The sequence below is a fragment of the Amycolatopsis regifaucium genome, assembly GCF_001613935.1.
GTDB lineage: Bacteria > Actinomycetota > Actinomycetes > Mycobacteriales > Pseudonocardiaceae > Amycolatopsis > Amycolatopsis regifaucium.
This window is the reverse complement of the sequence record NZ_LQCI01000004.1, coordinates 1-55,898: the sequence shown is the minus strand read 5'-3', so window position 1 is coordinate 55,898 and position 55,898 is coordinate 1. Positions and strand designations below refer to the sequence as shown.

Annotated in this window: 56 protein-coding genes, 2 tRNA genes and 1 other RNA gene (1 of these 59 running past the window's edge); 24 read left to right on the top strand and 35 right to left on the bottom strand. The window is 68.0% G+C overall.

All coding sequences use genetic code 11. The features are described from left to right. The 4 genes in view from AVL48_RS07620 to AVL48_RS07605 are tightly spaced (at most 20 nt apart) and all read right to left on the bottom strand, a layout consistent with a single transcriptional unit that may run on beyond the window. Window positions 1–353: the start of an SDR family oxidoreductase gene (locus AVL48_RS07620; protein WP_061981210.1), read on the bottom strand. Its footprint begins 517 nt before the window's first position; only the first 353 of its 870 coding nucleotides appear in the window; the start codon lies at window positions 351–353; its stop codon lies off the left edge, out of view. 11 nt (window positions 354–364) lie between these two features. Beyond that, the gene (locus tag AVL48_RS07615; protein WP_061981209.1) at window positions 365–1,210 is read right to left on the bottom strand and encodes a MaoC/PaaZ C-terminal domain-containing protein; all 846 of its coding nucleotides are present in this window, start codon (window positions 1,208–1,210) and stop codon (window positions 365–367) included. After that, window positions 1,207–1,638: a type II toxin-antitoxin system Rv0910 family toxin gene (locus tag AVL48_RS07610; protein WP_061981208.1), complete on the bottom strand. Its 432-nt coding sequence runs from the start codon at window positions 1,636–1,638 to the stop codon at window positions 1,207–1,209. Before AVL48_RS07610 ends, AVL48_RS07615 begins: the two co-directional genes overlap by 4 nt. Before the next feature lie 20 nt (window positions 1,639–1,658). After that, window positions 1,659–2,852: a lipid-transfer protein gene (locus AVL48_RS07605; RefSeq protein WP_208616216.1), complete on the bottom strand. Its 1,194-nt coding sequence runs from the start codon at window positions 2,850–2,852 to the stop codon at window positions 1,659–1,661. 181 nt (window positions 2,853–3,033) lie between these two features. On the opposite strand from AVL48_RS07605, the gene AVL48_RS07600 reads away from it, so the two are divergent. Beyond that, window positions 3,034–3,981: a hypothetical protein gene (locus AVL48_RS07600; RefSeq protein WP_244162350.1), complete on the top strand. Its 948-nt coding sequence runs from the start codon at window positions 3,034–3,036 to the stop codon at window positions 3,979–3,981. A 9-nt stretch (window positions 3,982–3,990) separates the two neighbouring features. Then, the gene (locus tag AVL48_RS07595) at window positions 3,991–4,698 is read left to right on the top strand and encodes an RraA family protein (protein WP_061981206.1); all 708 of its coding nucleotides are present in this window, start codon (window positions 3,991–3,993) and stop codon (window positions 4,696–4,698) included. Between the two features lie 72 nt (window positions 4,699–4,770). Here the strand turns inward: AVL48_RS07595 and AVL48_RS07590 are convergent, their stop codons facing one another. Then, on the bottom strand, window positions 4,771–5,586 hold the full coding sequence (locus AVL48_RS07590; RefSeq protein WP_061981205.1) for a ThuA domain-containing protein: 816 nt from the start codon (window positions 5,584–5,586) through the stop codon (window positions 4,771–4,773). Window positions 5,587–5,720: 134 nt separating this feature from the next. Between AVL48_RS07590 and AVL48_RS07585 the strand changes: the two genes are divergently transcribed. Next, window positions 5,721–6,605 (top strand): LysR family transcriptional regulator, encoded by an 885-nt coding sequence (locus AVL48_RS07585; protein ID WP_061981204.1) that lies wholly within the window; start codon window positions 5,721–5,723, stop codon window positions 6,603–6,605. A gap of 74 nt (window positions 6,606–6,679) precedes the next feature. On the opposite strand, the gene AVL48_RS07580 is transcribed toward AVL48_RS07585, so the two are convergent. Together AVL48_RS07580 and AVL48_RS07575 are read right to left on the bottom strand one after the other, a co-directional pair. After that, the gene (locus tag AVL48_RS07580; protein WP_082857572.1) at window positions 6,680–7,477 is read right to left on the bottom strand and encodes a DsbA family protein; all 798 of its coding nucleotides are present in this window, start codon (window positions 7,475–7,477) and stop codon (window positions 6,680–6,682) included. Window positions 7,478–7,479: 2 nt separating this feature from the next. Continuing rightward, window positions 7,480–7,968, bottom strand: a complete 489-nt coding sequence (locus AVL48_RS07575; protein ID WP_082857578.1) for a MauE/DoxX family redox-associated membrane protein — start codon at window positions 7,966–7,968, stop codon at window positions 7,480–7,482. Between the two features lie 91 nt (window positions 7,969–8,059). On the opposite strand from AVL48_RS07575, the gene AVL48_RS07570 reads away from it, so the two are divergent. Beyond that, complete coding sequence (locus tag AVL48_RS07570; RefSeq protein ID WP_061981202.1) at window positions 8,060–8,890, top strand: glutamate ABC transporter substrate-binding protein; 831 nt, start codon at window positions 8,060–8,062, stop codon at window positions 8,888–8,890. After that, window positions 8,887–11,274, top strand: a complete 2,388-nt coding sequence (hrpB, locus tag AVL48_RS07565; protein WP_061981201.1) for an ATP-dependent helicase HrpB — start codon at window positions 8,887–8,889, stop codon at window positions 11,272–11,274. Before AVL48_RS07570 ends, hrpB begins: the two co-directional genes overlap by 4 nt. Before the next feature lie 4 nt (window positions 11,275–11,278). On the opposite strand, the gene AVL48_RS07560 is transcribed toward hrpB, so the two are convergent. Further along, entirely contained in the window at window positions 11,279–12,067 is a 789-nt protein-coding gene (locus AVL48_RS07560; protein ID WP_061981200.1) for an ion transporter, read from the bottom strand. 134 nt (window positions 12,068–12,201) lie between these two features. Here AVL48_RS07560 and AVL48_RS07555 point away from each other — a divergent pair, with 134 nt between their 5' ends. From AVL48_RS07555 to AVL48_RS07545, 3 genes are read left to right on the top strand one after another with little or no spacing between them, the layout of a single operon-like run. Beyond that, window positions 12,202–13,119 carry an ABC transporter ATP-binding protein gene (locus AVL48_RS07555; RefSeq protein ID WP_061981199.1) on the top strand — a complete coding sequence of 306 codons (918 nt, stop codon included), beginning with the start codon at window positions 12,202–12,204 and terminating at the stop codon, window positions 13,117–13,119. Next, the gene (locus AVL48_RS07550) at window positions 13,116–14,150 is read left to right on the top strand and encodes an alpha/beta hydrolase family protein (protein WP_061981198.1); all 1,035 of its coding nucleotides are present in this window, start codon (window positions 13,116–13,118) and stop codon (window positions 14,148–14,150) included. Before AVL48_RS07555 ends, AVL48_RS07550 begins: the two co-directional genes overlap by 4 nt. After that, a complete protein-coding gene (locus tag AVL48_RS07545) occupies window positions 14,147–14,893 on the top strand; it encodes an ABC transporter permease (protein WP_061981197.1) in 747 nt (248 codons plus the stop codon). The genes AVL48_RS07550 and AVL48_RS07545 overlap by 4 nt, the downstream gene beginning before the upstream one ends. Window positions 14,894–15,198: 305 nt before the next feature. On the opposite strand, the gene AVL48_RS07540 is transcribed toward AVL48_RS07545, so the two are convergent. Next, window positions 15,199–15,744: a TetR/AcrR family transcriptional regulator gene (locus AVL48_RS07540; protein ID WP_061981196.1), complete on the bottom strand. Its 546-nt coding sequence runs from the start codon at window positions 15,742–15,744 to the stop codon at window positions 15,199–15,201. A gap of 43 nt (window positions 15,745–15,787) precedes the next feature. On the opposite strand from AVL48_RS07540, the gene AVL48_RS07535 reads away from it, so the two are divergent. After that, the gene (locus tag AVL48_RS07535) at window positions 15,788–16,909 is read left to right on the top strand and encodes an FAD-dependent monooxygenase (RefSeq protein ID WP_061981195.1); all 1,122 of its coding nucleotides are present in this window, start codon (window positions 15,788–15,790) and stop codon (window positions 16,907–16,909) included. On the opposite strand, the gene AVL48_RS07530 is transcribed toward AVL48_RS07535, so the two are convergent. Both AVL48_RS07530 and AVL48_RS07525 read right to left on the bottom strand, forming a co-directional pair. Beyond that, window positions 16,854–17,528, bottom strand: coding sequence for a response regulator transcription factor (locus AVL48_RS07530; RefSeq protein ID WP_061981194.1), 675 nt, complete (start codon window positions 17,526–17,528; stop codon window positions 16,854–16,856). The two genes, AVL48_RS07535 and AVL48_RS07530, sit on opposite strands and share 56 nt — an antisense overlap. Then, entirely contained in the window at window positions 17,503–19,107 is a 1,605-nt protein-coding gene (locus AVL48_RS07525; RefSeq protein ID WP_061981193.1) for a histidine kinase, read from the bottom strand. Before AVL48_RS07525 ends, AVL48_RS07530 begins: the two co-directional genes overlap by 26 nt. Before the next feature lie 115 nt (window positions 19,108–19,222). Between AVL48_RS07525 and AVL48_RS07520 the strand changes: the two genes are divergently transcribed. After that, window positions 19,223–19,432 carry a hypothetical protein gene (locus AVL48_RS07520; RefSeq protein ID WP_061981192.1) on the top strand — a complete coding sequence of 70 codons (210 nt, stop codon included), beginning with the start codon at window positions 19,223–19,225 and terminating at the stop codon, window positions 19,430–19,432. Next, complete coding sequence (locus tag AVL48_RS07515) at window positions 19,429–20,187, top strand: hypothetical protein (protein WP_061981191.1); 759 nt, start codon at window positions 19,429–19,431, stop codon at window positions 20,185–20,187. Before AVL48_RS07520 ends, AVL48_RS07515 begins: the two co-directional genes overlap by 4 nt. A 30-nt stretch (window positions 20,188–20,217) precedes the next feature. Here the strand turns inward: AVL48_RS07515 and hutI are convergent, their stop codons facing one another. From hutI to hutH, 5 genes are read right to left on the bottom strand one after another with little or no spacing between them, the layout of a single operon-like run. Next, window positions 20,218–21,381, bottom strand: coding sequence for an imidazolonepropionase (gene hutI / locus AVL48_RS07510; protein WP_061981190.1), 1,164 nt, complete (start codon window positions 21,379–21,381; stop codon window positions 20,218–20,220). Continuing rightward, window positions 21,369–22,673: a formimidoylglutamate deiminase gene (locus AVL48_RS07505; RefSeq protein ID WP_061981189.1), complete on the bottom strand. Its 1,305-nt coding sequence runs from the start codon at window positions 22,671–22,673 to the stop codon at window positions 21,369–21,371. The genes hutI and AVL48_RS07505 overlap by 13 nt, the downstream gene beginning before the upstream one ends. After that, complete coding sequence (locus AVL48_RS07500) at window positions 22,670–23,866, bottom strand: allantoate amidohydrolase (protein WP_061981188.1); 1,197 nt, start codon at window positions 23,864–23,866, stop codon at window positions 22,670–22,672. The genes AVL48_RS07505 and AVL48_RS07500 overlap by 4 nt, the downstream gene beginning before the upstream one ends. Further along, window positions 23,863–25,515 (bottom strand): urocanate hydratase, encoded by a 1,653-nt coding sequence (gene hutU, locus AVL48_RS07495; protein WP_061981187.1) that lies wholly within the window; start codon window positions 25,513–25,515, stop codon window positions 23,863–23,865. Before hutU ends, AVL48_RS07500 begins: the two co-directional genes overlap by 4 nt. A gap of 4 nt (window positions 25,516–25,519) precedes the next feature. Further along, entirely contained in the window at window positions 25,520–27,046 is a 1,527-nt protein-coding gene (hutH, locus tag AVL48_RS07490; protein WP_061981186.1) for a histidine ammonia-lyase, read from the bottom strand. Between the two features lie 177 nt (window positions 27,047–27,223). Here hutH and AVL48_RS07485 point away from each other — a divergent pair, with 177 nt between their 5' ends. Beyond that, window positions 27,224–28,009: an IclR family transcriptional regulator gene (locus tag AVL48_RS07485; protein ID WP_061981185.1), complete on the top strand. Its 786-nt coding sequence runs from the start codon at window positions 27,224–27,226 to the stop codon at window positions 28,007–28,009. Here the strand turns inward: AVL48_RS07485 and AVL48_RS07480 are convergent. The 4 genes from AVL48_RS07480 to wzt form a co-directional block, all read right to left on the bottom strand. After that, window positions 27,997–28,212, bottom strand: a complete 216-nt coding sequence (locus tag AVL48_RS07480; RefSeq protein WP_061981184.1) for a hypothetical protein — start codon at window positions 28,210–28,212, stop codon at window positions 27,997–27,999. The genes AVL48_RS07485 and AVL48_RS07480 overlap by 13 nt on opposite strands. A gap of 135 nt (window positions 28,213–28,347) precedes the next feature. Further along, a complete protein-coding gene (locus AVL48_RS07475) occupies window positions 28,348–29,085 on the bottom strand; it encodes an alpha/beta fold hydrolase (RefSeq protein ID WP_063816513.1) in 738 nt (245 codons plus the stop codon). A 245-nt stretch (window positions 29,086–29,330) separates the two neighbouring features. Next, window positions 29,331–29,672: a DUF222 domain-containing protein gene (locus tag AVL48_RS40800; protein ID WP_061981183.1), complete on the bottom strand. Its 342-nt coding sequence runs from the start codon at window positions 29,670–29,672 to the stop codon at window positions 29,331–29,333. Between the two features lie 293 nt (window positions 29,673–29,965). Further along, window positions 29,966–30,706, bottom strand: coding sequence for a galactan export ABC transporter ATP-binding subunit Wzt/RfbE (wzt, locus tag AVL48_RS07465; RefSeq protein WP_061981569.1), 741 nt, complete (start codon window positions 30,704–30,706; stop codon window positions 29,966–29,968). A gap of 95 nt (window positions 30,707–30,801) precedes the next feature. Here wzt and AVL48_RS07460 point away from each other — a divergent pair, with 95 nt between their 5' ends. Further along, a complete protein-coding gene (locus tag AVL48_RS07460; protein ID WP_061981568.1) occupies window positions 30,802–31,449 on the top strand; it encodes a TetR/AcrR family transcriptional regulator in 648 nt (215 codons plus the stop codon). Window positions 31,450–31,465: 16 nt separating this feature from the next. Here AVL48_RS07460 and ssrA read toward each other — a convergent pair. Beyond that, window positions 31,466–31,838, bottom strand: a transfer-messenger RNA (tmRNA) gene (gene ssrA / locus AVL48_RS07455). A 152-nt stretch (window positions 31,839–31,990) separates the two neighbouring features. Here ssrA and AVL48_RS07450 point away from each other — a divergent pair. The 5 genes from AVL48_RS07450 (at window position 31,991) to AVL48_RS07430 (ending at window position 36,319) form a co-directional block, all read left to right on the top strand. Further along, window positions 31,991–32,686: a sensor domain-containing protein gene (locus tag AVL48_RS07450; RefSeq protein WP_061981182.1), complete on the top strand. Its 696-nt coding sequence runs from the start codon at window positions 31,991–31,993 to the stop codon at window positions 32,684–32,686. Next, entirely contained in the window at window positions 32,683–33,822 is a 1,140-nt protein-coding gene (locus tag AVL48_RS07445) for a sensor histidine kinase (protein WP_061981181.1), read from the top strand. The genes AVL48_RS07450 and AVL48_RS07445 overlap by 4 nt, the downstream gene beginning before the upstream one ends. A 52-nt stretch (window positions 33,823–33,874) precedes the next feature. Then, window positions 33,875–34,516, top strand: a complete 642-nt coding sequence (locus AVL48_RS07440) for a response regulator transcription factor (protein WP_061981180.1) — start codon at window positions 33,875–33,877, stop codon at window positions 34,514–34,516. A 132-nt stretch (window positions 34,517–34,648) separates the two neighbouring features. Then, a complete protein-coding gene (locus tag AVL48_RS07435; RefSeq protein ID WP_061981179.1) occupies window positions 34,649–34,900 on the top strand; it encodes a hypothetical protein in 252 nt (83 codons plus the stop codon). A 93-nt stretch (window positions 34,901–34,993) separates the two neighbouring features. Continuing rightward, window positions 34,994–36,319: an acyltransferase family protein gene (locus AVL48_RS07430; RefSeq protein ID WP_061981178.1), complete on the top strand. Its 1,326-nt coding sequence runs from the start codon at window positions 34,994–34,996 to the stop codon at window positions 36,317–36,319. Here AVL48_RS07430 and AVL48_RS07425 read toward each other — a convergent pair. From AVL48_RS07425 to AVL48_RS07390, 8 genes are all read right to left on the bottom strand, one after another. Next, entirely contained in the window at window positions 36,309–37,205 is an 897-nt protein-coding gene (locus tag AVL48_RS07425) for an amidohydrolase family protein (RefSeq protein WP_061981177.1), read from the bottom strand. The two genes, AVL48_RS07430 and AVL48_RS07425, sit on opposite strands and share 11 nt — an antisense overlap. Beyond that, entirely contained in the window at window positions 37,202–37,684 is a 483-nt protein-coding gene (gene smpB / locus AVL48_RS07420) for an SsrA-binding protein SmpB (protein WP_061981176.1), read from the bottom strand. Before smpB ends, AVL48_RS07425 begins: the two co-directional genes overlap by 4 nt. Before the next feature lie 52 nt (window positions 37,685–37,736). Further along, window positions 37,737–38,630, bottom strand: coding sequence for a permease-like cell division protein FtsX (ftsX, locus tag AVL48_RS07415; protein ID WP_061981175.1), 894 nt, complete (start codon window positions 38,628–38,630; stop codon window positions 37,737–37,739). Between the two features lie 51 nt (window positions 38,631–38,681). Continuing rightward, on the bottom strand, window positions 38,682–39,371 hold the full coding sequence (ftsE, locus tag AVL48_RS07410; protein WP_005168409.1) for a cell division ATP-binding protein FtsE: 690 nt from the start codon (window positions 39,369–39,371) through the stop codon (window positions 38,682–38,684). Window positions 39,372–39,506: 135 nt separating this feature from the next. After that, window positions 39,507–40,610: a peptide chain release factor 2 gene (gene prfB, locus AVL48_RS07405; protein WP_143104776.1), complete on the bottom strand. Its 1,104-nt coding sequence runs from the start codon at window positions 40,608–40,610 to the stop codon at window positions 39,507–39,509. A 66-nt stretch (window positions 40,611–40,676) separates the two neighbouring features. Then, window positions 40,677–41,177: a PadR family transcriptional regulator gene (locus AVL48_RS07400; protein WP_061981174.1), complete on the bottom strand. Its 501-nt coding sequence runs from the start codon at window positions 41,175–41,177 to the stop codon at window positions 40,677–40,679. Between the two features lie 279 nt (window positions 41,178–41,456). Continuing rightward, a tRNA-Met gene (locus AVL48_RS07395) sits at window positions 41,457–41,530 on the bottom strand. Window positions 41,531–41,613: 83 nt separating this feature from the next. Continuing rightward, on the bottom strand, window positions 41,614–42,207 hold the full coding sequence (locus AVL48_RS07390; RefSeq protein ID WP_061981173.1) for a TetR/AcrR family transcriptional regulator C-terminal domain-containing protein: 594 nt from the start codon (window positions 42,205–42,207) through the stop codon (window positions 41,614–41,616). Window positions 42,208–42,300: 93 nt separating this feature from the next. On the opposite strand from AVL48_RS07390, the gene AVL48_RS07385 reads away from it, so the two are divergent. Beyond that, window positions 42,301–43,752, top strand: a complete 1,452-nt coding sequence (locus AVL48_RS07385) for an FAD-dependent monooxygenase (RefSeq protein ID WP_061981172.1) — start codon at window positions 42,301–42,303, stop codon at window positions 43,750–43,752. Window positions 43,753–43,975: 223 nt separating this feature from the next. Here AVL48_RS07385 and AVL48_RS07380 read toward each other — a convergent pair. Next, window positions 43,976–44,049 (bottom strand) — tRNA-Met (locus tag AVL48_RS07380). 67 nt (window positions 44,050–44,116) lie between these two features. Further along, window positions 44,117–47,131, bottom strand: a complete 3,015-nt coding sequence (locus AVL48_RS07375) for a UPF0182 family protein (RefSeq protein ID WP_061981171.1) — start codon at window positions 47,129–47,131, stop codon at window positions 44,117–44,119. A 156-nt stretch (window positions 47,132–47,287) separates the two neighbouring features. On the opposite strand from AVL48_RS07375, the gene AVL48_RS07370 reads away from it, so the two are divergent. Further along, the gene (locus AVL48_RS07370) at window positions 47,288–47,836 is read left to right on the top strand and encodes a PPA1309 family protein (RefSeq protein WP_061981170.1); all 549 of its coding nucleotides are present in this window, start codon (window positions 47,288–47,290) and stop codon (window positions 47,834–47,836) included. 124 nt (window positions 47,837–47,960) lie between these two features. Here AVL48_RS07370 and AVL48_RS07365 read toward each other — a convergent pair whose 3' ends face one another. Continuing rightward, window positions 47,961–48,965: a YlbL family protein gene (locus tag AVL48_RS07365; RefSeq protein ID WP_208616219.1), complete on the bottom strand. Its 1,005-nt coding sequence runs from the start codon at window positions 48,963–48,965 to the stop codon at window positions 47,961–47,963. A gap of 203 nt (window positions 48,966–49,168) precedes the next feature. Between AVL48_RS07365 and AVL48_RS07360 the strand changes: the two genes are divergently transcribed. Next, the gene (locus AVL48_RS07360) at window positions 49,169–50,512 is read left to right on the top strand and encodes a zinc-dependent metalloprotease (RefSeq protein ID WP_061981168.1); all 1,344 of its coding nucleotides are present in this window, start codon (window positions 49,169–49,171) and stop codon (window positions 50,510–50,512) included. A 6-nt stretch (window positions 50,513–50,518) separates the two neighbouring features. On the opposite strand, the gene AVL48_RS07355 is transcribed toward AVL48_RS07360, so the two are convergent. Beyond that, a complete protein-coding gene (locus tag AVL48_RS07355; RefSeq protein WP_061981566.1) occupies window positions 50,519–51,085 on the bottom strand; it encodes a M48 family metallopeptidase in 567 nt (188 codons plus the stop codon). A gap of 163 nt (window positions 51,086–51,248) precedes the next feature. Here AVL48_RS07355 and AVL48_RS07350 point away from each other — a divergent pair, with 163 nt between their 5' ends. The 3 genes from AVL48_RS07350 (at window position 51,249) to AVL48_RS07340 (ending at window position 54,758) form a co-directional block, all read left to right on the top strand. Then, the gene (locus tag AVL48_RS07350) at window positions 51,249–52,283 is read left to right on the top strand and encodes a hypothetical protein (RefSeq protein WP_061981167.1); all 1,035 of its coding nucleotides are present in this window, start codon (window positions 51,249–51,251) and stop codon (window positions 52,281–52,283) included. A gap of 77 nt (window positions 52,284–52,360) precedes the next feature. After that, on the top strand, window positions 52,361–53,701 hold the full coding sequence (locus AVL48_RS07345) for an ABC1 kinase family protein (RefSeq protein ID WP_061981565.1): 1,341 nt from the start codon (window positions 52,361–52,363) through the stop codon (window positions 53,699–53,701). A 142-nt stretch (window positions 53,702–53,843) separates the two neighbouring features. Then, entirely contained in the window at window positions 53,844–54,758 is a 915-nt protein-coding gene (locus AVL48_RS07340) for a hypothetical protein (protein WP_061981166.1), read from the top strand. A gap of 5 nt (window positions 54,759–54,763) precedes the next feature. Here AVL48_RS07340 and AVL48_RS07335 read toward each other — a convergent pair whose 3' ends face one another. Together AVL48_RS07335 and AVL48_RS07330 are read right to left on the bottom strand one after the other, a co-directional pair. Continuing rightward, a complete protein-coding gene (locus AVL48_RS07335) occupies window positions 54,764–54,943 on the bottom strand; it encodes a hypothetical protein (RefSeq protein WP_061981564.1) in 180 nt (59 codons plus the stop codon). Further along, window positions 54,940–55,809, bottom strand: coding sequence for a class I SAM-dependent methyltransferase (locus AVL48_RS07330; protein WP_061981165.1), 870 nt, complete (start codon window positions 55,807–55,809; stop codon window positions 54,940–54,942). The genes AVL48_RS07335 and AVL48_RS07330 overlap by 4 nt, the downstream gene beginning before the upstream one ends. Window positions 55,810–55,898 lie beyond the last annotated feature (89 nt).

The following is a 55,898-nucleotide window of genomic DNA, read 5'->3' as shown; positions in this document are numbered from 1 at the left end:
GAATCCCACTGGGATTCCTCCATCCCGGCGATGAACGCGTCGCGCAGGATGCCCGCGTTGTTCACGACGACGTCCAGCCTGCCGAACTCGCCCACCGCTTGGGCGATGAGTTCCTCGGCACCCGTCCAGTCGGCGACGTTCGCCATGTTCGCCACGGCCTTGCCGCCCGCCGAACGGATCTCGTCGACGACCTCCTGCGCCGGACCGGTGTCGGCCCCGCTGCCGTCGTTCGCCCCGCCGAGGTCGTTGACCACGACGCTCGCGCCTTCGGCCGCGAACAGCAACGCGTGCTCGCGGCCGATCCCCCGGCCGGCGCCGGTGATGACGGCGACCCGCCCGTCGAGTGCTCCCATGACTTTTGCTCCTACTCCGCGAATTCCGCGAGACCGTCTTTGAGCACGACGGTTTCGCCGACGGTGGTTTCGAACGCGTAGCTTCCGGCGCCCGCGCGCCAGATGGACGTCGTCAGGTCCTGCCCTGGCAGCACCGGCTTGGCGAACCGGACGGCGAACCGCTTCAGTCTGTCCACATCGGACCCGGCGACCTCGGTCAGCAGCGCCCACGAGGTGAACGCCATGGTGCACAGGCCGTGCGCGATGATCCCCGGGAGTCCCGAATCCTTCGCGACCTCTTCGTCGAGGTGGATCGGCATCGGGTCGCCCGCGGCGGGCGCGTACCGGTAGGTCTGGTCGTCGTCGACGTGCTGGCTGACCTTCGCCACCGGCGCCTGCGAGCGCAGGGCCTCGTCGAACCTGTGCTCCGGCCCGAGTTCGCCGCGTGTCTCGCCGGTGTCGAAACCGCGCACGAACAACGTCACGTACTGCTCGTTGACGAGGTCGCCGTCCTCGGTGCGGCATTCGAGGTGAATGGTGCCGCGCGTGCCGTTCGGCAGCCCCTCGTACCCGGTCATCCGCGCCCGCGACACGAGCTTGTCGCCGGGACGAATCGGGCGGTGGAACCGGAATTCCTGCTCCCCGTGCACGATCCGGCCGAACAGCCCGACCGGCACGACCTCCAGCGCGGGTTCCATCAGCGACTCGAACACCGGCACGATCGCGAACACCGGGCTCGCGACCTCGCCCGCGAGGTGCGCCGGGATCGGGTCGTTGGTCGCCTTGGCGTACTCGATCAGCCGCTCGCGGGTCACCTCGAACCGGGACTCGTCGGTCCACTTGCCGAGCCCGCCGGGATCGAACCGGTCCTCGGTCACGCGACCAGCGCCTTGAACTTCTCCAGCGACGCGTCGAGGTTCTTCTTGCCGTCCTTCTCGACGGCCTTGCCGAGCGCGCCGACGATCATCTGTCCGGCGAATTCGGCGTCGATGCTGGCGAGCGAACCGGCACCGGACGGCTCCACGGACAGCTCGAACTTGACCTTCACCCCGGCCATCCCGGTCCCGGAGATCGCCAGCTTCGACGGCGCCTCGAACTCGTCGACCGTCCAGGTGATCGTGTTCGGCATCCCGAGCATCGTGACGACCTCGGAAGCCTGCGCGCCCTTGGAGAACTCGGCCGGGACCTCGCCCTTCCACTTGGTGTGGATGGTCAGCCACTTCTCGAAGTTGTTGGGGTTGGAGAACTCCGCCCACACCTTGTCGGGAGCGGCGGGGAGTTCGACGGAGGCACTGATCTTGCCCATGGTTGTTCCTTTCGGTGGGATCAGCGCTCGGCGCGCTGGTAGGCGGTGACGACGGCGGCGCCGCCGAGTCCGATGTTGTGTTGCAGTGCGGCTTCGACGCCGTCCACCTGGCGCTTGTCCGCGGTGCCGCGCAGCTGCCAGGTCAGCTCGGCGCACTGCGCGAGGCCGGTGGCGCCGAGCGGATGTCCCTTGGAGATGAGGCCGCCGGACGGGTTGACGACCCACTTGCCGCCATAGGTGGTGTCCCCGGAATCGACGAGCTTTCCGGCCTCCCCCTCGGCGCAGAGTCCCAGCGCTTCGTAGAGCAGGAGTTCGTTGGCGGAGAAGCAATCGTGCAGTTCGATGACCTGGAAGTCTTCGGCGCCGAGCCCGGCCTGGTCGTACACCTGGCGCGCGGCCTGGACGTTCATGTCGTAGCCGATGATGTTCTTCGCGGTGCCGTCGAACGTGCTCGCGAAGTCGGTGGTCATCGCCTGCCCGACGATCTCGACCGCCTGCCCCGCCAGGCCATGCGAGTCCACAAAGGACTCACTGGCCAGGATCGCGGCGCCCGAACCGTCCGAGGTCGGCGAGCACTGGAGTTTGGTGAGCGGGTCGTAGATCATCCGCGAGTCGAGGATGTCCTGCAGCGAATAGCTTTCCTGGAACTGCGCGTACGGGTTGTTCACCGAATGCCGGTGGTTCTTCTCGCCGATCTTGGCGAAGTGCTCGGCGGTCGTCCCGTAGGTCTTCATGTGCTCGCGGCCCGCCGCGCCGAACATCCACGGCGCCGGCGGGAACAGCACCTCGGAGATCTCCGCGAGTGCCTGGAGGTGCCTGCCCATCGGCTGTTCGCGGTCGTCGTAGGTCGAACCGAGCGAACCCGGCTGCATCTTCTCGAAACCGAGCGCGAGCACGCAGTCCGCGCGACCGCCCCGGATCGCTTCCGCGGCCAGGTAGAGGGCGGTCGATCCGGTCGAGCAGTTGTTGTTGACGTTGACCACCGGGATGCCGGTCATGCCCAGTTCGTAGACCGCGCGCTGCCCCGAGGTCGACTCGCCGTAGACGTAACCGACGTAGGCCTGCCGCACCTCGTCGAAGGAGATCCCGGCGTCTTCGAGCGCCTTGGTCCCGGACTCCTTGGCCATCTGCGGGTAGTCCCAGCCCTCACGGCGGCCGGGTTTCTCGAATTTCGTCATGCCGACGCCGACGACGTACACCTTGTTGCCCACCACGACGCTCCTTGCCGTTGCCGGGTCGCTACCGCCACTGAAGATACAGACAGGACTGTATTTATCAACCCCTTACATACAGGACTGCACGGATGTTACTTACGACACGGTAGGTGTCAGATGACGCAGACAGACGGCCCCGACCCCCGATAAACAGGGAAAACACCACTAACAGGGGGTATCGATGAAACGGACAAGTCTGGTCTTGGCCGCCACCGTCGCCGCAGGACTGCTGTCGGCAGGCACGGCAGCCGCGAGCGATTGGACGATGAGTCACCTGCCGACGCCCGGCGGCGACGCTCTGCGGGTCGTGGCCACCGACGGGGCCGGAAGCTACGCCGGGCACTTCGACGGCGGTCTGCTCACCTGGTCCGGAGGGGCCGTCCACGACCACGGCATCCCGGCGGGCTACAACACCGTCGACACCGTGGACGAGAACGCGTCGGGGACCGTTCTCCTCAACAGCTACGCGATCTCCACCCGGGCGAATCGCTCGTTCGTCTTCGAGAACGGCGTGTTCCAGGTCCTGGAGAACGTGCCGGGCTACGCCCAGACGCGGGTCACCGGCATCAACGACCGCGGCGACATCGTCGGCAGGGTGTTCAACGATCCGCGATACGGCTCCTGGGCGGCGTTCTGGCCGGGCGGCGACCGCGCGCACCCGGTGCGGTTGGACTCCCCGCCGCTGCTCAGCCCGGTGGACGTCGACCACGACGGCACGATCCTGATGCAGGAACAGTACGGCGGTACCTGGCTCTGGAAGGACGGGGCGGCGCAGCAGCTCGTGCTCCCCGACGGCATCCGTGAGTCACGCGCCCTCGCGATCCGCGGCGGCAAGGTACTGGCCGACCTCGAAGGCGGGCCCCGGGTGTGGACCGCTTTCGACACCTCGGTACCGGTGCCGGATGGCATGACGGCGAACGCGCTCACCAGCTCGGGGCAGGTGGCCGGCTGTATGCGGACGCCGGACGCCTCGACGATTCCCGCCGTGTGGTCGCTCGGCGGCCAGGTCGAGACGCTGCCCGCGCCGTCCAGCGGCTGCGCCACCATCGCGGGCGAAAACGGGGAAGTCGTGGGCACCCTTGCGGAGAACGGGCCTTACGACACGCCCGTGGTGTGGCGCCGTGGCTAAAGTCGGGGTATGGATCCCGAGGAGCTTCGGCAGCGGTTCTCCCTGCTGACCACCGCGCATCTGACCGACGGCTGCGTCCGCGCCCGCGTCCCGGTCCGGTGCGCGCCGGCCGGAACGCACGCGATCGTGCCCGGCAGCCGCGTCGCCGGGCGGGTCACCCCCGCCCGGCACGTCGGCAGCGTCGACGTCTTCCTGGAGGCGTACGAAACCGCGAATCCCGGCGACGTCCTGGTCGTCGACAACGGCGGCAGGCTCGACGAAAGCTGCGTCGGTGACCTCGCGGTCCTCGAGGCGGAGGCGGCCGGGCTGAGCGGCGTCGTCATCTGGGGCCTGCACCGCGATACCGCCGACATCGAGAAGATCGGCCTGCCGGTGTTCAGCCTCGGCTCGATCCCGACCGGCCCCCTCTCGGTCTCCGCCCGCCCGGACGGCGCGCTCGACTCGGCCGTCGTCGGGGAGTGGACGGTGACCCGCGACGACTTCGTGTTCGGCGACGAGGACGGCGTGCTGTTCGTCGCGGCCGACCGCGCCGACGAGGTCCTGGACCGGGCGGAAGCCATCCGGGACACCGAACGGCGGCAGGCCGAGCGGATCCGCACCGGAGAGACCCTTCGCGAACAGGTGCGCTTCGCCGACTTCCTCGCCGAGCGCGCGAAGTCACCTTCGCTGACGTTCCGGGAGCACCTGCGGGCGGTCGGCGGCGCCATCGAGGAGTAGCAAGGGACCTTTGCTATCGCCGGAGGGCCTGACCAGGGAAAACACCCCCCTGTCCGGCCCTCCGGCATGTCTCTAGGCGGTCTTCGCTCCCCCGAGCCACAGCAGACCGTCGATGACGAAGCGGTTCTGCACCTCACTGGCGAACGTCGACGACAGCGGCTGGTTCGTCTCGTAGTTCATCTTGTTGTGGCCGAAGTTGGCGTACAGCATCTTGTACTTGTCGTTGGTCCAGAGGATCGGGTAGTACCCGCTGTACCAGGACTGGTCCGGATCGGTCCCCAGCGGGAAGCTCACCGGGTCCACCGACGCGAGGATCCGGATGTCCGGGTTCTTCCGCAGGTCGCTGCTCCAGGAGTACCACTCGCTCACCGAAGAGGTGAACGTCGCGGGCAGCCGCGTGGTCGAGGGATGCGACCGGTTCTCCACCCGCAACGTCGAAGTCGTCGGCCCCCACGTGTTCGATTTGAACGCGCCCGTGCCGAGGAACCTGTTGTGGTACCAGTCCCAAGTGGACGGAGCGGTGGTGAACGCGGCCACGTGGAAGCCGAAGAACGCACCGCCCGCACGCAGGTAGCGCTCGAAGCCCGCGCGCTGCGCCGAGGTCTGCGGCAGGTCGTCCAGGAATACCACGACCTGGTACTGCGACGGCTGCAGGGAGTTCAGCCGGTTCCAGTCGTTGGTCGCGGTGTAGCCGAAGTTGTGCTCCGCGGGGGTTTTCGGAAACCACCGGTCGGCTTCCTTGACGAAGCTGATGTGCGCCGCGTCGTAGGTGCCGTTGTAGAAGGCCAGCACTTTGAACGCGGGCGCGGCCCCGGCGGGCACCGGCGCCATGGCCAATGCGAGACACGAGGCGAACAGTAGAGCGAGCCGGAGTACGAATTTCTTCATCTTGCTCACCACCCAAGCCAGAACCGTAAGTTCAAGGCTTGAATTAACGCATGATAGCGAGCCGGTGGTCTAGACCTGAGCGGAAAGACGGTTACCGGTGACCGGCACGGCCCCGGATCGATAACCTGTGGATTATGGAATTGCGGGACATCGAGATCTTCCTGACGCTGGCCGAGGAGCTGCATTTCGGCCGTACCGCGGAGCGGCTGCATGTCTCGCAGGCCCGGGTGAGCCAGACGATCAAGCAGGTGGAACGTCGGATCGGCGCACCTCTGTTCGCCCGCACCAGCAGGCGGGTCCAGCTCACGCCGATCGGCAGGCGGCTGCGGGACGACCTCGGGCCCGCCTACCGCGCGCTGCACGAAGGCATCGAACGCGCGGTCACCGCCGGACGCGGGATCGGCGGGGTCCTACGTCTGGGCTTCGAAGCCCCCGGCGTCGCCGACCTCACCGAGAGCCTGTTGGACCGCTTCCGGCAGCGCTACCCGGAAACGGAATTGCTGATCCGGGAAGCCGATTTCGCCGACCCGTTCGCGATGCTGCGCTCGGGCGAGATCGACGTCCTGGTGACCCTGCTCCCGGCCGACGAAGCCGATCTCACCACCGGGCCCGCCGTGTACCGCGAACCGATGGTGCTCGCGGTGTCGTCGAAACACCCGTTCGCGCGGCGGAATTCGGTGTCCCTGGACGATCTCGCCAGGGACACCGTCCTCCGCGCGGCGCATCCGCCGGAGCCGTACTGGGTCGAGGGGCCGAGGCAGTGGCTGACCCCGGCCGGACATCCGGTGACGCGAGGCAAGCCGTTCGCGACCTTTCAGGAACTGCTCGCCGCGATCGCCACCGGTGCCGGGATCTGTCCGCTCGCGGCGCACGCGCGGGAGTACTTCAGCCACCCGAGAATCCGCTTCGTTCCCTTCACGGGATCACCCGACGTCGAGTGGGGTCTCGTCTGGCCACGCTCCGCCGAGACAGCGCGCGTCCAGGCCTTCGCGAACGTCGCCTCCTCCACGCGCCCCTGACTCCCGCATTTCGTCCTCTAAATGCGGTCCTTGCCCACGCAACTTCCGCATTTAGAGGACGAAACGCGACGGGATCAGGCGACGACCTTCTGCACCCAGCCGTCTTCGAGCTTCACGACCTGACCGTTCGAAGCGACGGTCGGTGTGCCGAAGCCCGGTCCGTTGCCGAAGTCCTGCTGCAACGACGGATCCGTGGAGGTCTTCTTGTACGCGTCCTGGATCTGCTGCTCGTAGACACCGGTGTTGACCGCCGTGGCGAAAGCCGGGTCGGTGATGCCTACGTCCTGGCCGAGCTTGATCAGCTGCCCCTTGTCGAACCCGCGGCCACCTTCCTGCGGCTGGTCCTTGAACAGCGCGTCGTGGAAGGCGAGGAACTTGCCCGCGTCGGCCGCGGCGAGCGAGGCGTTGGCGGAGTCCATCGAGTACCCCGGCGGATCGGAGCGCTGGTTGAGCATCGGCAGCATGTGATAGCGCACCTGCAGGACGCCGTTGTTGACCTGCTCCTGGATCTGGTCCTTGAACTTCTCCTCGAACTGCTTGCAGATCGGGCACAGGAAGTCGGCGTAGATGTCGATCGTCTTCGTCGCCTCGGGCTTGCCGACGACCACGACGGCCCCGTCACGCTTCTGGACGACACCGGGAGCCACCGCCGTCGAGGCCTGCGGCTGGATCACCCTGCCCGCGGTGCTGTCCTTGCTGGACGTCGTCCAGATGACCCCACCGATCACCAGCGCGGCGAGCACGACCACGGCGACCGTGATCGCGACGACCTTCTTCTTGTCGCCGCCGGCGACGCCCCTGGCCTGTGCCACCGAACGCGCCGCCGTCTGCTGCTGCTTGCGTTTCCGAGCGTTGCGCTCAGCTCCACCCACGATTATCCGTTCCCTTCAGCGATACCCACATAGTCGTCGTCCGCGGGGGCACGAGAGTTCCCGAGCCACCCGTCCACGGAGAACCAGGTCCGCGGCCGGACGATCAACCAGACGCCCAGCAACGCGAACCCGAGGTCCCTGGCGATCTCCTGCGGATACTGCGTCTGATCCGCGGCGATCTGACCGCCACCGCCGAAGCAGCCGCAATCGATGCTCAGCCCGCGCGCCCAGGACTGGGCGATCGCGGCGATGAGCACCGCGAGCAGCAGCACCGACAGCACCGACACCCAGCGGGTCACGAACCCGGCGAGCAGGAACAGGCCGAGCGCCAGTTCGACGAGCGGCATCCCGATCGCGACCGGGCGGACGAGCCCGTCCGGCAGGACGTCGAACGCCTGCACGGCGATGTAGGTCTGCCCCGGATCGCTGATCTTCAGCGCTCCGGAAATCAACCAGACGGCGGCCAGTCCGAGCCGGGCGAGGGTGCCCACGGCGTCGAGCACGACTTGGGGCGGTCTACGCACGGGCCTAGGCTAACGGTCGACCCTGAGAACAAGGTGAGGCGGCGGACGGAGGCACCCGATGAGGGGACATGCCCTGCTGGCGGCTTGCTTGATGCTGGTCACCTCGGTGGCGGCGTGCGGGCCGGAAGCCGGTCCCGCGGATTCGCTCGTCGCCCGCGCCGTCGGAGCCAACAAACTCACCATCGGTATCCGCTTTGACCAGCCGGGGCTTTCCAAACGGACGGTCGACGGCCGCTATGTCGGTTTCGACGTCGACGTCGCGAAGTACGTCGCGAGCGAATTGGGTGTCGACACGGATCGCATCACCTGGCACGACAGCAGACCGTCGACCCGTGAGACGGACATAACCTCCGGGATCACGGATCTGATGGTGGCGACCTACTCGATCACCGAGAAACGCAAACAGGTGGTCGCCTTCGCCGGTCCCTATTTCGAAACCGGCCAGGATCTGCTGGTCCGCCTCCGGTCGACCGACATCACCGGCCCGGAAAACCTCAACGGCCGCAAACTGTGCGCCGTGGGCGGCACCACCTCGGCCGAGCAGGTGCGCGACAAGTTCGCCCAGGCCGTCCAGCTCGTCGAGTACCCGCGCTATCAGGACTGCGTCACGGCATTGCTCGCGGGACAGGTCGACGCGGTGACGACCGACGACGTCATCCTGGCCGGGTACGTCGCGCAGAACCCGGAGCTGCTGAGGGTCGTCGGCAAGCCGTTCTCCGCCGAGAAATACGGCGTCGGCCTGCGCAAGGGCGACAACGAAGGGCGCGCGGCGGTGGCCAGGGCCATCCAGAAGATGATCTCGTCCGGGGAATGGCTCGCCTCGCTGAACCGCAACATCGGCCCGTCCGGCTACCGGATCCCGCCCCCACCGCAGGTCACCGAGCAGTGACCCTTCCCGACCTGCCGGTTCGCGCCGTCCTGCCCGAACTCCTGGCCGCCCTCGACACGCACGGCACCGCGGTGCTCGTCGCACCCCCTGGTACCGGCAAGACCACCTTGGTGCCGCTCGCGCTGGACAACGGCGAGGGCCGGGTGATCGTCGCCGAACCGAGGCGGCTGGCCGCGCGGGCCGCGGCGGCACGGATGGCGTCCCTGCTGGGCGAACGGGTCGGCGAGACGGTCGGCTATTCGGTGCGCGGGGACCGGAAGGTGTCGTCTTCGACGCGGATCGAAGTGGTCACGTCCGGGTTGCTGGTCCGGCGGGTGCAGAGCGATCCCGAACTCGCCGGGGTTTCGACCGTCCTGCTCGACGAATGCCACGAGCGCCACCTCGACGCGGACCTGCTGCTCGCGCTGCTGCTGGACGTGCGCGCCGGGCTGCGGGACGACCTGCGCCTGCTCGCGACGTCCGCCACCGTGGCGGCCGGGCGGCTGGCCGCCCTGCTCGGGGACGCGCCGGTGATCACCGCGCGGGCCCGGACCTATCCGGTCGACGTCTCGTATCAGCCGCCCGCGCGCGGTGAGCGGATCGAGGCGACCGTGGTCCGGACGATCCACAAAGCACTGTCCGAAGGGGATGGTGACGTCCTCGCGTTCCTCCCCGGTGCCGGCGAAATCGCCAGGGTGAGCGGACGGCTCAACGGCCTGGACGCCGACGTGCTGCCGCTGCACGGCCGGCTTTCGGCGGCGAGCCAGGACGACGCGCTGCGCCCGCGTGCCCGCCGCCGGGTGGTGCTTTCGACGTCGGTCGCCGAGTCCAGCTTGACCGTGCCGGGCGTGCGCGCGGTGGTGGACTGCGGGTTGTCCAGGGTGCCTCGTGTCGATCACCGGCGTGGGTTGCCCGGCTTGGCGACCGTCCGTGTCTCGGCGGCCGTCGCCGAGCAGCGCGCCGGCCGGGCCGGACGGGAAGCGCCGGGACGCGCCTATCGATGCTGGGCGGCGCACGAGCAGGGGTCCTTGCCCGCCTACCCCGAACCCGAAATCCGCACGGCCGAACTGGCCCGGTTCGCGCTGGAGCTCGCGTGCTGGTCCACTCCGGACGGTTCCGGGCTCGCCTGGTGGGATCCGCCCGGTGAAGGCGCGCTCGCCGCCGGTCGCGCGCTGCTGACGACGCTCGGCGCGACCGCGGAAGACGGCACGGTGACCGAACGCGGCCGGAAGATGGCCGAACTCGGCCTGCATCCGCGACTGGCGCGGGCGCTGCTGGACGGCGCGGCGCGGACCAACGCGCGTTCGGCCGCCGAGGTCGTCGCGCTGCTGGACAGTGGCGGCACGCTGACCGATCTCGAAGCCGAACTGCGGCGCGTACGGGGTGACGACCGCTGGAAGTCCGACGTACGACGGCTTTCCAGGCTGGTGCCCGACGGCGGCGGGGCGTCCGATCCGGCGCTGATCGTCGCGCTGGCGCATCCGGAACGGCTCGCCCGACGGCGTGCCGCGGGTACGCCGGTCTATTTGATGGCCGGTGGCACGGCGGCGGAACTGCCGCGCGGCAGTGGACTGGCCGACGTCGAATGGCTGGCCGTGGCCGAAGCGACCCGCGATCCCGGCCGCGCACAGGGCGTCATCCGGCTGGCCGCGCCCGCCGACGAGGACCTCGCGGTCCGCGCGGCACCGAATCTGGTCTCCTCGGCCGACGAAGTGCGCTGGTCCCAAGGGGACGTCGTCGCGCGTTCGGTGCGGCGGCTGGGCGCGATCGTGCTGTCGGAGAAACCGCTGCGCTCGCCCGCGCCGGACGCGATTCGCTCCGCGCTGCTGGAGGGATTGCGCACCGAGGGGCTCGGCCTGTTGCGCTGGTCCGAGGACGGGCGGCGGCTCCGTGAGCGGTTGTCCTTCCTGCATCGGGTGGCGGGTTCGCCTTGGCCGGCGGTCGACGACGCGGCCCTGTTGTCCACTTTGGGCTCATGGCTTGATCTCGGCTCCGCCCGCCGCCGATCGGATCTGGCGGCACTGGACGCGGGTGCCGCGCTGCGCGGTCTGTTGCCGTGGCCCGAGGCGTCGCGGTTGGACGAACTGGCACCGGACCGGCTGGAGGTCCCGTCGGGTTCGCGGATCCGGGTCGACTATTCGGGTGCGCAGCCGGTGCTGGCCGTGAAACTGCAGGAGACGTTCGGCTGGCTCGCGACACCGGAACTGGCGGGCGTCCCCGTCGTCCTGCACCTGCTCTCACCAGCCGGACGACCCGCCGCGGTCACCGCCGATCTGGAATCGTTCTGGCGCAACGGTTATGCGGCCGTGCGGGCCGATCTCCGCGGACGCTACCCGAAGCATCCCTGGCCGGACGACCCGCTGAGCGCCGCTCCCACCCGGCGGACCACGCGGCGCGGCTCCTGACCGGTCAGTCCATCATCTGGTGCTGAGGCCGGGTCGGCAGCCGCTCCGCCAGTTCCTCGTCCTCCAGTCGCTCGTTCAGGCCCAGTTGCACCGCGCTGCGGATCTGCTCTCGGTTCTCCCGCACGACATGCGCGAAGAACTCGTCGGTCCGCGGATCGGTCAGTACTTCGAGGATCACGCGCATCGCGGTGTCGATCACCGAACGGACCACCTCGTCGTGGAACGGCAGCTTCGACAGCCGACCCGCCTGCGGATCGTTTTTCAGCTTCTCGGCGATGATCCCCCGCAGCAGCGTCTGGTTTTCGGCGAGGGAACGCGCGAGGTTCTGCGGGTAGTTGCCGGTTTCCAGCACCTTGACGACTTCGTCGAGCACCGCGATCGTGATCGGCTTCTTGATCGCCAGCACGATCGGCCGCGACAGCCGCTCGACCAGGCGCTGCGTGAACCGCTCCCCGAACGCGCGGTCCGCCGTCCGCGCGAGCCGGATCAGCACCACGACGATCCGCAGCAACCGGAATCCGCGCAGCGCCGGATGCGCGATGGGGATCATGCCGAGGATCTCGTACCAGTTGCGCAACGGGAACCGCTTTTCCCAGCCGTCGCGCCGCCACCGCCACAGGAATTCGAGCGCGAAGAGCCCGCACACCGTCGTGTCGATGATGAACACGCGATGGGCCGTCTCGTCCGAATGCGGGAAGAACGTCACATAGACGAGCAGCCCGACGGAGAACACGGCGAGTGCGAGCATCACCAGGTCGAGCGGATTCACGCGCCGTTGTCCACGGGTGGTCATGGCGCCGATTGTGCCTTTCCGCGATGCTCGTGCCGAACGGCACCTGCCGAAAGTAAGGGGCGACCGATGACTTCGGGGCAATGCCCGCGCGGGCCTCCACGCCGGAAACTGGCGTCACACGAAGGAGGACGCGGATGATCACGCTTCGAGGACTCACGAAGCGCTATGGCGAGAAGACGGTCGTCGACGGGCTGACCTTCGCCGTCGAGCCGGGCAAGGTGACCGGTTTCCTCGGTCCCAACGGCGCCGGGAAGTCGACGACCATGCGGATGACACTCGGCCTCGACGCGCCGAGCGCCGGAGAGGTCCGCATCGACGGCGAGAAGTACGCGGACCTGCGACATCCGCTGCGTGAGGTCGGAGCGTTGCTGGAAGCCAAGGCGCTGCACCCCGGCCGGACCGCGGGCAAGCACCTCCTGGCGATGGCGCGCAGCAACGGGATCCCGGCGAGCCGGGTGGACGAAGTGCTCGCGACGGTCGGCCTCACCGACGTCGCGGGCAAACGAGCCGGGACGTTCTCGCTCGGGATGGGGCAGCGGCTCGGCATCGCCGGTGCCCTGCTGGGCGACCCCGGCGTGCTGATGTTCGACGAGCCGGTCAACGGCCTCGACCCCGACGGCGTCCGCTGGGTACGGCAACTGATGCGCTCGCTCGCCGCGGAGGGCCGCACGGTGTTCGTATCGAGTCACCTGATGAGTGAAATGCAACTGACCGCGGACAGGCTCGTGGTCATCGGCAAGGGAAAGCTGCTCGCCGACGCCCCGGTCGACGAATTCATCGCGGGCAATTCGCGGACGTCGGTCGCGGTGCGGGTCCCCGTTTCCGGCGAACTGCGTGCGCTCGAACAGCGTCTGCGCGCCCTCGGCGCGAGCACGGAATCCGACCGGGACGAACTGATCGTGCACGACCTGCCCGTCGCGCGCGTCGGCGACGCGGTGCACGAACTCGGGATCCGCGTACACGGGCTGACCGAACGGACCGCGTCGCTGGAGCAGGCCTATATGGAATTGACCGCGTCGTCGGTCGAATACGGAACGGGAGTCGCGGCATGAAGTCACTCATGGTCCTGGTGGCGGTGATCGCCGGCCTGCTGGGGGTGCCGGCGGCCGCGTCGGCGGCACCGGAACTGTCGCTGCCCGCGCCGGGCGGCCCGCTCCCGATCGGGTCGCGCACGCTGCACCTCACCGATCAGCGGCGAGCCGACCCTTGGGTGCCGGAAAGGCGGCGCGAGCTGATGGTCAACGTCTGGTACCCGGCGGTCCCGATCGGGCGCGCCCCGCGGTACATGACGCGCGCGGAGTCGGCGGCGGCGATCGCCGGACGGAAGCTCGACCTGCCGCCGGACACGCTGAGCGAGGTGCGGGTTCATTCGAGGGAGAACGCGCCCTCGCTGCCCGGACGTCGTCCCTTGGTACTGCTTTCGCCGGGCGCGGGCAACAACCGGATCACCCTGACCGCGGTCGCCGAACGTCTTGCCGCACAAGGATTCGTGGTCGCCGGAATCGACCACGCCTACGAAGCCTGGGAAACGGAGTTCCCCGATGGGCTGCGTCAGTGTGTCCCTTGTGGACTTCCCGGTGAACCCTGGCCGTCGGCGATCGCGAACCGCGCCGTCGACGCGTCGTTCGTCATCGACACCCTGCTGAAGGACCGGCGCTGGTCGATCGACGCCAAGAAAATCGGGATGGCCGGGCATTCCGCCGGTGGTTCGGCCACCGCCACGGCCATGGCCGCCGACCGGCGGATCAGGGCGGGCGTGAACGTCGACGGCCCGTTCTTCGGCATCGTTTCCCTCGACCGGCCGCTGCTGCTGCTGGCCAGCCCGATCGGCGAGAAGAACTACAGCCCGACCTGGGACGAGACCTGGCCGCGGCTCACCGGGCCGAAGGAGCGGTACCTGCTCGAAAACAGCGGCCACTCCTCGGTGACCGACGGCGCGATCCTGGTGGATCAACTGGGTCTGCGGTCCTCGCTGCCCGCCGATTTCGTCCGCAACCAGTACGGCTCGATCGATTCGCGGGTAGCGCTGGACTTCTACCGCGACCGGCTGACCGCCTTCTTCAAGCAGTGGAGCGCACGATGAACACGATCTCGTCGGAATGGACCAAGTTCTGGTCGGTCCGCTCCACCTGGTGGTGCCTGATCAGCGGGCTCGTGCTGATGCTCGCCTATTCCGGTGCGCTGGGCCTGGCCGCGAACTCCGGCGTCGAACGCTCGATGGCCCCGCACGCCGTCGTGACCGGGGCGGCGTTCTACCTCACGCAGTTCGCCGTGGTCGCGCTGGCGACGCTGTTCATCACGAGCGAGTACGCCAGCGGCAGCATCCGCTCGACCCTGCAATGGGTCCCGACGCGCAACCGGGTCCTCGCGGCGAAATCGGCCGTCCTGCTGCCGGTGCTGTTCGGCTACGGCGTCCTGAACACCCTCGCCGGCGTGGCGATCTCGGCGCCGCTGATCCCCGGGCGGAATTCCTCGGTGGGCGAGGTCCTCGCGACCTCGGCAGGCATGGGCGGCTACTTCGCGCTGCTGGGCCTGCTCTGCCTCGGCCTCGGGACGGCGCTGCGGAGCACGGCGGGGACGATCGTGACGGTCTTCGTGCTGCTGGTGATGATCCCGATGTTCGCCGGTTCACTGGGCGGGGAAGACCTCGTGAACTACTTCCCCGGCTTCGCGGGCGTCAACGCGATGGTCACTTCAGGCGAGCCGAACCCGATCTTCGGCGGCGTCGCGCCCTACGCGCCTTGGGTCGGCATCGCGCTCTGTACGGCTTGGGCGGCGGCCGGTCTCGCCACCGGTTCCACCGTGCTGCGGCGGCGCGACGCCTGAGGGAGAGCAAGGGACCTTCGCTCTCGCTTGTCGCAACGTTGAGAGAAGCGAGAGCAAAGGTCCCTTGCTCACTTCCGCGCCGTAACCGCAGGTCGGAGCCCCCCCGCGATAGCAAAGGTCCCCTGCTACCTCGCTCCCCTGCGGAGCCCCTATCGATGAAGGAATTGGGACGTTGAGTGTCCCAATTCCTTCACCGACGCCCCGAGAATCGCCACTCACGACCCGACGGCGACACCAAAGGTCCCTTGCTCCCCTCCGCACCATAACCGCAGGTCAGAGCCCTCGGCGATACCAAAGGTCCCCCGCTACCCCGCCACCCCGAGCCCAGCCAGAACCTCCCCCGCGTCCCGCGTCAGCTCCGCCAGCCCCGGCGGCCGCAGCGACCCGGTCCCGGCCAGCGCGTCGAAGATCGTCCCGTCCAGCCACGCGACGAGCACCCGCGCGTGCCGCTCAGGCTCCGTCGACCCGCGGTCGGCAAGCACCTCGGCGCACCTTCGCCGGATCACCAGCCCTCCGCGGTCATAGGCCTCGCGCAACTCCGGCCGCCGCGTCGCCTCCAGTGCGAACTCGTACCGCGCCAGCATCCGCGTCCGCCCCCGCGTGATCGCCGCGTACGCGAACTCCGCCACATACTCGGCCAGCTTCCCGGGCCGCGGCTCGATGGTGACCTCGTCGAGTTCGACCATCCGCGAGATCGCCAGTTCCAGCAGCGCCGCCCGCGTCCGCGCGTAATACGAGGTCGATCCCGACGGCAGCCCGGCGAACCGGTCGACCGCGCGATGCGTCAGCCCGCGCATCCCCTCGGCCGCGATCACCTCGATGGCCGCGTCCCCGATTATCGACTTTCGCACTCTACAAGTGTAGTAGTACTCTACACATGTAGAGGAGGTCGACGTGCGCAAAGCGATCGTGGTCGGCGGGGGAATCGGTGGACTCAGCGCCGCCATCGGGCTGCACGGCATCGGCTGGGAGGTCACCGTCCTGGAACAAGCGCCGGAACTCACCGCCGTGGGCGCGGGCATCTCCCTGTGGCCGAACGCCCTGCGCTCACTCGAAACACTGGGCGTCCGCCTCGACAAGCTCCAAGAGCAATCCTCCGGCGGTCTCCACGACCGGAAAGGCCGCCGCATCACCCGATGGGACGCCGACGCGTTCCGCCGTCACCACGGCCGTCCGCTCGCCGCCATCCACCGCGCCGACCTCATCGGGGGACTCCTCGACGCCCTGCCCGCCGGAAGCGTCCGCACCGGCGCCGCGGTCACCGACGTCGGTGACCTCGACGCGGACGTCATCATCGCCGCCGACGGAATCCACAGCGGACTCCGGAAGCAGCTGTGGCCGCGGCATCCCGCACCGGTCTACAGCGGCAGCACGGCCTTCCGTGCCGTCACCGCGCTCCCGCACCCGACGGATCTCAGCACGAGCTGGGACGACGGCGCCGAGATCGGCGTCATCCCGCTCCACGACGGCCGCGTCTACTGGTGGGCGAGCTACGTCGCCGAAGCAGGTCTTCGGCACGAAGACCCGAAGGCTTATCTCCGTGAACGTTTCGGCGGCTGGCACGAACCGATCCCGGAGCTCATCGACGCCACCACCCCCGAGACGCTGCTCCACCACGACCTCTACCTGCTCGGCACTCCCCTGCCGTCCTACGTGAAGGGGCGGGTCGCGTTCCTCGGCGACGCCGCGCACGCGATGCCGCCGTTCCTCGGCCAAGGCGGTTGCCAGGCGATCGAAGACGCCGTCGTCCTCGCCGCCGCGCTCAGCACCACCGAGGACGTCGACGCGGCGCTGAAGAATTACGACGAGCAACGCCGTCCGCGCAGCCAGTCGGTCGTCAAAGCGTCGATTCAGGCGGGAAAACTGGGCCCACAGTTGAGGAACCCGCTCGCCGTGGCCGTACGCAACAGCGTCTTCCGATTGCTTCCCGGCGCGCTCACCGCCCGCATCGGGGCCGGGGTCAGCGGCTGGACGCCTCCGGTTCCCCGCCGACCAGCCCCGCCTCGTACGCGGTGATCGCGGCCTGCACGCGGTTCCGTGCGCCGAGCCGGTTGAGAATAGTGCTCACGTAGGCCTTCACTGTGCCCTCGACCACGAACAGCTTGCCCGCGATGTCCGCATTGGACAGTCCAGAACCCAGTAGTGCCAGCACTTCCTGTTCACGCGGCGTCAGCTTGCCGATCAACGCCTTCGCCTCTTCCGCGCGGGACACCTGGTTGCCGGAGAAGCGGGCGATCACCCGCTGCGCGACCTTCGGCGAAAGGAACGCCGCTCCACCCGCGACCGCGTGGATCCCGGACAACAGTTCGCGCGGATCACCGGATTTCAGCAGGAAACCACTCGCGCCGAGGCCGAGCGCGCGTTCGATGTAGGTGTCCTCGCCGAACGTGGTCAGCATGATCACGCCGACCTCGGGCAGCAGCCGCCGGATCTCCTCCGCCGCTTTGAGCCCGTCCATGACCGGCATGCGGATGTCGAGAAGCACGACGTCCGGCCTGGTCGCGCGCACCTGCTCGACGGCGGAACGGCCATCCCCGGCCTCCGCGACCACTTCGATTTCGGTGTCGGCGGCCAGGATCGCCGATACGCCGGCTCGGATCATCGCCTCGTCATCGGCCAGCACCACCCGGATCATCCGGGTTCCCCCTTTGCTCGTCCTCACTGATCACGTCCTTCGCCACGAGCTTCCCGTCGGCGAAGCACAGCCGGTAGACCTCGTAGTTCAAGTTGAACACGGTGCGCTCGGTGCCGTAGTACTCGCATATCGCTCCCGCGGGCACCGGCGGCTCCACCATCCGAGGCCGCGCGATCCGCTGACCGCCGGGCAGGACGGGCGCGATCTCCGCCCGCGTCTGGCCGACCCGGATCCGCTCGTAGGCTCCTCGAGGGAGTTCGGAGCCGTACCACTGGACGAGGAACACCACCCCGCTGATGCCGACCACCAGGCCGAAGAGCCCGATCGGCACGACGATCGCCTGGATCAGGCTGCGCCGGACGTCGCGGCGGGCGCGTTCCAGTTCCCTGGCCGATGTCGACTGTCCGACCTCCGCGTCCATCGCCGCCTGGCTCTCCGGCGATTCCTCCGAAGGCGCCGCGTCATGCGGCAGGGTGGCGCTGACCTCGAACCCGCCGCCGCTCGGCGCCGCACGCAGTGTCCCGCCGACCAGCCGGACCCGTTCGCGCAGGCCGATCAGGCCGCGACGTCCGGAAGACCGTCCGGGCAGTGGCCCCGCGGGCGGTGGCGCGTTGGTGACCACGACGTCCGTCTGCCCCGCCGAGCGCACCACCCGGACGGTGACGGCGGCTCCCGGCGCGTGTTTGACGACGTTCGTCATGGACTCCTGGACCACGCGATACGCCGCGCGGTCGACCATCCCCGGCTCGCCGTCGACCGGAGCGTCCACAGAGGACTCGATCAGCATGCCGGACGCCCTCGCGCGATCGAGCAGTTCGTCGATGCTCTCGTCCACCGGCTCGGTGGGGGCGTCCTCTTCGCGCAGCACGCCGATGATCTCGCGCAGCCGTTCGGTCGCCGTCGCGGCACTCTGCCGCAATTCACCGGCGGCCTGCCGCTGTCGCTCGTCGAGGCCGCCCGCGACCTCCAGCGCCGCGGCGCGCACCGCGATGAGACTCAGCTCGTGGCCCAGCGAATCGTGCATGTCGCTGGCGATCCGGGCACGTTCGCGCAGCCGCGCACGGTCGGCGATGAGCCGCTGACGGCTCTCCATCTCCTCGGCGCGGCGCCAGCCGTCCCGAGCCATGTCCTCGCGTTGCCGGATGTACCGGCCCAGCAACCAAGGCGTCACCGAGGCGAAAACCAAAATGCCGAGCAGCGCTCCCCACGCCGAGAAACCGTCCTCGCTCCACAGCAGCGCCACTGGGACCGCGATGACGGAGATGACGGTGAATACCCGCAACATCGGCTTCGCGACCGGCTGCCGGTAGCCCGCGAGGTAACTCACGGCGACGAGGAGGAACCCCTCCCAGATCGGCACCCGGCCACCGAAGCTGCCCAGCACGATGAAGCTCGCGAGCATGGCGATGATGAGCGAGACCAGCGGGTACCGGCGCGACACCGCGATCGCGGCCGTGGTCGCGGTGAGCCCGAAGAGCAGTTCCCAGTGCTTCGTGCTGGATCCGGCGTCGATGGTCACCCAGCCACAGAGCCCGAGCCACAGCGCGACGTCCATGACCAGCCGCCGCCCGCGCCGCACAGGCTCCTCCGCGTCCTTCACAGACTCGGACGCTACAAGCCGTGACCAGCGGTCCGCCATGGACGAAAGTAAAGGTCCCTTGCTCCCCCGGATCCATGAGGCATGATGATCCACCATGGCCGAGCGCACACTCTCCGGTCAGCTAGGCGGTCCTGTCCCGGCAGGCATCGAAGCGCTGGCCGACCACGAGAAACAGGACCTCTCCGACGCGTTGCGCGACGCGCGCCACCGCCAGGCCAAGGCCTTGGCCGAAGCGGGCGAAGAGGGCCTGAAGTACGTACCCGCCCTTCTGCGCGGCACTGTCCGCCGGGTGGTGGGCCTGTGACCACCGAAAACTTCGCTTCGCAGGCGGAGATCCTCAAACTCGCCCGCGTCCTCGGCACCACGCCCGAGCGACTCGCCTACCTCGACCGCGTGGACGCCGCCGAACTGCAGGCGTTCCGCGAACAGGTGACGGACACGCTGTTCGACGCCAACCGCGCCGCCCTCGAGCGGATGGCGATGGCGAGCAAGCTCGTCCCCTCCCCGATTCTGGCGAAGATCGCCGAGAAGGTCTTCGGTCCGCTTCTGTGCGCCCGGATCGCCGGGCTGGTGGACGTCTCCCGGGGAGTCGACGTCGCGAAGCGGCTGAAGCCGCGGTTCCTGGCCGACGTCGCGGCCGAACTGGACCCGCGCCGGGCGAGCGCGATCATCGCCCGGATCCCGCTCGACACCGTCGTCGCGGTCGCCGGGGAGCTGGTGCGCCGAGAAGACTGGATCACCGTCGGCCGGTTCGTCGGCCATCTGCCCGATCCGACGGTGCGGAAGGCTCTCGACGTCATCGGCGACGAAGCGCTGATCCGGATCGCGTTCGTCCTCGACGACAAGAACCGGATCGACCACGTCCTCGGCCTGCTCTCCGAGGGCCGGTTCAGCGGCCTCCTGCGGGTCGCGGCCGCCGACGAGGACCTGTGGCCGCCCGTGCTGGACCTGCTCACCCACCTGAGCGAGAAGCGGATCGAGCAGTGGTCGCACCTGCTCGGCGAAGTCCCGCCCGCCCTGCGCGAGCGCATCGAAGAAACCCTGGGCCAACCCTCCTGATCCCGCCGGGGGAGCAAGGGACCTTTGCTATCACTTTGCGGCGAAACAGCTGGTCAACGCCCTTCCGCAGCGCCACACTCCGGCCGTCAGCGGCACCCCCGGCCGGTACGCGAGGTGCGTGACCGAAGGCGCTTCGAGCACCTGAAGGTCCGCCCGCGCGCCAGGCCGGATCACCCCGACGTCGTCCCTCCGTAAAGCTCGAGCGCCGCCCGCCGTCGCCGACCAGACGGCCTCCTCGATCGTCATCCGCATCTGCAGCACCGCGGTCGTCACGCAGAACGCCATCGACGTCGTGTACGAGCTGCCCGGGTTCGCGTTGCTCGCCAACGCGACCGTCGCCCCGGCGTCCAGCAGCCGTCGCGCCGGAGCCAACGGCTGCCGGGTCGACAGGTCACACGCGGGTAGAAGGGTCGCGACAGTGTCCGAAGCGGCGAGAGCCGCTACGTCCGCTTCGCTCAGGTATGTGCAGTGGTCGACGCTCGCGGCCCCCAGTTCGACGGCGAGCCGCACGCCCGGCCCCTCCCCCAGCTGATTGCCGTGCACCCGCAGCCCGAGACCACGTTCCCGCGCCGCCTTCAGCACCCGTCCGGACTGCGCCTCGTCGAAAGCGCCGGTCTCGCAGAACACGTCCGCCCACCGCACGAGCGGCGCCACGGCGTCGAGCATGTCACCGCAGACCAAGTCCACATAGGACTCCGCGTCCGCACCCGGTGGCACCAGATGCGCGCCGAGAAAGGTGACCTCGTCGGCCACGTCGGTGGCGATCCGCGCCGAACGCACCTCGTCTTCGACGTTCAGCCCGTACCCGGTCTTCGTCTCCAAACAGGTCGTGCCCTGCTTCGCCGCTTCGTCGACATGACGCCGCAGGTTCGCCGCCAGCTGCTCGTCGGAAGCCGCCCGCGTCGCCTCGACGGTGACCGCGATCCCACCTGCGCTGTACGCCTTGCCGGCCATCCGTGCCTCGAACTCGGTCGTCCGGTCCCCGGCGAAGACGAGGTGCGTGTGGCTGTCCACCCAGCCGGGCAGCACCGCGCGGCCCTCGACGTCGATCCGCTCGTCGGAGTCTGGAGCGTCCGCCGCGGCACCCACCCAAGCGATCTTCTCGCCATCGACGACGACGGCCGCGTCGCGGAGTTTGCCCAGCTCGGCGTCGTTCGTGGTGAGCTCGCCGATACCCGTGATCAGGACTGCCACAATGCCTCGATCTCCTTGGCCAAGACCGTTTCCGGCCGGTCGATCAGCTGGTGTGCGCCATCGCGGACGATCTCACGTCCGGCGACCACGACGTTCCGCACGTCCGCCCCGGACGCGGCGAAGACCACCCCGGACGGCTCGATTCCCGCGGTCCGCACCGAATCGAGGTCGACCGTGACGAAGTCCGCGCCCGCCCCCGCGGCCAGCCGGCCGACCTCGTGCCAGCCGATCGCGCCGTGCTCGGTCGCCGCCGCGAGCAGCTCCTCCGCGGTGAACCGGCCGCGCTGCTCACTGGCCAGCCGTTCGTTCAATTCCAGCGCCCTGGTCTCCTCGAACGCGTCGACGACCGCGTTGCTGTCGCTGCCGACGCACAACCGCACACCCGCGTCCAGCAGCGTCCGCGCCGGGCCGATGCCGTCACCGAGATCCCGTTCGGTCGTCGGGCAGAAGCACACGCGACTCTCGGCCTCACCGAGCCGTTCGACGTCGCCCGGCGTCAGGTGCGTCGCGTGCACCGCGGTGAGCCGGTCGCTGAGCACGCCGTTGTCCCAGAGCAACCCCGTCGGAGTCCAGTGGTAAGCCGCCATGCACTGTTCGTTCTCGGCCCGCTGCTCGGAGAGGTGGATGTGCAGCGGCCGATCCGACGGTGTCCCGTTGTCCACTTCGGACAGTTGATCTTCGGGAACCGCGCGCACCGAATGGATCGCACCGCCGACCCGGAAAGTGTCCTGCGCCCGCAATTCGCCGACTCGTTGCGCCCACGCCGTGGCGGACCCGTCGGAGAACCGCCGTTGCACCGCGTCGGGTTCGACGCCGATGCCACCGGCGAGATAGCAGGTGTCGAGCAGGGTGAGCCGGATCCCCGCGTCTGCGGCGGCCTGCCGCAGCGCCTCCCCCATCGCGTTCGGCTCGGCATAAGACTTTCCGCCCGGTGCGTGGTGCAGATAGTGGAACTCGCCGACACTCGTGTACCCGGCCAGCACCATCTCGGCGTAGACACCGCGCGCCAGCCGGTAGTACGAGTCCGGATCGAGCCTGGACGCGAGCGAGTACATCCGCTCGCGCCAGGTCCAGAACGTGCCGCGATCGTGATGCGTCCGGCCCCGCAGCGCGCGATGGAAGGCGTGCGAGTGCCCGTTCGCGAATCCGGGCAGCGTCAGTCCCTTGAGGATGACCCCGGCACGGGGCGCGTTCGCCGCCACGGACGTGATCGCCCCACCATCGACCTCGATCCGGACGGCTTCGGCGATCCCGTCCGGCAACCAGGCCCGCTCACACCAATATGTCGTCATGTCGACAGTTTCTCCAGGACGTCCGCGAGCGCGCGAGCACCGTGGTCGACATCCTCCGCCTCCGAGAACTCCTCCGGAGAATGACTTATGCCGGTGGGATTGCGCACGTAGAGCATCCCGGACGGGACGAACCCGGCGAGGATCGCCGCGTCGTGCCCGGCACCGGTCGGCAGCTCCGGCGGCCCGCCGAGCCAAGTACCCAGGTCACGGCGCAACGCGTCGTCGAAGACCACGTCGTCCGAGTACGACTCCCTGGTGACGTCGACCCGGCAGCCCTCCTGGCCTGCCGCTTCCTCGGCCAGCTTCGCGATCTCCGCGACCAGTTCCGGCGTGTCCGTGCCCGGTACCCGTGCGTCCAGCCACAAGTCCACCGTGGACGCGATGACATTGGTGCCGCCGGGGATCGGCACGAGCCTGCCGACCGTGGCCCTGGCGCCGACCGTCGCCTTCGCCGATTTCTGCACGGCGAGAACGGTCTCGGCCGCCGGGATCATCGGATCGCGACGATCGCCGATCAGCGTGGCACCGGCGTGATTTCCCTGTCCCTGGAAGGAGAACCGCCACCGGCCGTGCGCGATCACCGTATTGCCGACGGCGACCGGCGAGCCGAGGTCGATCAGCCCACGCCCCTGCTCGACGTGCAGTTCGAGGAACCGTCCGATCAGACCGAGTCGCTCGGCATCGCGACCGACCCGTTGGGGGTCGAGACCGGATTTCGCCGCCGCTTCGGCGAACGTGACACCGTCGGGGTCACGCAGGCCCCGCGCCTTGTCCGCGTCGATGGTCCCGGTCAGCAACCGCGAGCCGAGACACGGCACGCCGAACCGGCCGCCCTCCTCTTCGGCGAAGACCACGACGGCGAACGGCTTGGCCGGGCGAAATCCCTTGGCTTGCAAGGTCTCCACCGCGTCGAGCGCGCTCGCGACCCCGAGCGGGCCGTCGAAGGCACCGCCACCGGGCACCGAATCGAGATGGCTGCCCGTGACGACAGCGTCCGGACCGGGCGTGCCCCACCAGGCCCAGATGTTGCCGTTGCGGTCGGTCTCGACGCCCAGTCCCAGCCGTCCCGCGCGCTCGGCGAACCACGCGCGCAACTCCGTTTCGGCCGCGTCGAAGGCGTGGCGCGAGTAGCCGCCGCGCTTCGGGTCGCGGCCGACGTCCGAGATCTCCGCCAGCAGCGAGGACGCGGTCACTCGGCGTCCCGCATCGGCACCCGGACGCCACGCTCGTCGGCGACGTCGGCCGCGCGGTCGTAACCGGCGTCGACGTGCCGGATGACGCCCATGCCCGGGTCGTTGGTGAGCACGCGTTCGAGTTTCCGCGCGGCCAGCGGGGTTCCGTCGGCCACGCTGACCTGACCGGCGTGGATGGAGCGGCCCATGCCGACGCCGCCGCCGTGGTGGATCGACACCCAGCTGGCGCCCGACGAGGTGTTGACCAGCGCGTTGAGCAGCGGCCAGTCGGCGATCGCGTCGGAACCGTCAGCCATGCCCTCGGTCTCGCGGTACGGCGAGGCGACGCTGCCCGAGTCGAGGTGGTCGCGGCCGATGACGACCGGCGCCTTCAACTCGCCGCTGGCGACCATCTCATTGAACCGCAGGCCCGCCAGGTGCCGCTCGCCGTAGCCGAGCCAGCAGATCCGCGCCGGAAGCCCTTGGAAGGCGACGCGTTCGCCTGCCAGTTTGATCCAGCGGGCGAGGGATTCGTTCTCCGGGAACAGGTCCAGCATCGCGCGGTCGGTCGCCGCGATGTCCTCCGGGTCACCGGACAGCGCCGCCCAGCGGAACGGGCCGTTGCCCTCGCAGAACAGCGGCCGGATGTAGGCGGGCACGAAACCCGGGAAGTCGAACGCGCGCTCGCAGCCGCCGAGTTTCGCCTCCCCGCGCAAGGAATTGCCGTAGTCGAAGACCTCGGCGCCCTTGTCGAGGAAGCCGAGCATCGCTTCGACGTGGTCGGCCATCGACTCGCGGGCGCGTTCGGTGAACTCGTCGGGCTTCTTGTCCGCGTAGTCCTGCCACTCGTCGACGCCGACGCCCTTGGGCAGGTAGGAAAGCGGATCGTGCGCGGAGGTCTGGTCGGTGACGATGTCGACCTCGACGCCACGGCGCAGCAGTTCGGGCAGCACCTCGGCGGCGTTGCCGACGACGCCGACGGACAGCGCGCGCTTCTCCTTCTTCGCGGCTTCCACGCGGCGGATCGCGTCGTCGAGGTCGTCGGCGACCTCGTCGAGATAGCGGGTCTCGACGCGGCGGTGGGCGCGCTGCGGGTCGCATTCGATGACGAGCGCGACGCCGTCGTTCATCGTGACGGCCAGCGGCTGCGCGCCGCCCATGCCACCGAGGCCGGCGGTGACGGTGAGCGTGCCCTTGAGGCTGCCTCCGAACCGCTTCTTCGCGACAGCGGCGAAGGTTTCGTAAGTGCCCTGCAGGATTCCCTGCGTGCCGATGTAGATCCAGGACCCCGCGGTCATCTGGCCGTACATGGTCAGGCCCTGCGCCTCCAGGCGGCGGAACTCCGGCCAGGTCGCCCAGTCGCCGACGAGGTTGGAGTTCGCGATGAGCACGCGCGGCGCCCATTCGTGCGTGCGGAACACGCCGACCGGCTTGCCCGACTGGACGAGCAGCGTCTCGTCCTGTTCCAAACTGGTCAGTTCGCGGGTGATCGCGTCGAAACTGGCCCAGTTGCGGGCGGCCTTGCCGGTGCCGCCGTAGACGACCAGGTCGTCGGGGCGCTCGGCGACCTCGGGGTCGAGGTTGTTGTGGAACATCCGCAGGGCGGCTTCGGTCTGCCAGTTCTTCGCGGTGAGCGTGGTGCCTCGGGCGGCACGGACCGTGCGGGACATGGGCTCAGACCTCCAGTTGGGCCGCGGCGAGGACGGCACCCGACGCGACGAGTTCTTCGGCGGCGGCGATCTCCGGCGCCAGATGACGGTCGGGGCCGGGGCCATCGACCTTGGTACGGACCAGCTCCCGGACGCGGCCGGTGACCGGCGACGGGACGAGAGGCGCGCGCATGTCGAGTGCCCGCGCGGCGGTGAGCAGTTCGATGGCGAGGACGGTGTTGAGTCCCTCGACGGCCTTGCGCAGCTTGCGCGCGGCGGACCAGCCCATGGAAACGTGGTCCTCCTGCATGGCGCTGCTCGGGATCGAATCGACCGACGCCGGAACCGCGAGACGCTTGAGTTCGCTGACGATGGCCGCCTGCGTGTACTGGGCGATCATGTGGCCGGAGTCGACACCGGGGTCGAACGCGAGGAACGGCGGCAGGCCGTGCGAGCGCGCCTTGTCGAGCATCCGGTCCGTGCGGCGCTCGGCGATGCTGGCGACGTCCGCGAGCGGGATGGCGAGGAAGTCGAGGACGTACGCGACCGGGGCACCGTGGAAGTTGCCGTTCGACTCGACCCGGCCGTCGGACAACACGACCGGGTTGTCGACCGCGGAGTGAAGCTCACGCTCGGCGACGAGTTCGGCGTGCGTGAGACTGTCGCGCGCGCCTCCGTGCACCTGGGGTGCGCAGCGGAGCGAGTAGGCGTCCTGGACGCGGTTGCAGTCCGGGCCGCGGTGGCTCTCGACGATCTTGGAGTCCTGGAGCGCTGTCCACATGCGCCGGGCGCTCAGCGCCTGCCCAGGGTGCGGGCGCAGGGCCTGGAGGTCCGCCGCGAAGGCGCGATCGGTGCCGAGGAGCGCTTCGACGCTCATCGCCGCCGTGATGTCGGCGGTGTCGAGGAGCTTGCGCAGGTCGGCCGCGGCCAACAGGAGCATGCCGAGCATGCCGTCGGTGCCGTTAGTGAGGGCGAGGCCCTCCTTCTCCGCGAGGACGATTGGCTCGATCCCGGCGTGCTTCAGCGCTTCGCCTGCCGGGACGACTTCGTCCCTGTACGCGACTTCGCCCTCCCCCATCAGCGCGAGCGCGACGGCGGCCAAGGGCGCGAGATCGCCGGAACAGCCAAGAGAGCCGTACTCGTGCACAAGCGGGGTGATTCCGGCGTTGAGCAGGCCCGCAAGCGCTTGCGCCGTTTGCGGGCGAACGCCGGTGTAGCCGCTGGTGAGGGTGCGGAGACGCAGCAGCATCAGTGCGCGCACGACCTCGGTCTCGACGACCGGACCCGCGCCCGCGGCATGGGAGCGGATCAGCGACCGCTGGAGCGCGGTGCGGCTCTCGAGCGGGATGTGCCTGGTGGCGAGCGCACCGAAGCCGGTCGACACGCCGTACGTCGGCGTCTCGGCATGGGCGAGGTTGTCGATGTGCTGACGCGTCGCGGCAAGATTCTTCTCGGCCGCTTCGCTGACCGCGACGGGCGAGTGGTCACGGGCGACCGCGACGACCTGTTCGGGCCGAAGCGGTTCGGTTCCCAGAAGTACGGTTTCCGGCATAGCCCCATTGGATAACGCCATGCCCGCTGGTGGGCGGCCCCAACCGGTGGTTGTGTCTGGTATCCAAGACGCAGCGGAAGAGAGCAAGGGACCTTTGCTATCGCTTGCTGAGCATGCCTAAGTAAGTGATAGCAAAGGTCCCTTGCTCCCCCGGGGTCGCGCGAAGAGGAGGTCGACATGGGCGAAAGCAGCGAAGTACCTGCGCTGCGACGCGGTCTGGGCATCCTTCGCGCGCTCGCCGCGCGGCCCGGGCCGGTGTCCGCGGCCGCGATCGCGCGCGAACTCGGCCTCCCGCGCTCGACGACGTATCACCTGCTCGCCGAACTGGAGGCCGCCGGTTTCGTGGCGCACCTGCCCGCCGAACGTCGCTACGGGCTCGGCATCGCCGCGTTCGAACTCGGCTCGGCCTACCTGCGGCACGAACCACTGGAGAGGCTCGCTGCCCCGTTGCTGCGCAAACTCGCCGACCGCGTCGGGCACACCGCGCATCTCGGCGTATTGCACGGCAACGAGTCGCTTTACCTGGTCAAAGAACGGCCCACGCGGCCGGAAACGCTGGTCACCGAGGTCGGTGTCCGGTTGCCTGGCCAGCTCACGGCGTCGGGCAGGGCGATCCTTCGGCACCTGCCGTCGCCGCATGTACGCGCGCTTTTCCCGGCCGCGTCCGCGTTCGTCTCGCGTACCGGCCGCGGCCCACGCACCCTCGCCGAACTGCGCCGCACGTTGAACGCGGAGGGCAGGCTCGGCTGGGCCGTCGAAGACGGCCACGTCACCGAGGGATTCGCCTCAGTGGCCTGCCCGGTCTTCGACCACGGCGGCCGGCCGATGGCCGCGATCAGCGTGACCCTGCGCCACCTTTGCCCAGGGGCGGAAGGTTGCGAAGAGACTTGGCCTGACCTCGCCGAAGAGGTCCGCTTGACCGCGGCCGAACTGACCACCCGGATCGGAGGTCAGGTGCGCTGAGCGTGCCTTTTCTGGACGCCCTCAAGGCCGAGCATCGCCAGCAGTTCGGCGCAGTCGAGCGCGTCCGAAGAGTGCCCGGCAACGGTCCTTGCGGCCCTGCCGTTCTGCACGGTGAGGCGGATTTCTTCCTCCGCCCGCACACCTGCCATGCGGCTCTGGTCTTCTGCGGGATCGGGACGACTGGAATGCCTAGCCCAGGTCATCTGACACCTTCTTCCGGCCCTCCGGCGACACGGGGTCGGTTCGAAAGAGGGCCATGGTCGGACACACAGCATGACATCCCACCCGGCGACTGTTCCCGGCGCGGGTGAATTGAGACGGAAATGACCTTGGTTTTGCTACTCTCCGTGATCCAAAAAGGTCTCCAGCCGGACATTGAACGGCTCACCTGTATCGGGCACCAAATGCCCCATCCCCGCCACGACGTCGCGGCGCGCGCCGGTTCTGTTCGCGATCTCGTCGGCGATGATTTCGTACTCCCGCCGATGATCGCCGGTGAGCACGAGTATCGGGAATTCCGCTGACGCCAACACATCCAGTGGCAATTCCGCGTCTCCCGGCGGTCGCATCCCGACCAGGGCGCGGGCACCGCGCCGCAACGTCTCCGGCACCGGATCCGGGATCGGCAGTGGCACACCCGCGAGCGGGAAGAACGTCTCGAAGACCTCGCGAGGGTCTTCCAGCGGACCGTCGAGGAATCTCCGCAACTCCGCGTCCCACGCGTCGACCACCTCGTTCCCGCGGACCACTCCGGCCGCGGGCGGCTCGACCACGGTGAGCGACCGGACCATCTCCGGACGCCGGGCGGCCGCCACCATCGCGACGATCGCGCCATAGGACAGGCCGACCAGATGCGCCGGGTCGTCGAGCACCTGCTCCGCGATCAGCCGGGCGTCGACCTCGAAGTCCTGCACGCCGTCCGGCGACCTCCCGTGACCGAGCCGGTCCGGGGCGAGCAGCGTCCACCGCTCGGTCAACGGTCGCTGCGCCCGCCACGCCTCCCGACCGCCGAGCAGGACGCCGTGCACGAGCACGACGCGCGGTCCCGATCCCCACTGATGTACATGAAGCCGCATGCCACGAGGTTATCGCGGAGAATTTGCCGATTCCTGCCCGGAAAGGCGGCCCCGCGGGTCGGCCTATGCCCGGAAGGGCATGGTATTGCGCCTCGGCTCTCCTGAAGGGTCCAGATAGGCGGGCGGAGTGAACTCCGGCAATCCATCTCGCGCGATTTGGACTTTCCATTCGCTGCGGTGGATGAGGCGGTGGTGTTGGTGCGGAGCAGCACGAGGTTGTCTATTTTGGTTTCGCCGTGGTGTCGTCAGAAAATGATGTGATGAGCGGTACAGGGGGGTACGGGCATGTCGCAGCGAGGAAACGCGCACCCACCAACGCGTACTTCTGCGCCAACGACACCGTCCGTTTCGAGCGGCCCGACCAGATCCAGCTGCGTCTCATCCAGATCGCTGATCAAATCCTCGTAAGACATGGTGGCGAGAATGTGGGTGACTTCCCCGGCCTGTCCGGGGAGGTTCCGGTTGGTGGTCTTCAGCCGCACGTAGTCAGTGAAAGCATCCCCGTAGCGTTCGTCTTGGGTGCGGAAGTCCCGAACCCCGTCGATGACCTTACGCGGTTCCGCCATCGGGTCGAGGTCTGACTTCAACCGCGCTTACGTTTCGAGATCCAGCCTGGCTTTAGGATCGCCTTCTACTCAGCACCCAATTGACGCTTCAACACTTCGATTTCCTGCTTCCGGGCACACGGCGTCGCCGTATCCGCACGCCGACACTCTGAGCGCACCGCCTGAGGACTGTTCTCGCTGGCCACGGTCTCAAGAGTACACGCGTTCGAACAGGTGTGCTACCCAATGTGCAACCAAGAAAATGCGCCGAGTAGTAAACTTACGAAGTCGTAGACACCTTCGCGCGCTTCGCAGCCTCAAAGCGAGACCGCCACTCAGAGGCGCCCTTTGTAAGCCGCGAGGACCTCACTCAACGGTCCATGCTTACGTATCCGCCCTTCGTCCATCCACAGCGCGGTCGTGCACAACTCCATCAACAGTTCGTCGGCGTGCAACGCGAACACCAGCAGCCCGGACCGTTGCGCGAGATCCACCAGCCGTTCGCGCGCTTTGGCGAGGAACGCCGAATCGATCGCACCGAGACCTTCGTCGAGGATGAGGATCTCAGGATCGATGGTGGTCACCACGCCGAGTGCGAGCCGCACGCGCATTCCCGCGGAATAGGTCCGCAGCGGCAGGTGCAGATAGTCGCCGAGTTCGGTGAACTCCGCGATGTCGTCGACCTTTTTCTCCATCTGCTTTCGGCCCATGCCGAGAAACAGGCCCCGGATGAGGATGTTCTCGTGGCCGGACACCTCAGGATCCAGGCCGACGCCGAGGTCGAACACGGGCGCGATCCTCCCGACGACGTGCGCGCTACCTCGCGTCGGCTCGTAGATACCGGACAGCAGCCGCAGGAGGGTGGATTTGCCGGCACCGTTGTGTCCGACCAGGCCGACTCGGTCCCCCTCGCGCAGGGACAGGGTGATGTCCCGCAGCGCCTCGATGATCGGGACTTTCGCTTCGGTGCCGATTTTGCCGCCGACCTTGCCGAGCACCTGCTTTTTGAGCGACCTGGTCTTGGCGTCGAAGATCGGGAAGTCGACGTAGGCGCCCCGCACCTCGATGCTCACCATGGTTCCACCCTTCATGTCGGATAATGCGAACGAAAGTTATCATTCGCATTAGGCCGAGGATCTCGCGCCCCGCGACAGGAGGTAACGTGCGGCCGGTGAGTCAGCAGTCCGCCGAGCAGGGGTTCCGCCCGCCCCAACAAGCTCGTAGCCGCGCCTCCCTGCAGAAGGTGCTGGCCGCCGCCGAGCACGTCCTGGCAGAAGGAGGCATCGAGGAATTCACCATCGCGGCGGTCGCCGAGCAGGCGGGCATGTCGGTGGGTGCGATCTATCGCCGTTTCGCGGGCAAGGAACAGCTGCTGTACGCCGTCAAGGACCAGTTGCTCGGCCAGCTGGAAGCCACCGTCAGCGAAGCGCTTCGCTCATCGGCACCCACACTGAGCGAGCTCGTCGGCGCGTTCACCCACGCGCTCGCACGCACCTTCACCCACCACGGCCGGATCTTCCCCGAGCTACTCGACGGCCAGCGCGCCGACGGGCGCGAACGCGGCCTGGAAGCCCTGGCCGCGGTCCAGCGAGCCCTTCTCGAAGCCGCGCATCCCTGCATCGAGGAGATCCATCGGCGGGACCCCGCCCTGGCCATCCGGATGGCGGCTCGCACCATCATCGGCTCCTGCGTGCACCGGGCCGCCACCTGCCGGTTCTGGTCCGACGACCTCTCCTGGACCACGTGGGCGACCGAAACGACCGAGATGACGCTCGCCTACCTCACGGTAAAAGAGAAGCGGCCCCACCCCGAGGGGTAGGGCCGCTTCAGCCGTCCAGTGGAGGTGCCGGGAATTGAACCCGGGTCCTCTGGCGTATCACCAGGGCTTCTCCGTGCGCAGTCCGCTATGTCTCTACTTGGCCCCTTCAGTCACGCGAACAAGCTGAAGTGACGAGCCCAGCCACTGTTTGTTTCCCAACCACACCCCGTAGCCGAGTGTGGCGGTAAGCCTCCTAGCTGATGCCGGTGACCGGGTCGGAGGCGACCCCGGACCGACAGAGTTGCTCTACTGCTTAGGCAGCAAGAGCGAACTCGCGCTGGCTCTTAGGCTCGGCGCTTATTGGTTTGCGATGACGCTTACGGTGGTCTCTCGCCTGCACCGGCACGCTTCTCCTGATTCAACGTCCAAAGTCGAAACCGTTCACCCCCTTGTAGGGACCTGTCCATCATAACGCGGACGGCAACCGGGTTATTTCCGGCGGTGGGGCTAGCCCCACCTGCGAGATGCCCGCGCACACCATGTCGTCCGGTCCCTCCGGAGGACGATGCTTGTTCCATCGACCTCGGAAGGGAGCACGACCATGAGTTCGCTAGCGGCCGAGCGGGAGCTGAGCAGGTCCGATCCGTCGTTCGGCGGCTCACTGGCCTACCTGCTGATGAACCTGCCGATGGGCGTGCTGGCCTTCGCGCTCCTGATGTCGTTCTTCTGGCTGGGCGTCGGGACGGTGATCATCTGGATCGGGGTGCCCATCCTCGCGCTGGTGATCCTGTCGGTCCGCGGGGCCGCCCGCATGGAACGCGCCAGGGTGTACGCGCTGCTCGACCGCTACATCGACCTGCCGTACCTCCCGCTGCCCGAGGCGGGCCAGTCCGTGCGTTGGAAGGCGCGGTTGAAGGACACCTCCACCTGGCGTGACCTGAGCTATTTCTTCCTGCTCTTCCCGCTCGGCATCGTCGAGTTCGTGCTGGTCACGGCGTTCTGGTCGACCAGTCTCGGCCTTGCGGGGCTGCCGATTCACTACCGCTTCCTCCCGGGCGGCGAGTACCGCTTCCCCACCTGGGAGGTGCCGTGGTTCACCGTCGACTCGACGGTCTCGGCGTTGCCATGGGCGGCTCTCGGCGTGCTCTGCATCGCGCTCTCGGTAGCGTTGACGAAAGCGTTGGCGGGGATGCACGCCCGGCTGGCGACGGCGTTGCTCGGGCCGACCCACGCCCAGCGCCGCCGCTTGGAGGAGTCCTGGGGCGAGGTTTCGACGATGAGCACGGTGAACGGATGACGATCGACCAGCAGGTGCGGCCCGTCGAGATCCCGCGCCCGAGACCACTGAAATCGATCGTCTACATGATCGTCAGCTGGTTCTTCCGGACCCTCCAGTTCATTTTGATCGTCGTCGGTTTCGCGGTCGGCATCGCGACCGCGGTGGTGTGGATCGGCTTCCCGATCCTCATGGCCACCACCAGCTTCATCCGCTGGTCCGCCGACCGCGAGCGTGGCTGGGCGCGGAAGATGCTCGGTACGCCACTGGAGCCGGTCGAACGGCTGCCGGTGGAGGGTCTTTCGCTGGTCAAGCGCTGGTTGACCAGGCTGACCGATCCGACCACCTGGCGCGACCTCGCCTACCTGATGCTGGCGTTCCCCCTGGCCTGCGTGGAACTTCCGATCGCGCTCGCGTCCATCGTGCTGCTGCCGATGGCGCTCTGGGTGACCCCGTGGCTCGCCTGGCTGCACGGCAATCTGGCGTTCTCCTTCCTCGGCCCGAACCGCACCCAGCGGCTGGAGCAGAAGGCGGAACACCTGCAGGCGTCACGGGCGCGCGGTGTCGATGCCGCCGAAGCCGAACGTCGCCGTATCGAACGGGACCTGCACGACGGCGCGCAGCAGCGCCTGGTCGCCGTCGCGATGAGCCTCGGCCGCGCGAAGTCGAAGTTCGACCATGACCCGGCCGCGGTGCGTGAACTGATCGACGAAGCGCACCTCGACGCGAAGCTCGCGGTGTCCGAACTGCGCGACCTCGCCAGGGGCATCTACCCGGCCGTGCTCGGCGACCGCGGCCTCGACGCCGCCCTGTCCGCGCAGGCCGCGAAGTCGCCGATCCACGTCGACGTCGAGGTGGACGTCGAACCGCGGCCGCCCGCCGCGGTCGAAACGACGGCGTACTTCATCGTCGGCGAGACACTGACGAACATCGCGAAGCACTCGGGCGCGACCGAAGCGGGTGTGAAGGTGTGGCGCACCGACTCGATGGTGATCGTCGAGATCACCGACAACGGGCACGGCGGCGCCGAGGTCCGGCCCGGTGGCGGACTCGCCGGGCTCGCCGACCGGGCGGCCACGATCGACGGCGTGATCACCGTCGTCAGCCCGGTCGGCGGTCCCACGGTCATTCGTGCGGACCTGCCGTGTCAATGGTGACCGGCTCGTGAGTGAATAGGCCCTGCCGTTCACTCACGACGCTGGGGGCAGGATGCGGGTTGTCATCGCCGAAGACGCGGTTCTGTTGCGCGAGGGGGTGATCCGTCTGCTCGCCGACGAGAACATCGAGACCGTCGCGGCCGTGGACAACGGTGACGATCTGCTGGGCGCGGTCAAGGAGCACCGGCCGGATCTCGCGATCGTCGACGTCCGGATGCCGCCCACCTTCACCGACGAAGGCCTGCGCGCGGCGCTGGGCGCCCGTGACGCCATCCCGGGGCTGCCGGTCCTGGTGCTTTCGCAGTACGTCGAAGAGAGTTACGCCGTCGAACTGCTCTCCGGTGGCGCCGGCGGCGTCGGCTACCTGCTCAAAGAGCGCGTCGCGGACGTCGGGGACTTCGTCGACGCGGTGAAGCGGGTCGCCGGCGGCGGTACGGCCATCGACCCCGACGTCATCGCCCAGCTGATGGCGCGAGGCCGCAAGAACCCCCTCGATTCCCTGACCGCCCGCGAGTCCGAGGTCTTGGGGCTGATGGCGCAGGGCCTGTCGAATACCGCGATCGCGAACTCGCTCGTCGTCTCGCACGGCGCCGTCGAAAAGCACATCGGCAACATCTTCTCGAAGCTCGGTCTCGAAGCGAGTTCGGTGGAACACCGCCGGGTCCGCGCGGTTCTCACCTATCTAGGACGCTGACCCGCACAAAGAGAGCAAGGGACCTTTGCTATCGCCTCTCGACGACGCTGAAGTAGCTCTTGGTGGCGAGGCCGTCACTCACCTAACATTGGCAGACTGTTGGTGAGCGACGAACCGAACCGAGGAGGACCCATGACCGACCGGCCCTCCCACAGCGTCCGCTTCTTCGGTGGTCCGCTCGACGGACGTGTCCAGGAACTCGGTGACACCGAGCCGATCGCGGGCACCGTCCTCAAGCACGTCCATCTGCACGACGGGCCGAAGATCGAGACCCGCTACGAACTCGGCCTCGCCGAGAACGATCGCTGGGAGTTCCGCCTGTGCGCCGCCCCAATCCCGGAGCCCGCGCCACGGCCGGAGCCGGAACCCGACGGCGTGGGGTAGGGAAAACTCCACCTTCGAGGGGCGAAAACAGGAAGGCGGATACGGCGGCCCGCACCGCTGTTTCCGAAGCCCGGAAACACCAGGCTTCTTGGCATGCACACGAGCCAGAAGCGGGGCCGGGACCGGTTCCTCGACATCGTCCGAGCGGTCGCGATCCTCGCGGTCGTCGTTCAGCACTGGGGCATGCCGGTGCTTTCCTATTCCGACGGCCACCTCTCCACCGGAAACGCCCTCGCGACGCCCGGCTGGTGGGTCATGACCTGGGCCTCGCAAGTGATGCCGCTCGTCTTCTTCGCCGGTGGCGCGGCGAATCTGATCTCGTTCACCCGGGCGGAAAGCTCCCGCTCCTGGCTCGCGGCCCGCCTCAAGCGGCTGATGCTCCCGGTGCTGCCGCTCGTGGCCGTCTGGCTCTTCGTCCCGGACATCCTGCGTGGCATGGGCATCCCGGAGCAGCCGCTGCAGGTCGGCGGCGCGATCGCCGCGCAACTGCTGTGGTTCCTGGCCGTCTACGTGCTCACCGTGCTGCTCACCCCGCTGATGGTCGCGGCACATCGCCGCTGGGGCCTCAAGGTCCCGTTCGTGATGCTCGCCGCCGCCGTCCTCGTCGACATCGCCCGCTTCAACGACCTCGGCCTGATCGGTTTCGCGAACGCGATCTTCGTCTGGGTCGCCGTGCACCAGCTCGGTTTCCACTACACGCAAGGCCGTCTCGGCTCGATCGGCCGCAACGCCGCACTGGGCATGGCGGGCGCGGGCTTCGGCATCACCGCGCTGATGGTCGCCTTCGGCCCCTACCCGGCCAGCATGATCGGCATGCCGGGCGCTCCGGTGTCGAACATGAGCCCGCCAACCGTGCTGCTGGCCTTCCTCGCGATCGGCCAAATCGGTCTCCTGCTGGCCTTCAAGCCGCAGCTGAACGCGCTGGCCGCGCGCCCGAACCTCGACGCCGCCCTGAAGTGGATCGGCCCGCGGTTCATGAGCGTCTACCTGTGGCACATGCCGGCGCTGATCGTCGTCTCCGGTGTCGCCGTCTACGGCCTCGGTTACTCGACGCCCGAACCGGGTTCCGTGCTGTGGCTGACGATGGTCCCGGCTTGGCTCGGCGCCTGCGGACTGGTGCTCCTCGGTCTCCTGCGGCTCTTCGCCCGCTTCGAAACGCAGAGCTCCGGCCCCGCGTCGACCGCGCACACTCCTCAGCTCGTCCTGGCCGGCCTGGCGATCTCCGGCGGCCTGCTGGGACTGGCCGCGCACGGTTTCGCCCCGCTGAGCGACGGTCTCGCGCAGGGACCGGTGCCGTGGGTGGCACTGGCGACCGGCGGTTTTTACCTGGCGGGCAAGCAGATCCCGGTCTCGGAGCTGGGGACGCGGCTGCTCGGCCGCGCCGTCTCGGTCACCGAGCTGGCGCAGCTCAAACGCTGAGCAGCTTCGCGGGGGTGTCGTGCAACACCGCCCGCAGGAACGGCTCACCCAGGCGATCGTCGGCGGCCCAGCCGGCGATCGCCTGCAGCTGGGTGGCGTAGGAGTACGGGATGTTGGGGAAATCCGTGCCGAGAACGACGCGATCGGGAAACTCCGCCAACAGGTCCGTCCAGTCCGGCGGAAGCGGGTTGCCGCGCAGGGTGAACTCCACCCCGACCATCGTGGTGTCGAGGTACACGCGCGGATACTTCCCGGCCAGCTCGAACGCGAAGTCGATCTCCGGCATACCGGCGTGCGCCAGTACCAGCGTCAACTCCGGATGCCGCACCAGAATCTCTTCGAACAACCGTAGCCCGGTGAAGGCGCCCTTCAGCGGACCGTGTCCACAGTGGACGACAACCGGAACGCCCGCGTCGGCCAGCGCGCCCCAGACGCCGTCCAGCAGTTCGTCACGGGGGTCGTAGGCGCCGACCTGGACGTGCGCCTTGAAACAGCGGGCGCCCGCGCGCAGTGCTCCATCCACAACGGACACCGCAGAGGGCTCGGGATAGAACGTCCCCGTCGCCACGGCGTCCGGGACCCGCTCGGCGAATTCCAGCGCCCAGGACGTCAGCCATTCGGCCATCCCGGGTTTGTGCGGATAGACCAGCGGCGCGAACTTGCGCACACCGAACGAACGCAGAGTTTCGATCCGGTCCTCTTCCGAAGTGCGGTAGTGCACCGGCCAGGCCGTGCCGTAGTGCTCCTCGGCCTGGTCGAAGTAGGCCCACACCTTGTCCATGACCGGCTTCGGCAGGAAATGGAGGTGGATGTCCACGAGCCCGTCGATGCCCAACGCCGAGATCCAATCAGGGATCTCGGCGTCCGAGGCGGGCCCGTGGATCAATCGTTGTACCGGCCCTTCAGCGCCCGGCCCAAGGCCCGGCTGATGGTGCGCTCAGCGTCACGCTTGGAGATGTCCTGCCGCTTGTCGTAGGACTTCTTGCCCTTGGCCAGGGCGATCTCGACCTTGACCTTGCCGTCCTTGAAGTACATCGACAGCGGGACCAGCGAAAGACCGCTCTCCTTGGTCTTGCCGATGAGCCGCTCGATCTCCTGACGGTGCAGCAGCAGTTTCCGGGTACGCCGCGGCGTGTGGTTCGTCCAGGTGCCCTGCACGTACTCCGGGATGTGCACGTTGCGCAGCCAGACCTCGCCGTCGTCCACGGTGGCGAACGCGTCTGCCAGTGATGCCCGTCCCTCACGCAGGCTCTTCACCTCGGTACCGACGAGCACGAGACCGGCTTCGTAGGTGTCGAGGATGGAGTAATCGTGGCGAGCCTTGCGGTTCGACACGATCACCTTGTGTCCACGTTCCTTGGGCATAGCGGCGACTCTACGTGAGTTTCTGTGTTCGAGCAGGTGGTTATCGGACGGATCAGTGGCGCACGTACAGGCGCAGCGTCACATACCCGGTGATCGCCGAGATGATCACCGAGACGGCGAGCAGGATCGGCGCCACCGGGAACAGCAATTCGAGCATGCTGATCGCCGGGAACACGTCCCCGGTCAGCACGAGGTCGAGCAGGAACACCTTGGTGAGGATCAGGAAGACGATCCCGATGAGGGCACCGACAAGGCCGGCGACCACCGCCTCCAAGAGGAACGGCAGCTGCGTGTACCAGCGGGTGGCGCCGACCAGGCGCATGATGCCGACCTCGGTGCGCCGGGTGAACGCCGACACCTGGATCGTGTTGGCGATCAGCAGCAGCGCCGCCAGCGCCATGATCACCGCGGCGCCGAAGGCGAGGTTCCGGACGGCGTTGAGCGCGTTGAACACGCGATCGAGCGCCTTCTGCTGGTCGTCGACCTTGCTGACGCCCGGTTTGCCGGTGTACTCCTGGATGATCGCCTGGCTGCGCTCCGGGTTTTTCAGCTTGACGTGCAGCGAAGCGGGCAGCGCGTCCGGGCCGGTGAGCGCGAGCAGTTCCGGCTGGCTTTCGAACATCTTCTTGAACCGCTCGAACGCCTGCGCGCGGTTCTCGTATACGACGGACTCGACACCCTCGTTGCGCTGCAACTCCTGGCGCAGCGACTGGCACGCCGACTGCGAGCAGTTCGGGTCACCCGCGCTGATGTCGTTGACCAGATAGACCGAGACCTCGACGTCGGAGAGGAAGTTGGCCTTCATCTTGTCGATCGTGCCGACGGCCAGCAGGCCGATGCCGAGCATGGCGAGGGAGACCGCGGTGGTGAGGATCATCGCGATGGTCATCGTGACGTTCCGGCGCAAGCCGGTGACTACCTCGCTGAAGACGAAACTGGCGCGCATCGGGGTTGATGTCCCTTGGAAGTCGTGGGTAACGGAGGAGGGCTGGGCCGGTCAGCGGCCGATGCCGTAGACGCCTCGGGCGTCGTCACGGATGACCTTGCCGAGCTGGAGTTCGACGACCCTCCGCCGCATCGAGTCCACGATCGAATGGTCGTGGGTGGCCATCAGCACCGTCGTGCCGGTGCGGTTGATCCGCTCCAGCAGCAACATGATGTCCTGGCTGGTGTCGGGGTCCAGGTTCCCGGTCGGCTCGTCGGCGAGCAGCACGAGCGGGCGGTTCACGAACGCGCGGGCGATCGCGACGCGCTGCTGCTCACCACCGGAGAGTTCGTTGGGCAGGCGGTCGGCCTTGCCGTCGAGGCCGACGAGCTCGAGCACCTCGGGCACGACCTTGCGGATCGTCGGGCGCGGCTTGCCGATCACTTCGAGCGCGAAGGCGACGTTCTCGGCGACGGTCTTGTTCGACAGCAGTCGGAAGTCCTGGAAGACGCAGCCGATGGTCTGCCGCAAGCGCGGCACCCGGCGGCGGGCGAGCTTGGCGACGTCGAAGTTGGAGACCATGACGCGACCCTTGCTCGGCACCTCTTCGCGCAGCAGGAGGCGCAGGAAGGTCGACTTCCCGGATCCCGAGGGACCGATCAGGAAGACGAACTCACCTTTGTCGATCTCGACCGACACCCTTTCGAGGGCGGGACGGGTCGAGGTCTTGTAGACCTTGGAAACCTCTTCGAGCCGGATCACGGTTCGGCATACTACCCATGCCGCCCGTCAAGCCCGGGTAGCCCGGTCCCGGCGGCCAAGCGAGCAAGGGACCTTTGCTATCACTCTCTTCCGGAAAGTGATAGCAAAGGTCCCTTGCTCTCTCACGCAGGGTTGTTACGCGGCTCCGGACTGCTTGCGCCAGCGGATGCCCGCCTCGAGGAAACCGTCGATCTCACCGTCGAGAACGGACGACGGGTTGCCGACCTCGAACTCGGTCCGCAGGTCCTTGACCATCTGGTACGGGTGCAGCACGTAGGAGCGCATCTGGTTGCCCCAGCTGGAGCCGCCGTCCTTGAGCGCGTCCATCTCGGCGCGCTCCTCTTCCTTCTTCCGCAGCAGCAGCCGCGCCTGGAGGACCTTCATCGCCGCCGCCTTGTTCTGCAGCTGCGACTTCTCGTTCTGGCACGACACGACCACGCCGGTCGGGATGTGCGTGATCCGCACCGCCGAGTCGGTCGTGTTCACGCTCTGGCCACCCGGCCCGGACGAGCGGTAGACGTCGACGCGGATGTCCTTCTCGGGGATGTCGACGTGGTCGACCTCCTCGACCTCGGGCATCACCTCGACGTGCGCGAAGGAGGTCTGGCGACGGCTCTGGTTGTCGAACGGCGAGATGCGCACCAGCCGGTGCGTGCCCTGTTCGACCGAGAGCGTGCCGTAAACGTAGGGGGCGCTCACCTTGAAGGTGGCGGACTTGATGCCCGCCTCTTCGGCGTAGGAGATGTCGTAGACGTCCGTCGGGTAGTTGTGCCGCTCCGCCCAGCGCAGGTACATCCGCAGGAGCATCTCGGCCCAGTCGGCCGCGTCGACGCCGCCCGCCTCGGACCGGATGGTGACCACCGCGTTCCGCTGGTCGTATTCACCCGACAGCAGGGTGCGGACCTCGAGCCCGTCGATGTCCTTGGTGAGCGACGTGAGCTCGGACTCGGACTCGGCCATGCTCGCGGAGTCACCCTCGGCCTCGGCCAGTTCATACAGGACGCCCAGGTCGTCGAGCCGCTGCCGCAGCTCGGAGATGCGTCGCAGCTCACTCTGCCGGTGTGACAACTGGCTGGTGACCTGCTGCGCCGCTTCGGGGTCGTCCCAGAGGTTCGGGCTGGAGGCCTGTTCCTCCAGCTCAGCCACCTGGGCACGCAGCGCATCCAGGTCCATCACCGACTCGATCTGCGTCAGCTTGCCGGTCAGGTCCTTCAGTGCCGCATCGAACTCATCACTCACGTCGGCCAAGGTTACGGCAAAACCCACGACCGGTTGCGGGGAACCGGTCGTGGGCACCTGTCCGGGTCAGGACTGGGGGATGGAATCCAGCAGTTTCAGTGCCGCTTTGGCCTGCGCCTGCGCGAACTCGGCGACCGCCTTGGCGTACGGACCGTCGGCGGCCTTGGTGGCGGCCTTCGCCTCGTCGAGCTGCTGCGTGTAGCTGGCGCGCGCCGACTCGAGCAGGGCTGAGCGCTGCTTCACCGTCAGCGAACCGGCGTGCACGAGACGCAGGATCAGCGGGCTGCGGAGGTGGTCAGGACCGGCTTCTGAGGACAGCCACGTCTTGAACGCCTTCTTGCCGGCCGGGGTGATGACGTACTGCTGGCTCGACCGCGGGCCCTGCTTGCCGAGGCGGACGAGGCCCTCCTTCGACAAGGCGGGAAGCTCCCGGTACACCTGGCTGCGGGTCACGCTGAAGAAGGCGCCGAAACGCTCACCCGCCCCCGCGACCAGTTGCCCGCCCGTGGCGGGACCGTCGTGGAGAAGACCGAGCAGTGCGGCGGCTGTTGCATTCAATTCGGACACGTCCTCTACGGTCCCACTTTTCGGAACCTGTGTCCACTGTGGTCAGCACATCTGTCCATTGTGGCTAGTGATATGCGCTCATTCGGCCCAACGCACTACGCCTGTCCACAAAGGACCGGACACGCTGCGCAACCGGGCTTCGCCACGGACAGCGGTACGCGTCCCCCGCCCCGACCAACGACGGTGCGTGATCGACCCGGACGGCGCACGCGCCGCGGAACCGGAAATAGAAGAAGCGCGTGCCTGCGATTTCCGCAGACACGCGCTTCGTTTTCTCTGTAGCGGGGACAGGATTTGAACCTGCGACCTCTGGGTTATGAGCCCAGCGAGCTACCGAGCTGCTCCACCCCGCGTCGTTGTGTTAATAGATTACACGGGGCCGGAACCGGGTTTCACGGGGGTACCCTTAACTTCCCGGTAAGCCTTTGACCAGCCTTTATGACGTGACTTTGTCGTCCAGCCAAGCGAAGACGCCGTTGAGCACCATGGTCAGCCCATCACCGAACCTGGCCTCGACGTCGTCATCGAAGACCCACGCCGTGGGCGTGAGGTCGTAACGCGGGTCCCGCTCGCCCGGAACCGGATAAACGGCCTGCTCTTCGATGGTGAAGCCGACGACATAGCTGTAGACGGTGAACAACGCCCGGCCGGCCAGGTACGGTTCCAGCCCCGCGTCGACCCGCGCTTGCAGTGGGTTATCGGTAAGCAAGGTTTGATCGGTCAAAAACGTCCCCGAGAAGACCTTCGCGCCGTCACGGTAAGCGAGCATCATCCGGCGCATCTGCTGTGACGCCAGCTCAAGCGACTCCCGCTCCCCCATACCTTCCGGCGTACGACCCGGCATGGCGTCCGCGTACATCTGCGTCGCCATCTCGTCGAGCAGCTCCTGCTTGTTCTTCACATGCCAGTAGAGCGCGGGCGCCTTGACCCCGAGTTCCTGCGCGATCAGCCGGAGCGTGAGCCCGTTGAGCCCGACGTCATTGAGCAACCGAAGCCCAGCGCGGACGATGTCCTGCCTGGTCAGACCCACTTTTGCGCTCTCTTCCCGTACTACCGCCTTGACAATTTAACGATGTTAAGGGCACGCTGGGCGCAGGTCAATTTAACGTCGTTAAGGAGTGGTATGAACAACCTGGGGACCGACGTGATCGTGGTCGGGGCGGGGCCGACGGGGCTGACACTCGCGAACGAACTGGCGCTCGCCGACGTCGATGTGGTGGTACTGGAACGCCTTCCCGAGCGCACGGGCCTCTCGAAGGCGCTGAACCTTCAGCCGCGCACCGCGGAAATGCTGGAGCTGCGCGGACTTCTGGACGGTGTCGAGGAGCGTTCGTTCACAACGGTGCGGGACGGGCATTTCGCGATGATCCCCGTCGTCTACGACGGTTGGGACACTCGATTCCCGTTCCAGCTGGGGATTCCGCAGGCGAAGGTCGAAGAGTTCTTGGAGGAACAGCTTGCCGCACAAGGAACGAAGGTGCTGCGCGGCAGCGAAGTACTCACTTTCGTACAGGACAAGGACTCTGTGTCTGTCCGATACCGAACAGACAGCGGCGAAGCGCAGCTGTATGCGAAGTTCCTCGTCGGCTGCGACGGCGCACGAAGCGTTGTGCGCAAAGGACTCGGCGTGGACTTTCCCGGCGTGGACGGTGAAGGATTCGGCGTCGTCGCGGACGTCTTGTTCGACAAGGCGCCTGACGCGGCGCAAAAGCAGTGGCGGACGATGCGGAACATCGGCGAGCCGACCGGCGCGACCACGTTCAAAGGCCTGATTCCGTTGGGAGAACCGGGTCTCTACCGGTTCATCTACGGCGACCGGGCCTCTCGGCCCGCGGACATGCGGTCCGGCATCTCCCACGACGAAGTCCGGACGGCACTGCTCGACTCGTACGGTGACACCGCGACGGTGTCGGAAATCCGGTGGGCTTCACGGTTTTCCGACACGGCGCGGCAGGCTGCGCACTATCGGGACGGGCGCGTGCTGCTGGCGGGCGACGCCGCGCACATCCACTTCCCGGCCGGCGGGCAGGGGCTGAACCTCGGCGTACAAGACGCCATGAACCTGGGCTGGAAGCTGGCGGCGACCGTGCGTGGCTGGGCTGATGACGACCTCCTCGACACCTACGAGGCCGAACGGCACCCGGTGGGCGCGCAGGTGCTGCACAACGTCGCGGCCCAGCTGGGACTGACTCCGCGGTCTCACGAGTCACGCGCGCTTCGCGCTCTCTTCGGCGATCTGGCCGCGCTTCCCGAGGTGAACCGGTATCTGTCGGGCATGGTCTCCGGCCTCGGGATCCGCTACCCGACCTACGGGACCGCGCATCCCGCGCTCGGCGCGCGGCTGAACGACCAGCACGTCCTCACCGAGACCGGCCCGCTCCGACCGAGCACCCTGTTCCGGACCGGCGACTTCGTGCTCCTGACGACCACAGCGGCCCACACCGACGCCGCCCGCTCCCAGGCCACGCGGCTGACGACCCAACTGGTCGCCGACCTGCCGTGGCCCTCGACCGAGGCCGTCCTGTACCGCCCCGATGGCTACGCCTGCTGGGTCGCCCCCACCCCCACGCGATAGCAAAGGTCCCTCGCTATCCACGGCACCAAAGGTCCCTTGTTCCCCCGCGATAGCAAAGGTCCCTTGCTCCCCACGCAGCTCGGCCACCTTCGTAACCAACTCACTTTGGGGGTCCAGGGGGGGCGAAGCCCTCCCTGGCGGGGGTTCGGGGGTTCGACCCCCCGGGAGAAATGCGAAGGAGGCGTGGTCTGCGATTTCCGCAGACACACGCCTCCGACCTCTGTAGCGGGGACAGGATTTGAACCTGCGACCTCTGGGTTATGAGCCCAGCGAGCTACCGAGCTGCTCCACCCCGCGTCGTGACACCTACCTTACGCCTGCGTTTCGAGCAGACGCAAAGCAGGTGCCCTTTTGGTAAGCGACGTCACCCTCCGGGTTGGCCGGTGGGCGGCGGAGCGCTGGTTGCGGGCGGGTTACTGGCCGGGGGATTGGCCTTAGCCGCCTCGTAAGCCCTGTACGCGGCATCGAGTGCGGCGAGGGCGGCACCCTGGTCCGCGTAGTTGCCCCCCTGCTGGGCCGCCTTGAACTTGCCCCACGCGTCGTGCATCTCGGCCGCGGCCTTGTCGAGCGCCGGGTTGCCACCGGCGGGCGGCTGCTGCGGCGGTGTCGTCCCGGGCTGTTGCGGCGTCGTGGGTCCGGGGGTGCCACCGGTCTGAGGCGGTGTGACCCCGGAACCGGTGCCGGCGCCGAAGACCTGGTCGAGAGCTTCGTTGAGTGTCGGCGCGAAGCCGATCTTGGTGCCGTAGGAGACCAGGACGCGGGCCAACTGGGGATAGCTCAGCTGGTTCCGTTGCCGGATGTAGACGGGTTCCACATAGAGGAAGCCGTTGGCGACAGGCAGCGTGATCAGGTTTCCGTAGGTGACGGTGACGTTCGGGTTGTTGAACAGGGTCCGGTCCTGCGCGACCCGGGGGTCACTTTGGAATCTGTTCTGGACCTGGACGGGACCGTCGACCTGGGTGGAGCCACTGGCCCCTGTCGGCAGTCTGAGGACCCGCATCTTCCCGTAGTCCTCGGGATCCGAGGACACCGACATCCAGGCGGCCAGGTACTGCCGCTGGAGACCGGTGAGCGAACTGGTGAGCTGGAACCGTGACTTGCTGTCGCCCGGCGCGGTGGCCAGGACGTAGTAGCCGGGCTGGTTGGCGATGCCGGACGCCGACGCGTTCACGCCGCCTTCCTGCGTCGGGTCCTGCGGAACACTCCAGAAGGCCTGCTGGGCGTAGAACTCCGCCGGGTTGTTCACGTGGTACTTCGACAGGAGTTCCCGCTGCACCTTGAAGAGATCTTCGGGGTAGCGGAAGTGCGACCGCAGATCCGGTGAGATCTCGCTGCTCGGCTTGACCAGGCCCGGGAAGACCTTCTTCCAGGCGTTGAGCACGGGCTCGTTGTCCTCGACGCCGTACAGGTTCACGGTGCCGTCGAACGCGTCAACGGTGGCCTTGACCGAGTTGCGGATGTAGTTGATCGAGGCGTTCGACTGGCGGGTGGTGCCGCTGAGCGAGTCGTTGGTGGCCTGCCCGAGCTGGGTCTGCTGGGCGTACGGGAAGTTGTTCATCGTCGTGTAGCCGTCGATGATCCACTTGATCTTGCCGTCGACGACCGCCGGATACGGGTCGCCGTCGAGGGTCAGCCACGGGGCGATCTTGGCGACGCGATCGCGAGGCTCGCGATTGAACATGATCTTGGATCCGTCGCCGATGGCGTCGGAGAACAGGATGTTCCGCTCGCCGTACTCGGCGGCGAAGACGAGCCGGTTGAACCAGTTGTCGATCGGCACGCCGCCGGAGCCCTTGTAGATGTAGGCACGGTCGACGGCGGTGTCGTACTCGCCGGGCGCCTGCCCGGCCTTGCCGCCGACGATCGCGTACGCGGCATCGGTCGCGAGCTCGCCGTAGTAGATGCGGGGCTCGTCGACCTTGATGCCCGGCTTGGCCGGGTCGGTCGCGCCGGCACCCGTCGGGTTCTGGGTGTCGCTGGTGGTGGCGATCGGATAGCCGCCGTCGGAGTTGGCGTCCTTCAGCGCGCGGTCGATCGTGTTGGCCGGCGCGGCGACGAAGCCGTTTCCGTGCGTGTAGACGAGGTGCTTGTTGATCCAGTTCGTCTGGTTGCCGGTGAGACCCTCGGTCTTGATCTCCTTGGCCGCGACGATGTAGTCCTGCGTGACACCGTTGAGGGTGTAGCGGTCGATGTCCAGCTTGGACGGGAAGCCGTAGAAGTTCTCCCGACCGACGCGCTGGGTGAAGGTGTCGCTGAGAACGTTCGGGTCGAGGAGCCGGATGTTCGGGACGGTCCCCTTGTCCGCCTTGATCTCCGCGGAGGTCGCCTCGGACTTGCCGGTGTAGTCCTTGTACTCGACGTTGGTCAGGCCGAACGCCTGACGGGTCGCGTCCATGTTGCGCTGGATCGACGCGGATTCCTTCTCGTTCGCGTTGGGACGCACCGAGAACTGGTCGAGCACCGCGGGCCAGGCGACACCGACGAGCACGTTCGACAGGATCAGCAGCACCAACGCGATCGCGGGCAGCTGCAGGTTGCGCAGGAACGCACCGGCGAAGAACGCGACGGCGCAGATCACCGAAATGCACAGCAGGATCAGCTTCGCGGGCAGTACCGCGTTCAGGTCGGTGTAGGTCGCACCGACGAACAGCGGGGCTCCGCGATCGGAGAGGAGCAGGTTGTAGCGGTCGAAGAAGTACTCGACCGCCTTCAACAGCACGAAGAGGCCGATGGTGATGGCGAGCTGGGCCCGGGTCGGGCCGGCGAGCTGGCCGCCCTTGCCCGCGAGCCGGATGCCGCCGAAGACGTAGTGCGAGATCAGCGCGCCGAAGAACGCGATGACGACCGCGATGAACAGCCAGCCCAGGAGCCAGTTGTAGAACGGCAGATCGAAGGCGTAGAAGCCGACGTCATTGCCGAACTCGGGATCGGTCTGGCCGAACGGTGTGCCGTTGAGGAACAGCTGCACGACCTGCCAGTCGCTCTGCGCGGACGCGCCGGCGATGAGCCCGGTGAGTACCGGGATGCCGATGCCGAACAGGCGGATCCGGCCGACGATGGCGGACCGGTAGCGCGCGAGCGGGTCGTCGTTGCCGGAGATCGGCACGAAGACCGGCCTGGTCCGATAGGCGATCATCAAACTGATCGCCAGCGCACCGCCCACCAAGAGCCCTACGGCGAAAAACAAGACGACGCGGGTGATCAACACCGTGCTGAACACCGGCCGCGCACCGACCTCGCCGAACCACAGCCAGTCGACATAGGTGTCCAGCAGTCTCGCGCCCAGCAGCAGCGCCAGAATGACTACGGCGGCGATGATGAGCAGGATCCGGCTGCGCCGGGACAGCTTCGGCAGGCTCACGGGGGGCCGAGTGGCCACTGCACACGCTCCTGGTTTGGTGAACTTTTCGCGGGGGCGCGCGTACCGCGTGCGGCCCCTGATGCTCTAACTCTACGGATGCGGTCGGAAGTTCCCGGAACCCGCCCAAACCGGACTCGGAAGGTTGCCACCATGACCGCCTGGAACGATGAGCCAATGGCACCGAGTGAGCAGCAGGGCGTGGCCGGCCTGGCCCGCGAAGTCGAGGAGTTCGTCGCCTCTGGAGGATGGGATCAGCCGCCGCAGTTGTTCGCGCTGGTCCCGACAGCGGCGCTGCTGGATGAGCAGCCTGAGTTGGCCGGGCAACTCGACCCGTCAGCCCCGCTGACGCCCGTCGCCCAGGAGTCGCTGCCCGACGGTGATCTCGGTGAAGCGCTGGCGCAGATCGCGTGGCCGGACCTCGTACTGGGTTGCGCCCTCGCGCAAGAGATCATCGTGCTCCCGCCGGACGCCGAAGCGGAGCTTCCGGTGGTACCCGAGACCGATGCCGAACGCCTGCGCCAAGCGGCCGCCGACCACCCGCGCCGCACGGAAGCCAGGCTCGTGGCCGCGGTGCTGCGGGACGGCGCCGGAGCATGCGTCCTGCGGCTTCGCGGTGCCGGACAGTCCGGAGAACCCGGCGACGTCCCAGTCGACGAGATCATCGAGAACCCGGAACTGGCCCCGAACCTGCTCGAAGCCCTGAAGGCGACGCTGCAGCCCTGACCAGCAAAAGAGAGCAAGGGACCTTTGCTATCGCCGACCCGGACGCGGGACGGAGCGATACCAAAGGTCCCTTGCTCTCGTCAGACCCGTAGGCGATAGCAAAGGTCCCTTGCTCCCCCGGCGGTCAGCAGGAGGCGGTGGGCCTGCCCGCTTTGAGGTTCTCGAGCTGCGCGATCGCCTCGTCCAGCGTGGACACCTTGATCAAGTTCAGGCCATCGGGCGCGGCGGTCTTCGCCTCGGCGCAGTTGTGCGCGGGCACCAGGAAGTCGGTCGCGCCGGCCTCGCGGGCGCCGACCACCTTGAACGAGATGCCGCCGATCGCACCGACGACACCCTTCTCCGAGATCTCGCCCGTCCCGGCGATATGCCTGCCACCGGCGAGGTCGCCGGGTTCCATCTTGTCGACGATCGCGAGCGCGAACATCAGGCCGGCCGACGGGCCGCCGACGTCCTGCAGCGAGATCTTCACATCGAACGGGACGTCCGCGCGGTCCACCGCGGTCAGGCCCATGAAGCCTTCCGGGCCGTCGGGCCGCTGCGCGAGCGTGAGAGGCACGGTGCGCTCGGCCTGACCGTCGGATTTGAAGGTGATCTGCACGGTCTGCCCCGGCTTGGTGCCGTTCAGCGCGGCCCGCACGTCGGTCGCCTCTTTGACCGTCTGCCCGTTGACCACGATCAGCCGGTCGCCCGGGGCCAGCACCTTGTCCGCAGGGCTGCCGGAGACGATCGTTTTCGCGAGCACCTTCACCGGGAACTTGCGGCGCAGCGCGGCGACCTGCGCGGCGGTCTGCGAGTCCTGCAACTGCTGGATGTTCTCCTGGCGGACCTGCTCGTTGGTCTCGCCGGGCTTGAAGTACTCCTCGCGCGGGGCCAGCGCAAACCGGCCGCTCGCCCAGAGCCCGAGCGCGTTGAACAGCGTGATGCCGCCATCGCGCAGGGAGACCGTCGTCATGCGGAGCTCACCGGAGGTCTGGAAGACCTCATGCCCGTTGACCTGGATCACCGACTGCCCGGCGGCGTCCTTGCCGAGCGTGTCGTAGGTCGGGCCGGGACTGATCGCCACATACGGCACCGGGATGAAGAACCCGACCAGCGCGAAGACCACGAACAAAGCGCCGCTGACCAGCAGCGTCCAGCCTCGCCGGGTCAACCGCCGTTCGGAGCGGTCCTGGTCACTCGCGGACCCCGCACGGCTCCGCGCTGCTGTGGTCTCCTCCGAGGGCTCTGTCACGCGTGACAGCGTACGGTGACGGTGTTCGCTTCTCGGTGAAGGCCACGCTCATCCCTCCAGTTGACGAGCTCTGGGTCCCAGGACCCGCGTACGGTGGTGCCATGAGCAAACCCCCGTTCGGCTTCGGACCGCCCGATCCCGACAAACGAGGCGAGAACGAGCCGTCGGACTCCGGCGGCCAGCCCTCCGGCGCCGAGGCCTTCAATCAGCTCGGTCAGATGCTCAGCCAGCTGGGCCAGATGCTCAGCCAGGCCGGCAGCTCGACCGGGCCGGTCAATTACGACCTGGCGAAACAGATCGCGCTGCAGAACCTCAGCAGCAGCGACAGCGGCGACGTCCAGCTCGGCTTTTCGCCGTCCAGCGGCGGCGACTCGAGCACCGCGGTCCGTGACGCCGCGCACCTGGCCGAGCTATGGCTCGACGCCGCGACGATCCTGCCCGCCGGTGCCTCGACGACCGTCGCGTGGTCCGCGCGTACCTGGGTCGAAAAGACCCTGCCCACCTGGCAACGCCTCTGTGATCCCGTCGCCCAGCAGGTCTCGGGCGCATGGGTCCAGGCCCTGCCCGAGGAGGCCAAACAGGCCGCCGGTCCGCTCCTCTCGATGATGGGGCAGATGGGCGGGATGGCCTTCGGCTCCCAACTCGGCAACGCCCTGGCTCAGTTGGCTTCCGAAGTGCTCACCTCCACCGAGGTCGGCCTTCCGCTGGGCCCTGCGGCCACCTCCGCGCTCCTGCCGGCGAACATCGAGAAGTTCACCGAAGGCCTGGAACTGCCGACCAGCGAAGTGCTGGTCTTCATCGCCGCGCGCGAGGCCGCCCACCAGCGGTTGTTCGCCCACGTTCCCTGGCTGCGGCAGCGCCTCCTCGCCACCGTCGAGGAGTTCGCCAGTGGTATCTCCGTCGACACTTCGGCGCTGGAACAACTCGCGGGCCAAATCGACCCGTCGAACCCCGCCAGCATCGAAGAGGCCATGTCCTCCGGTCTCCTCGAACCCCAGACCTCGCCCGAGCAGAAGGCTGCGCTGAACCGGCTCGAGACACTGCTCGCGCTGGTCGAGGGCTGGGTCGACGTCGTTGTCGCCGAGGCCATCGGCGACCGCCTCCCGGGCGCGGACGCGCTCCGGGAGACACTGCGCCGACGCCGGGCCACGGGTGGCCCCGCCGAGCAGACCTTCGCCACCCTGGTCGGGCTCGAGCTCCGGCCGAGGCGGATGCGGGCGGCCTCTTCGCTGTGGAAGCTGGTCGGCGACCAGCACGGCATCGAGAAGAGGGATGGACTCTGGTCCCACCCCGACCTCATGCCGACCGCCGAGGACCTCGACGAGCCGCTCGATTTCTCCGAACGTCTCGGCGACGGCGAGTCGACCCTCGACGGCATCGACCCGATCGCCGAGATCGAACGCACCCAGCGTGAGAAGGACAAGGGCGACGAAGACAAGAACTGAGGCACGTCAGTCCTCCGCCGCGATGCCCCATCCGGCGGCGGAGGACAGGCCCTCCAGGTAGCCGATGGCGCGCTCGGTCTTGGGATAACGGCGAACGAGCTCCCAGAACGCCGCGTTGTGCCCTGGTTCTTGCAAATGCGCGAGTTCGTGCACGAGGACGTAGTCCAGCACCCAGGCCGGCACCCGGCGCAGACGATCGCTGACCCTGATCGTCGCGTCGACCGGCGTGCAGGACGCCCACCTCGTGCGCATCGGCGGCACCCAGCGAACGCTCGCGGGTATCGCCTTTCCGTCCAGATACTTCGCCGAGAGCACGGCGCAGCGCGCCAGCAGTGCCTCGTCCGAGGCCTTCGGCGGAGCCGCCCGCCTCGGGCCCGTGCGCAGCAGCTTGCGCTGCATCTCGGCTACCCAGTGCTTCTCCTCGGCCCGGGTCATCCGGGCCGGAATCAGCACGACGAGGGTGTCCTCGTCCCAGTACGCGGTGACGGTCCGGTGACGGCGCTGGCTACGCCGTACCTCGACCTTGTGTTCGGGACCGTCCGACGGAGGAATCGTCTTGTCCCGGCTCCTCAATGAGGGCATCCGTGCTTCGACCACTCGACCACGGTAAGGCCAGTCACCGACAACTCCGAGAGCCGAAAGGTCACAGCCCCGAGTTGTCCACAACGGGACCCACCTGTGGATAACTCGGGTTTTTCTTAGTGGGCGGTTAGCGGGCCAGTGCGATCCTGGGATCGTGAACCTTCGCGAACCGGATCTGCGATCGATCGCCGTGCCCGCCTTCCCGGCCCTGCTTCCCGGCCTCGATGTGCTGGAACGCGGGAACGGTGAGATCCAGATCGGCCTCGACCCCGCCCACGCCGTCGTGATCGCCGGAGTCGCCGCCGAGGTGGCCGAAGCCGTCCGCGGACTGGACGGGAAACGGGCCGCCGACGACATCGTGCTCGCGCAAAGCGAACACGATGAACAGTTGCGGGACTTGATGACGGATCTGGCGGCCCGCGGGCTCGTGACCGACGCCGGGGAGCCCGGACGGCATCCACGGCCAAGACCGGAGACGGGACTGTGGTCGCTCCGCGCCCGCCACCATCAGGCGGCCATGACGGCCCGTCGCAAGCGCACCGCGGTGGCCGTCCACGGCGACGGACGGCTGGCCGTGGCCATCGCCGTACTGCTCGCCAACGCCGGAATCGGACACATCGACGTCCGGGCGACAGGCACGGTTCTCGCCCAAGATCTGGGCTCGGGGTACACCGAGGCCGAAATCGGCATGCCGCGCAGGGAAGCGATGGCGCAGGTGGTGCACCGCGCCGGGGCGAACACGTCGACCACCCGGCTCTACGCGGACCGGCAGCCGGAACTCGCGCTACTCGCCGACGCCGTGGTGCCCGCGCCCGAAGTCGTCGATGAGCTCGTTCGAGACGGCGTAAGCCACCTGCCAGTGCGCGTACGGGACGGCGTCGGCATCGTCGGGCCGCTGGTGGTACCCGGCCGCAGCAGCTGCCTGCGCTGTGCCGACCTGCACCGTTCCGGCCTCGACAAGTCCTGGCCCAGGGTGGCGAGCCAGCTCGCCGGACGCGTGCAACGACCGGATCTCGGCGCCGTGCAGGCGTGCGCCGCGCTGGCCTCCGCCCAGGCACTCCGGCTGCTCTCACCCGGCGACCAGGCACCGCCCGCGTGGAACGCCACCCTCGAGATCGACTTCTTCGACGGCGCGATCCGCCATCGCGATTGGCCGCCGCACAGCGGATGCGGATGCGGCGCTCGGTGATACGGCGAGCGACGTAGCCCACACGCGCGCCCTCGACAGGCTGCGCGCGCGGAGTGAATCAAGGCAGAATCGCGAAGGTGACCGACTCCCGCAGCGCCGAGGACCGTGAAACCGCCATTCCCCGCAAAGGGGCTGCGCGCACGGCGAAGCTGGCCAGTATCCCGCTCGGCATAGCGGGCAGGGCGGTCGGCGGCTGGGGCCGACGACTGACCGGGCAGAGCGCCGAAGAAGTCAATGCGACCTTGTCCGCGAAAGCAGCGGAACAGCTCTTCGAGGTCCTCGGGACGCTCAAGGGCGGCGCCATGAAGTTCGGCCAAGCTCTCAGCGTCTTCGAAGCCGCGGTGCCGGATGAGATGGCGAAGCCCTATCGCGAGGCCCTGACCAAGCTCCAGGCCGCGGCACCGCCCATGCCGGCCCGGCAGACCCACCGCGTCCTCGCCGAGCAGCTGGGACGTAGCTGGCAGCAGCGGTTCGCCGCCTTCGACGACGAGCCGGCAGCGGCCGCGAGCATCGGCCAGGTCCACCGCGCGACCTGGCACGACGGTCGCGAAGTCGCCGTCAAGGTCCAGTACCCCGGCGCCGATGACGCGCTACGAAGCGACCTTCGCCAGCTTCAGCGTTTCAGCAGGCTGTTCCAGGCCTTCATACCGGGAACCGAAGTGAAACCTCTCCTGGCGGAACTGGCCGAGCGAATGAACGAAGAGCTCGACTACCAGGCAGAAGCCCAAAACCAGCGTGCCTTCGTGAAGGCTTTCGAAGGCGTCCCGGGCTTCCTGATCCCCCGGGTGGTCGCCAGCGCGCCGAAGGTCGTCGTCACGGAGTGGGTCACCGGCACACCGCTTTCGAAGATCATCGCCGGCGGCGACAAAGAGGCGCGGGACCGCGCCGGCCGTCTGCTCACCGAGTTCCACTACTCGTCGCCGGAACGGGCCCGGCTCCTGCATTCGGACCCGCACCCAGGCAACTTCATGCTGACCGCCGACGGCAGGCTGTGCGTGATCGACTTCGGCGGAGTGTCCCGGCTGCCCGAAGGCATTCCGCAGCATCTGGGCGAGATGACCCGGCTGGCGCTCGACGGGGAGTCCTCGAAGCTGATGCGGCTGCTCAGGGAGTCCGGCTTCATCCGGGCAGACGCGGACCTGCAGGCCGACGACGTGCTCGCCTATCTCGCGCCGTTCACCGAACCGCTGGCGGGAGAGACGTTCCACTTCACCCGCCGCTGGATGCAGCGTCAGGCTGGCCGGGTGGGGGACACCCGCGGCCAGGATTTCCGGATCGGCCGCTCCCTCAACCTGCCGCCCGAGTACCTCATGATCCACCGGGTCACCGCCGGATCGACCGGCATCCTGTGTCAGCTCGACGCGGAGATTCCCGCCCGAGCGATCGTCGAACGGTGGCAGCCCGGCTTCGCGGCCTGAGAAGTTATCCACAGGGATCGTTGGGACTGGGCCGAAATTCGGAGCCCCCGGGCGAGTTGTCCACAACTTGCGGAAAGCGGTTCCACCCGGACGGCCCAACGGTCATCCTCGATACATGACCACTACACGAAGCGCTCGACTGATGGCGCTCAGTAACACCTGCGAGTCCGGGATCATCACCAGCCGCGAGCTTCGCAAAGCAGGCGTGACCGCGCGTCACGCCGCGAAGCTCTGCGGGCCGGGTGGTCCTTGGCGAAGGCTGATGCCGGGTGTGATCCTGTTGCGCGACTCCGCGCCCACCCGGCTTCAGCTGCTACAGGCCGCCGTCGCACGGTTCGGACCGGACGTGGTGGTGACGGGCGCCGACGCGCTTCGCGCGCGAGGTGTCGACTGCCCGGTGACGCGCGAGGTTCACCTCCTCGTCCCCGACTACCGGCGCATGCCGGCGGAACCCGGCATGCTGCCCCGAAGAACCACGCGGATGCCGCCGCCGACCTTGATCGACGGCGTCCCGTTCGCCCCTCCCGCCCGCGCCGCACTCGATCTCGCTCGCCTGGAGCTCGATCCGGCCCGGATCGACGAGCTGATCTCGCTACCGCTGTATTGGGGCCTGTGCACGCTCGAAGAACTGAAGGAAGAGCTCGATGCCGGTAACCGACGAGGCTCAGCCGCGGTCCGTGCGGCTCTGCGCCGTGTCGATCCCGAAGAGACCTACGCGTGCGGACTGGCGAAGCAGGCGCTCGATGGCTGCCCGCTGCCCTCGCCCTCATGGAACGTGACGATCTGCGACCGGCGTGGGCGGCCGATCGGCGCCGCCGACGCCTGGTGGGACGACATCGGCCTGGCATGGCAATTCCGTGCGCCGAGACAGGGCGCCGCAAACTTTCATCCGCTGGCCCTGACCGCGACTGGGACAGTGCTGGTCCGCTGCACCATCGACCAGCTGAGAAAGGTTCCGAAGGAAGTGGCGACCGAGCTCGTCAGGGGGTACGCGGAAGCAGCACGGACGCCTCGGCCGAAGGTCCGCACGATCGGTCAGATCGATGATGCCGCCTGAGGGGCTCACCAATACTCGTCCGGAAGCTTTCCCTCGATGTCGCGCGCGTGACGGCGAGCGCAGGTAGGGCACATCCATCGCACGACGTTCTTCTCCCGGGTGGAAACCCAGGCGAGCGTCTGCGCGGCTTCCTCGTCGACACCGCGAATCCTGCCGCACAACGAGCAGCCGACCTGGTCGCTCAAGGCTGCCGTCCACACTGGATCGTCTTCGTCCCCTGCAGGAACAGGTCCTGGCGCGCGCCGAGGAAGGCGGGGCTCGCCGGATCCACCAGGGCGGCCGCGGTCTTGCGATCGTCGCTGCTCAGGCGATCACCCGCCACGTCGGCCAACCACATGACCCGGTCGACCACGAAGTCGCGCAGCAGTTCCGACCCGGGCGCCGGGTGATGGATGAGCACACCGATGGAGTCGACGTTGTCGAGGCCTGCCCGCTGAAGCGCGATGTTCCAGCCGTAGGGCATGGAGACGGAGCCAGGGATGCCTGCCCGCATTTCGGCGAACCACTCACCTCGTGCGGCGAGCAGCCGACCCTCGAGTCCTGGCCGGCCGATGCCGAGGTCCCAGGGAAGACAGTTGAAGTCCAGGCCGCCCTCGGAAATGGCGACCAAGCCGCCGGGGCGGGCGAGCCGGGCGAAAGTGCTGATTGCCGCTTGCTGGTCGGGCAAGTGGTGGACCACACGAGAAGCCCAGACCAAATCGGCGGCAGGGAGCTTCGCGGGCAAATCGCCGTCGGCCACGTCGGCGTGGATCGTCTCGACGGTGGCCTTGTCCCCCGCGGCCGCGCTGACGACCCGGTGTGCCTCGGCCAGCAGCTGCTCGGTGGCGTCGACCAGCACGATCCTGGCACCGGCGGACGCGAGTTCCTCGGCGAAGAGCACGCTCATCCCGCCTGCGCCACAGCCGACGTCGAGGATGGTCGGCCTGTCCGGCATACCCTTCAGGAGCTGTCGAGCCGCTGCCCGCGACGGCCCGGCGTCGAGCGCTTCGGCCATGCGAAGTGCTCGAAGCCGGTCCGCCCAGTCGATGTCGTCGTGCGTGTGTACAGCCATGCCCCCAGTGAACACCAAACCGAGCCGTACCACGCCCAAAGGGGGAGCGGGGGACCTTTGCTATCGCGGCGCGATAGCAAAGGTCCCCC

What these genes read in the sequence shown, in the direction of transcription:
- AVL48_RS07430 (WP_061981178.1), top strand. Translation starts at nt 34,994, where the DNA reads ATGCACACGAGCCAGAAGCGGGGCCGGGACCGGTTCCTCGACATCGTC.
- AVL48_RS07590 (WP_061981205.1), bottom strand. Translation starts at nt 5,586, where the DNA reads ATGAAGAAATTCGTACTCCGGCTCGCTCTACTGTTCGCCTCGTGTCTC.
- AVL48_RS07550 (WP_061981198.1), top strand. Translation starts at nt 13,116, where the DNA reads ATGAAGTCACTCATGGTCCTGGTGGCGGTGATCGCCGGCCTGCTGGGG.
- AVL48_RS07600 (WP_244162350.1), top strand. Translation starts at nt 3,034, where the DNA reads ATGAAACGGACAAGTCTGGTCTTGGCCGCCACCGTCGCCGCAGGACTG.
- wzt (WP_061981569.1), bottom strand. Translation starts at nt 30,706, where the DNA reads ATGGTGAGCATCGAGGTGCGGGGCGCCTACGTCGACTTCCCGATCTTC.
- AVL48_RS07585 (WP_061981204.1), top strand. Translation starts at nt 5,721, where the DNA reads ATGGAATTGCGGGACATCGAGATCTTCCTGACGCTGGCCGAGGAGCTG.
- AVL48_RS07480 (WP_061981184.1), bottom strand. Translation starts at nt 28,212, where the DNA reads ATGACCTGGGCTAGGCATTCCAGTCGTCCCGATCCCGCAGAAGACCAG.
- AVL48_RS07505 (WP_061981189.1), bottom strand. Translation starts at nt 22,673, where the DNA reads ATGACGACATATTGGTGTGAGCGGGCCTGGTTGCCGGACGGGATCGCC.
- AVL48_RS07520 (WP_061981192.1), top strand. Translation starts at nt 19,223, where the DNA reads ATGGCCGAGCGCACACTCTCCGGTCAGCTAGGCGGTCCTGTCCCGGCA.
- AVL48_RS07330 (WP_061981165.1), bottom strand. Translation starts at nt 55,809, where the DNA reads ATGGCTGTACACACGCACGACGACATCGACTGGGCGGACCGGCTTCGA.
- AVL48_RS07560 (WP_061981200.1), bottom strand. Translation starts at nt 12,067, where the DNA reads ATGACCACCCGTGGACAACGGCGCGTGAATCCGCTCGACCTGGTGATG.
- AVL48_RS07595 (WP_061981206.1), top strand. Translation starts at nt 3,991, where the DNA reads ATGGATCCCGAGGAGCTTCGGCAGCGGTTCTCCCTGCTGACCACCGCG.
- hutH (WP_061981186.1), bottom strand. Translation starts at nt 27,046, where the DNA reads ATGCCGGAAACCGTACTTCTGGGAACCGAACCGCTTCGGCCCGAACAG.
- AVL48_RS07475 (WP_063816513.1), bottom strand. Translation starts at nt 29,085, where the DNA reads ATGCGGCTTCATGTACATCAGTGGGGATCGGGACCGCGCGTCGTGCTC.
- AVL48_RS07340 (WP_061981166.1), top strand. Translation starts at nt 53,844, where the DNA reads ATGGCGCTCAGTAACACCTGCGAGTCCGGGATCATCACCAGCCGCGAG.
- AVL48_RS07370 (WP_061981170.1), top strand. Translation starts at nt 47,288, where the DNA reads ATGGCACCGAGTGAGCAGCAGGGCGTGGCCGGCCTGGCCCGCGAAGTC.
- AVL48_RS07385 (WP_061981172.1), top strand. Translation starts at nt 42,301, where the DNA reads ATGAACAACCTGGGGACCGACGTGATCGTGGTCGGGGCGGGGCCGACG.
- AVL48_RS07555 (WP_061981199.1), top strand. Translation starts at nt 12,202, where the DNA reads ATGATCACGCTTCGAGGACTCACGAAGCGCTATGGCGAGAAGACGGTC.
- AVL48_RS07545 (WP_061981197.1), top strand. Translation starts at nt 14,147, where the DNA reads ATGAACACGATCTCGTCGGAATGGACCAAGTTCTGGTCGGTCCGCTCC.
- AVL48_RS07445 (WP_061981181.1), top strand. Translation starts at nt 32,683, where the DNA reads ATGACGATCGACCAGCAGGTGCGGCCCGTCGAGATCCCGCGCCCGAGA.
- smpB (WP_061981176.1), bottom strand. Translation starts at nt 37,684, where the DNA reads ATGCCCAAGGAACGTGGACACAAGGTGATCGTGTCGAACCGCAAGGCT.
- AVL48_RS07450 (WP_061981182.1), top strand. Translation starts at nt 31,991, where the DNA reads ATGAGTTCGCTAGCGGCCGAGCGGGAGCTGAGCAGGTCCGATCCGTCG.
- AVL48_RS07610 (WP_061981208.1), bottom strand. Translation starts at nt 1,638, where the DNA reads ATGGGCAAGATCAGTGCCTCCGTCGAACTCCCCGCCGCTCCCGACAAG.
- hutU (WP_061981187.1), bottom strand. Translation starts at nt 25,515, where the DNA reads ATGTCCCGCACGGTCCGTGCCGCCCGAGGCACCACGCTCACCGCGAAG.
- AVL48_RS07570 (WP_061981202.1), top strand. Translation starts at nt 8,060, where the DNA reads ATGAGGGGACATGCCCTGCTGGCGGCTTGCTTGATGCTGGTCACCTCG.
- AVL48_RS07435 (WP_061981179.1), top strand. Translation starts at nt 34,649, where the DNA reads ATGACCGACCGGCCCTCCCACAGCGTCCGCTTCTTCGGTGGTCCGCTC.
- AVL48_RS07485 (WP_061981185.1), top strand. Translation starts at nt 27,224, where the DNA reads ATGGGCGAAAGCAGCGAAGTACCTGCGCTGCGACGCGGTCTGGGCATC.
- AVL48_RS07440 (WP_061981180.1), top strand. Translation starts at nt 33,875, where the DNA reads ATGCGGGTTGTCATCGCCGAAGACGCGGTTCTGTTGCGCGAGGGGGTG.
- AVL48_RS07360 (WP_061981168.1), top strand. Translation starts at nt 49,169, where the DNA reads ATGAGCAAACCCCCGTTCGGCTTCGGACCGCCCGATCCCGACAAACGA.
- ftsX (WP_061981175.1), bottom strand. Translation starts at nt 38,630, where the DNA reads ATGCGCGCCAGTTTCGTCTTCAGCGAGGTAGTCACCGGCTTGCGCCGG.
- AVL48_RS07530 (WP_061981194.1), bottom strand. Translation starts at nt 17,528, where the DNA reads ATGATCCGGGTGGTGCTGGCCGATGACGAGGCGATGATCCGAGCCGGC.